The sequence below is a fragment of the Paraburkholderia caffeinitolerans genome, assembly GCF_902859945.1.
In the GTDB taxonomy this organism is placed as follows: domain Bacteria; phylum Pseudomonadota; class Gammaproteobacteria; order Burkholderiales; family Burkholderiaceae; genus Paraburkholderia; species Paraburkholderia caffeinitolerans.
In genome coordinates, this window is record NZ_CADIKL010000055.1 from 1 (window position 1) to 46,241 (window position 46,241).

Annotated in this window: 46 protein-coding genes and 2 pseudogenes; 20 read left to right on the plus strand and 28 right to left on the minus strand. The window is 60.8% G+C overall.

What is annotated here, in order from left to right; translation table 11 throughout:
* A partial coding sequence (locus HV773_RS37165) for a type IIL restriction-modification enzyme MmeI (protein WP_175198059.1) occupies positions 1-1,660 on the plus strand: 1,660 nt, incomplete at its 5' end.
* Between the two features lie 280 nt (positions 1,661-1,940).
* Here the strand turns inward: HV773_RS37165 and HV773_RS33065 are convergent.
* The 6 genes from HV773_RS33065 to HV773_RS33090 all read right to left on the minus strand — a co-directional run bounded on the left by HV773_RS33065 (position 1,941) and on the right by HV773_RS33090 (position 5,658).
* The gene (locus HV773_RS33065) at positions 1,941-2,399 is read right to left on the minus strand and encodes a hypothetical protein (protein ID WP_175198060.1); all 459 of its coding nucleotides are present in this window, start codon (positions 2,397-2,399) and stop codon (positions 1,941-1,943) included.
* Positions 2,400-2,416: 17 nt separating this feature from the next.
* The gene (locus HV773_RS33070; protein ID WP_175198061.1) at positions 2,417-2,866 is read right to left on the minus strand and encodes a hypothetical protein; all 450 of its coding nucleotides are present in this window, start codon (positions 2,864-2,866) and stop codon (positions 2,417-2,419) included.
* 807 nt (positions 2,867-3,673) lie between these two features.
* Entirely contained in the window at positions 3,674-3,994 is a 321-nt protein-coding gene (locus tag HV773_RS33075; RefSeq protein ID WP_175198062.1) for a cyclic-phosphate processing receiver domain-containing protein, read from the minus strand.
* A 75-nt stretch (positions 3,995-4,069) separates the two neighbouring features.
* Positions 4,070-4,783 (minus strand): hypothetical protein, encoded by a 714-nt coding sequence (locus HV773_RS33080; protein ID WP_175198063.1) that lies wholly within the window; start codon positions 4,781-4,783, stop codon positions 4,070-4,072.
* Between the two features lie 165 nt (positions 4,784-4,948).
* Positions 4,949-5,215 (minus strand): hypothetical protein, encoded by a 267-nt coding sequence (locus HV773_RS33085; protein ID WP_175198064.1) that lies wholly within the window; start codon positions 5,213-5,215, stop codon positions 4,949-4,951.
* 92 nt (positions 5,216-5,307) lie between these two features.
* On the minus strand, positions 5,308-5,658 hold the full coding sequence (locus HV773_RS33090) for a hypothetical protein (RefSeq protein ID WP_175198065.1): 351 nt from the start codon (positions 5,656-5,658) through the stop codon (positions 5,308-5,310).
* 494 nt (positions 5,659-6,152) lie between these two features.
* Here HV773_RS33090 and HV773_RS33095 point away from each other — a divergent pair, with 494 nt between their 5' ends.
* A complete protein-coding gene (locus HV773_RS33095; protein ID WP_175198066.1) occupies positions 6,153-6,356 on the plus strand; it encodes a cold-shock protein in 204 nt (67 codons plus the stop codon).
* Here the strand turns inward: HV773_RS33095 and HV773_RS33100 are convergent.
* Positions 6,343-6,789 (minus strand): hypothetical protein, encoded by a 447-nt coding sequence (locus HV773_RS33100; RefSeq protein ID WP_175198067.1) that lies wholly within the window; start codon positions 6,787-6,789, stop codon positions 6,343-6,345. The genes HV773_RS33095 and HV773_RS33100 overlap by 14 nt on opposite strands.
* A gap of 279 nt (positions 6,790-7,068) precedes the next feature.
* Between HV773_RS33100 and HV773_RS33105 the strand changes: the two genes are divergently transcribed.
* Together HV773_RS33105 and HV773_RS33110 are read left to right on the plus strand one after the other, a co-directional pair.
* Entirely contained in the window at positions 7,069-7,371 is a 303-nt protein-coding gene (locus HV773_RS33105) for an RNA-binding protein (RefSeq protein ID WP_175198068.1), read from the plus strand.
* Positions 7,372-7,882: 511 nt separating this feature from the next.
* Positions 7,883-8,188, plus strand: a pseudogene (locus tag HV773_RS33110) (hypothetical protein); the annotation flags it as partial.
* A gap of 382 nt (positions 8,189-8,570) precedes the next feature.
* Here HV773_RS33110 and HV773_RS33115 read toward each other — a convergent pair.
* From HV773_RS33115 to HV773_RS33130, 4 genes are read right to left on the minus strand one after another with little or no spacing between them, the layout of a single operon-like run.
* On the minus strand, positions 8,571-8,933 hold the full coding sequence (locus tag HV773_RS33115) for a hypothetical protein (RefSeq protein ID WP_175198069.1): 363 nt from the start codon (positions 8,931-8,933) through the stop codon (positions 8,571-8,573).
* A complete protein-coding gene (locus tag HV773_RS33120) occupies positions 8,930-10,822 on the minus strand; it encodes an integrase (protein ID WP_175198070.1) in 1,893 nt (630 codons plus the stop codon). Before HV773_RS33120 ends, HV773_RS33115 begins: the two co-directional genes overlap by 4 nt.
* Complete coding sequence (locus tag HV773_RS33125; protein ID WP_175198071.1) at positions 10,819-12,699, minus strand: integrase; 1,881 nt, start codon at positions 12,697-12,699, stop codon at positions 10,819-10,821. The genes HV773_RS33120 and HV773_RS33125 overlap by 4 nt, the downstream gene beginning before the upstream one ends.
* Positions 12,696-14,144, minus strand: a complete 1,449-nt coding sequence (locus HV773_RS33130) for a site-specific integrase (RefSeq protein WP_175198072.1) — start codon at positions 14,142-14,144, stop codon at positions 12,696-12,698. Before HV773_RS33130 ends, HV773_RS33125 begins: the two co-directional genes overlap by 4 nt.
* Positions 14,145-14,170: 26 nt before the next feature.
* Between HV773_RS33130 and HV773_RS33135 the strand changes: the two genes are divergently transcribed.
* Positions 14,171-15,298, plus strand: a complete 1,128-nt coding sequence (locus HV773_RS33135) for a hypothetical protein (RefSeq protein WP_246282572.1) — start codon at positions 14,171-14,173, stop codon at positions 15,296-15,298.
* A 249-nt stretch (positions 15,299-15,547) separates the two neighbouring features.
* Here HV773_RS33135 and HV773_RS33140 read toward each other — a convergent pair whose 3' ends face one another.
* Positions 15,548-15,868: a hypothetical protein gene (locus tag HV773_RS33140; RefSeq protein ID WP_175198073.1), complete on the minus strand. Its 321-nt coding sequence runs from the start codon at positions 15,866-15,868 to the stop codon at positions 15,548-15,550.
* A gap of 693 nt (positions 15,869-16,561) precedes the next feature.
* Between HV773_RS33140 and HV773_RS33145 the strand changes: the two genes are divergently transcribed.
* Positions 16,562-17,038: a hypothetical protein gene (locus HV773_RS33145; RefSeq protein ID WP_246282574.1), complete on the plus strand. Its 477-nt coding sequence runs from the start codon at positions 16,562-16,564 to the stop codon at positions 17,036-17,038.
* A 344-nt stretch (positions 17,039-17,382) separates the two neighbouring features.
* Positions 17,383-17,574, plus strand: coding sequence for a hypothetical protein (locus HV773_RS33150; protein WP_028215456.1), 192 nt, complete (start codon positions 17,383-17,385; stop codon positions 17,572-17,574).
* A 64-nt stretch (positions 17,575-17,638) separates the two neighbouring features.
* On the opposite strand, the gene HV773_RS33155 is transcribed toward HV773_RS33150, so the two are convergent.
* Positions 17,639-17,878, minus strand: a complete 240-nt coding sequence (locus HV773_RS33155; protein ID WP_246282576.1) for a hypothetical protein — start codon at positions 17,876-17,878, stop codon at positions 17,639-17,641.
* A gap of 275 nt (positions 17,879-18,153) precedes the next feature.
* The gene (locus tag HV773_RS33160; protein WP_175198075.1) at positions 18,154-18,801 is read right to left on the minus strand and encodes an H-NS histone family protein; all 648 of its coding nucleotides are present in this window, start codon (positions 18,799-18,801) and stop codon (positions 18,154-18,156) included.
* A gap of 622 nt (positions 18,802-19,423) precedes the next feature.
* On the opposite strand from HV773_RS33160, the gene HV773_RS33165 reads away from it, so the two are divergent.
* Positions 19,424-19,765: an H-NS family nucleoid-associated regulatory protein gene (locus HV773_RS33165; protein WP_246282578.1), complete on the plus strand. Its 342-nt coding sequence runs from the start codon at positions 19,424-19,426 to the stop codon at positions 19,763-19,765.
* 301 nt (positions 19,766-20,066) lie between these two features.
* A complete protein-coding gene (locus tag HV773_RS33170; RefSeq protein ID WP_175198076.1) occupies positions 20,067-20,381 on the plus strand; it encodes a helicase in 315 nt (104 codons plus the stop codon).
* 278 nt (positions 20,382-20,659) lie between these two features.
* Here HV773_RS33170 and HV773_RS33175 read toward each other — a convergent pair whose 3' ends face one another.
* Complete coding sequence (locus HV773_RS33175; RefSeq protein ID WP_175198091.1) at positions 20,660-21,130, minus strand: RES family NAD+ phosphorylase; 471 nt, start codon at positions 21,128-21,130, stop codon at positions 20,660-20,662.
* Positions 21,127-21,582 carry a type II RES/Xre toxin-antitoxin system antitoxin gene (gene parS, locus HV773_RS33180; protein ID WP_110388253.1) on the minus strand — a complete coding sequence of 152 codons (456 nt, stop codon included), beginning with the start codon at positions 21,580-21,582 and terminating at the stop codon, positions 21,127-21,129. Before parS ends, HV773_RS33175 begins: the two co-directional genes overlap by 4 nt.
* A gap of 418 nt (positions 21,583-22,000) precedes the next feature.
* Here parS and imuA point away from each other — a divergent pair, with 418 nt between their 5' ends.
* Positions 22,001-22,717: a translesion DNA synthesis-associated protein ImuA gene (imuA, locus tag HV773_RS33185; protein ID WP_175198077.1), complete on the plus strand. Its 717-nt coding sequence runs from the start codon at positions 22,001-22,003 to the stop codon at positions 22,715-22,717.
* Positions 22,638-24,113: a Y-family DNA polymerase gene (locus HV773_RS33190; RefSeq protein WP_175198078.1), complete on the plus strand. Its 1,476-nt coding sequence runs from the start codon at positions 22,638-22,640 to the stop codon at positions 24,111-24,113. The genes imuA and HV773_RS33190 overlap by 80 nt, the downstream gene beginning before the upstream one ends.
* A gap of 101 nt (positions 24,114-24,214) precedes the next feature.
* Here the strand turns inward: HV773_RS33190 and HV773_RS33195 are convergent, their stop codons facing one another.
* From HV773_RS33195 to HV773_RS33205, 3 genes are all read right to left on the minus strand, one after another.
* Positions 24,215-24,586: a hypothetical protein gene (locus tag HV773_RS33195; RefSeq protein WP_175198079.1), complete on the minus strand. Its 372-nt coding sequence runs from the start codon at positions 24,584-24,586 to the stop codon at positions 24,215-24,217.
* 287 nt (positions 24,587-24,873) lie between these two features.
* Complete coding sequence (locus HV773_RS33200; RefSeq protein ID WP_175198080.1) at positions 24,874-25,233, minus strand: hypothetical protein; 360 nt, start codon at positions 25,231-25,233, stop codon at positions 24,874-24,876.
* Positions 25,234-25,349: 116 nt separating this feature from the next.
* Positions 25,350-25,688: a hypothetical protein gene (locus HV773_RS33205; protein WP_175198081.1), complete on the minus strand. Its 339-nt coding sequence runs from the start codon at positions 25,686-25,688 to the stop codon at positions 25,350-25,352.
* A 215-nt stretch (positions 25,689-25,903) separates the two neighbouring features.
* On the opposite strand from HV773_RS33205, the pseudogene HV773_RS33210 reads away from it, so the two are divergent.
* A pseudogene (locus tag HV773_RS33210) lies at positions 25,904-29,050 on the plus strand (error-prone DNA polymerase).
* A 330-nt stretch (positions 29,051-29,380) separates the two neighbouring features.
* On the plus strand, positions 29,381-30,826 hold the full coding sequence (locus tag HV773_RS33215; RefSeq protein ID WP_175198082.1) for an IS1182 family transposase: 1,446 nt from the start codon (positions 29,381-29,383) through the stop codon (positions 30,824-30,826).
* Between the two features lie 728 nt (positions 30,827-31,554).
* Here HV773_RS33215 and HV773_RS33220 read toward each other — a convergent pair.
* Both HV773_RS33220 and HV773_RS33225 read right to left on the minus strand, forming a co-directional pair.
* On the minus strand, positions 31,555-33,117 hold the full coding sequence (locus tag HV773_RS33220; protein WP_175198083.1) for a DHA2 family efflux MFS transporter permease subunit: 1,563 nt from the start codon (positions 33,115-33,117) through the stop codon (positions 31,555-31,557).
* Between the two features lie 153 nt (positions 33,118-33,270).
* Positions 33,271-34,476 carry an NAD(P)/FAD-dependent oxidoreductase gene (locus HV773_RS33225; protein ID WP_042271275.1) on the minus strand — a complete coding sequence of 402 codons (1,206 nt, stop codon included), beginning with the start codon at positions 34,474-34,476 and terminating at the stop codon, positions 33,271-33,273.
* Between the two features lie 383 nt (positions 34,477-34,859).
* Here HV773_RS33225 and HV773_RS33230 point away from each other — a divergent pair, with 383 nt between their 5' ends.
* A complete protein-coding gene (locus HV773_RS33230) occupies positions 34,860-35,297 on the plus strand; it encodes a carboxymuconolactone decarboxylase family protein (protein WP_042271278.1) in 438 nt (145 codons plus the stop codon).
* 9 nt (positions 35,298-35,306) lie between these two features.
* Positions 35,307-35,732 (plus strand): cupin domain-containing protein, encoded by a 426-nt coding sequence (locus tag HV773_RS33235; protein WP_175198084.1) that lies wholly within the window; start codon positions 35,307-35,309, stop codon positions 35,730-35,732.
* Positions 35,733-35,778: 46 nt separating this feature from the next.
* Here HV773_RS33235 and HV773_RS33240 read toward each other — a convergent pair whose 3' ends face one another.
* Complete coding sequence (locus HV773_RS33240; protein WP_042271284.1) at positions 35,779-36,663, minus strand: LysR family transcriptional regulator; 885 nt, start codon at positions 36,661-36,663, stop codon at positions 35,779-35,781.
* A 106-nt stretch (positions 36,664-36,769) separates the two neighbouring features.
* On the opposite strand from HV773_RS33240, the gene HV773_RS33245 reads away from it, so the two are divergent.
* The 5 genes from HV773_RS33245 (at position 36,770) to HV773_RS33265 (ending at position 40,318) form a co-directional block, all read left to right on the plus strand.
* The gene (locus HV773_RS33245; protein ID WP_042271287.1) at positions 36,770-37,414 is read left to right on the plus strand and encodes an NAD(P)H-dependent oxidoreductase; all 645 of its coding nucleotides are present in this window, start codon (positions 36,770-36,772) and stop codon (positions 37,412-37,414) included.
* Positions 37,415-37,462: 48 nt separating this feature from the next.
* Positions 37,463-38,005 carry a 2,4'-dihydroxyacetophenone dioxygenase family protein gene (locus HV773_RS33250; protein WP_042271289.1) on the plus strand — a complete coding sequence of 181 codons (543 nt, stop codon included), beginning with the start codon at positions 37,463-37,465 and terminating at the stop codon, positions 38,003-38,005.
* Positions 38,006-38,047: 42 nt separating this feature from the next.
* A complete protein-coding gene (locus tag HV773_RS33255; RefSeq protein WP_175198085.1) occupies positions 38,048-38,860 on the plus strand; it encodes an alpha/beta fold hydrolase in 813 nt (270 codons plus the stop codon).
* A gap of 281 nt (positions 38,861-39,141) precedes the next feature.
* Entirely contained in the window at positions 39,142-39,813 is a 672-nt protein-coding gene (locus HV773_RS33260) for a glutathione S-transferase family protein (protein WP_217481967.1), read from the plus strand.
* Between the two features lie 61 nt (positions 39,814-39,874).
* Positions 39,875-40,318 carry a VOC family protein gene (locus tag HV773_RS33265; RefSeq protein ID WP_042271295.1) on the plus strand — a complete coding sequence of 148 codons (444 nt, stop codon included), beginning with the start codon at positions 39,875-39,877 and terminating at the stop codon, positions 40,316-40,318.
* Between the two features lie 48 nt (positions 40,319-40,366).
* Here HV773_RS33265 and HV773_RS33270 read toward each other — a convergent pair whose 3' ends face one another.
* The 6 genes from HV773_RS33270 to HV773_RS33295 all read right to left on the minus strand — a co-directional run bounded on the left by HV773_RS33270 (position 40,367) and on the right by HV773_RS33295 (position 45,578).
* Positions 40,367-41,086 carry an SDR family oxidoreductase gene (locus HV773_RS33270; protein ID WP_042271298.1) on the minus strand — a complete coding sequence of 240 codons (720 nt, stop codon included), beginning with the start codon at positions 41,084-41,086 and terminating at the stop codon, positions 40,367-40,369.
* A 38-nt stretch (positions 41,087-41,124) separates the two neighbouring features.
* Complete coding sequence (locus HV773_RS33275) at positions 41,125-42,054, minus strand: AEC family transporter (protein WP_042271302.1); 930 nt, start codon at positions 42,052-42,054, stop codon at positions 41,125-41,127.
* Between the two features lie 69 nt (positions 42,055-42,123).
* Positions 42,124-42,993, minus strand: coding sequence for an alpha/beta fold hydrolase (locus HV773_RS33280; RefSeq protein WP_175198086.1), 870 nt, complete (start codon positions 42,991-42,993; stop codon positions 42,124-42,126).
* Between the two features lie 14 nt (positions 42,994-43,007).
* Entirely contained in the window at positions 43,008-43,343 is a 336-nt protein-coding gene (locus HV773_RS33285) for a DUF4148 domain-containing protein (RefSeq protein WP_042271309.1), read from the minus strand.
* A gap of 174 nt (positions 43,344-43,517) precedes the next feature.
* Positions 43,518-44,516: a LysR family transcriptional regulator gene (locus HV773_RS33290; protein WP_175198087.1), complete on the minus strand. Its 999-nt coding sequence runs from the start codon at positions 44,514-44,516 to the stop codon at positions 43,518-43,520.
* A 123-nt stretch (positions 44,517-44,639) separates the two neighbouring features.
* Positions 44,640-45,578 (minus strand): AraC family transcriptional regulator, encoded by a 939-nt coding sequence (locus HV773_RS33295; RefSeq protein WP_167337728.1) that lies wholly within the window; start codon positions 45,576-45,578, stop codon positions 44,640-44,642.
* Between the last annotated feature and the right edge of the window lie 663 nt (positions 45,579-46,241).

Consider the following 46,241-nt stretch of genomic DNA (forward strand, 5'->3'; position numbering starts at 1 on the left):
CGAAATGACGGCCGTTGAACAACCACTCCAGATCTTTCAGCTTGCTCATTGGCTCGTGATCGTCAAAAGCTCAAGGCTAACAGACCGACGCTTCGGAATTGCACCACAACCTCACATTCAAACAGGCGACGCGCTGATCACGGCGGATGGCAGCACTGCCCAGTGGCCAGATGCCGACGTGGTCATCGGCAATCCACCGTTCATTGGCAATAAGAAGATGCGCGGTAGATTGGGGGCTGCTTATGTCGAGGCCTTGCGTAAGGCGTATGAAGGCCGTGTACCCGGTGGTGCGGATTTGGTGTGCTACTGGTTTGACAAAGCGAACGATCTGATCAGTGCTGGCCAGCTACAGAGGGCTGGCTTGGTGGCGACCAATAGTATCCGCGGCGGTCGCAACCGCCAAGTACTTCAGCAGGTGTGCGACTCTGCTCGCATCTTCAACGCTTGGAGTGACGAGGCGTGGATCAATGAAGGGGCGGCGGTACGTGTTTCCCTCATTTGCTTCGGTCTGTCTTCAATACCGGCCGTGCTAGACGGATTGCCGGCTGGCACGATCTTCCCGGACCTCACATCGGCCGGTGAGGTCACCCGCGAGAACGCGGACTTAACGCGGGCACGGCCTCTCGCAGAGAACGCGGGCGTCGCCTTCAGCGGCATTACGAAAAAAGGTGCGTTCGACATTGACGGAAAATGCGCGCGGCAAATGTTACTGGAGAGTGGAAATCCAAATGGCCGGCACAATTCCGACGTGCTCTCCCCCTGGAAAAATGGCGAGGCTATAGTCAATAGGGACCCAGATAAGTGGATCATCAATTTTGGCGAACGAAGTGAGGTCGACGCTTCTCTTTATCCCGGGCCGTTCACAGTGGTCGAGAACCATGTAAAGCCGGCGCGATCGACCTCAAACGCGAAGGGCGAGCGTGAGAATTGGTGGAAGCTCGCTAGACGCGCTCCTGATATGTTCGCGGCTATCCAGGGTCATCATCGCTTCATCGTTACGCCCGAGGTCTCAAAGCATAGAATTTTCGCTTGGCTTAGCCCCGGTACAGTGCCCGATAAAAATTTGGTCGTAATTGCACGAGACGATCTTGTGACATTTGGAGTGCTCCACTCGCGGCTGCACGAACTGTGGGCGCTGCGGATGGGCACGAGCCTAGAGGACCGGCCGCGCTACACCTCTTCCACAACGTTTCGAACTTTTCCCTTTCCTCCCGGCCTTACACTCGAGGACACGGCGTATCAGCAGACCGCGGTATTGCCAGATGGCACGCTGATACCAGCAAACTTGCCTGTCGGCATTCGGCGGCATGCAGCGGCCATTGCCCGCGCCGCCAAACGACTCGACGAGCTGCGCCAGGCATGGCTCAACCCGCCGGAATGGACGAAGCGCGTCCCCGAAGTCGTTCCCATGGGAATGAAAACCAGTCCCTACCCGGATCGCATCGAGGCCAAGCCGGGATGCGAGAAAGACCTTGCCAAGCGCACGCTCACCAATCTCTACAATGAGCGTCCGGCTTGGCTCGACACAACCCACAAAGATCTCGACAAAGCCGTGGCGTCATCCTACGGCTGGACCGATTACACGCCAGCTATGCGAGATGAGGAAATCCTGAGCCGTCTGTTGACGCTGAATCTGGAACAGTCTAAAAGTACCGATTAGTCGCCCTGATTCGCAGATGACGCGCCGGCCCTTCTCACTCGCTGCGCATCATCCGTCTACCAGAGACGGTGATTCATCGTACCCGGAATCAATCAAATAAAGCCGGATGATACTCCTTGTGCAGAGCTGCACGACTGACAGCAGAATCGAAACGACTCGCTTTTTGGCTCGCCGCCGATATTGCGACTGCCGTTGTCGCCGGATCGATTGTCGTACCTTGTAGGTCGAATACGTTTCGATCCTGCAGTTTCCGATTCAAAGTGAGACGTGTGCTACCGCGTCAAATTCGCGCGTCTTCGCTTTCCGCTCCGGCCGCGGTCACCACGTCTACAACGAAGAACCAAAACACGCATCCAAGCGCGAACAGAACCGCCCCCACGAGCGAGACGTGCCCAATCAACAGTGTGAACGCAGCAATGCTGCTTAGAAAGCCGACACCTCGCGCTAGTCCACGATACCCGCTGGCCTTTCGTCGTTGAATAACTGTCACCGTCCTATCAAGCAATAGTTGCGCTACAAGCGCCGGCTGGGCAACTGCTAACAGCGTAATGACCAGTCGACCTCCTCCGATCGCCGCTGCGTTGGTTACGGCGACGAGAAGCGTAGCCCCTACAAAAGCAGTGTAGGCTCCAAACATCTCTGAACGCAGAGCATGCAGCACTTCAGGCGTTTGAGAACGTGCACGCTCCACAACCTTCCCGTAGTTGCTAAGCGGTTTAGGAGATTGCGAATCCGCCATTGGCTTTCCCCGATTTCCTAGTTCATCTCATGCTGTCGCGCGTCAACTTCGAGCGGCGCTTGCTCATACCCGAATGTCGCAATCTGCTGCAGATATGTCGGCAGAAAAGTTGCAATCGAACCGGCCGTTTCATACTGGTGAACGTGTCGGAATTCATGGGTCAATAATCGGCGAGTAGCGTGCCCGTTGACGACAATGACGGCGTGACCCAATGTCAGGCCCACCATGTTCGGACCCAGTAATCCTGTGCTGAGCGCTACGCCTCTCAGAGTTGGATCGTACGGCAGCGGCAAGCTCGTGACGATGGCGACCCGGATTAACTCGGGCGCTTGCACGCCGACCGCTCGCGCGTCTGCTACGCAGTGTTGCGGGAGGGGTGCGCCGGTCGAGAGCACCAACGCGGACTGCTGTTCCGCCCAAGCAATCGCGCCAGGCAGGATCGAGGGCAATAATGCGGCTAAGTCCATTTGCGTTTTCCGTGGTGTCAGGCAAGTTCAGCAGGAACCCGAGCTACCGGGCCCGCGTGTAGATGGTCAGCTGCCAGCTCCAAGGCCTTATCGCGCCACCGATTATGTGCGACATACCGCGGATGACTCGTCCTGTAGCAGAGAGTCCGGCCGACGCGGAATTGCCACAGGCAACGCGGCTCGATTGCCACACTATCAGTCCGATCAGGGAAACATTCGCGCAAGAATCGATCATAGCCTGCCCCTGTGGTGAAGAGGATGACATCAGGTTCTGTGACAGCAATGTGGGCGCGAAGCAAGTCCCGCGATAGTGCGTGGATAAGATCGAACGATTCCGCCCGCGTCGGCGAGCCCCCGGCATGACTCACACAAAACAGATTCGCCCACCCGACCGCGACTTCAGCATCGGGCAGTAGGGTGTGCATCGACCGTTTCACCTGGCGTAAGAACTGAAGGAATTTGTGGCGTTCGGGTGGACGCTCCAGCCACCGAGCGTGCGACCGCATCGACTCGAAAACAGCGTCAATTGTGGGCACGTTTCGCTGCTTGAACTTGCATTCTTTATCTCGCCACGCCTTCGTTTCCATACCCACAACGAGTAGACGGTGCTTCGCACCCGCAAAGCTAGCTGGAACAGTGGGAAGGAATAGCCCCGAAAGGCCCTGCGCACCATCGAAGACGGCAGCAAGGTCCCTAGCGGTGAGAATATCGAGATAGCTCTGCGCCAACGCGAGTGCGTGGCTGTCAGTCCCGCTGCTTGTGAGAGTTTCGCCCATGTTGATCGTTTGCTTTTTTGTTTCGCGGTACTCAAGCCCGGACGTCACGATGGATAGAACGCTCGCGCATGAACCTTTCAATCGCTTGGACGCCGGCTTGCATGTTCTCCGCCGCAGACGGGTTCGCAGACTGAATCACGATCACTGGAGGCATGAATCCTCGAAGCGCGACTGCCTCCTCGATCCAGACAATAACGTCGTAGCCCGTTCCGCGCGCCTCATCGCCCAAGTCATGGTCCAAACTGAGTTCCGTCACGCCCCCTGCGTCAAGGAGCCGGATAGCTTCGGACGGCCAATACACTCGATGCCAGCCCGCTGGCGTCGGGCGCTCGTCATCAAGAAACAGCTTCATGTCCTTCTGCCTGTTTTCCTGTGTCCCGGTTACTTGCGTGCCCAATCGCGTCGTCCGCGATTGGGCACGCCTGCATTAGCTTACGACGGTGCTCAGTTGGGAAGCACAATACACTTTGACTTCCTTGAGCACGTCGAGGGCCTGTTGAACAGGATAGACCTTCACGGAGCTCAGGTGTTGGGCGATCGCGGCTTTGCTCTGCTGGAAAAGCTCGCGCGCGAACTCCGGAATTCCCTGGAATTCGAACGCCTTCTCAACGTCTTTAGCGTCGAGCTTCGCGCCTTCGAGGCCCGCCAGGGGCTGAAGCTTGGAGACTAGTAGCACGCTGAAATCGTGCGCGAACTCGAGGCTAAATGTCCGGGCGTCGACTGCGGGCGCCTGGATTTGCACAAGTCGGCCGTAGTCGTCAAACCGCAAGATATCGGTCGGTACAAAGAAGCGACCTTCCGTCCATAGTGAAAGAATGGGGTGGCCGTCGTGAGTCGCGGCGTTTCGGCATGTACGCATAAATAGTCCGTGCCTCAACGGGTCGATGTCTTGCGGGCCGATTTTAGTACCAGTTATTGTCGATCCGGCGTCCTTGAGGGTCATTATCGCGTTGCTAAAACCCGAAAGAGCGTAGAGAACCTCGGCGTGACAGTCTTCGTCTGTGGGGCTACCAACCAGAAAGTCCGACATGGCTTGATCGCAGCATCGTACGATCCGTTTAAGATCGAATAGAAATTCTTTGACTTTCCCTTTGAAGAAGTTCGCGACCCAGAGTTGATGTTGTTGCGGCGTGAGGTCCATGGGCACTGTCATCGTGGAGAAACCGGAAATCTTACGCGAAAGACGAGTCGGTCGGGTTCAGCCACCGGCTCTTTGTGCGGCTTAGATATCGCGCGACTATTCCACGCGCATGACTCCGCTCCTTGACCTGTTGCTATCTCGTCGCATACTGTCGCCGAAGTTTTCCTACGTGTGTTGCCGAGGTTCGATTCGGCCTTTCTCGCCGACAACGAGGCCGAGTTCCCAAAGCACGTTTACGACGATCTGGTCGAAGACTGCTAGGGCATGCAGGAAATCCCCGTTTAGCAGCGACTCGTTCACCGAATCGACGAAGCTCGCCTCCTCGATGTCGGGATACTTTGCGCTAACAGCCTTAAATATCGGGTTCTCGCCGGTTAGGCCACGCGCCTGTTTGAGCTTGGCTTCAAGGTCCGAATACGTCAGTCCGGACATCAGCGATGCGTACTCGAAGAGCTGCGCGATAGGCCCCACTTGCACAGAACCGCTACCAGTCTTTCATCCAGTCTTCTGCGATCCGGCCCGCGTCACTTGCGACGTTCAGCGTCGGGACCCGGCACGGGGATAGTCCACTCAGCCACCACTTCCCCCGCTTCGGGTTCGCGCTCTCGCCGAAGCTCCAGGATGCGACCGTGAGCGACAACCACTTTCAGGTCGAGTCTCACGCCTTTCCGGAAGTGGAACAAATAAGCCGTGAAGGAGGCTGTGTTGCTGGCAAAGTAACCGTCACTCAGAAACTGTCGACGCGCGACAAGTCCATCGCTTGCCACCCAGTAATCGGCCATGGCGCAATCGAGCGACTTCGTCTGCCAGTCCTTTCTCGGCAGGTCTTCGAGGAACGGCTCGAAATCCTGAGAAAACTCGAATGTATCGTTCATCCTCGAGCGCGGCTTCGCTGGTGTTAGCGTCGACCTAGGGTAACATGGCCTCCCCAGTCTCCGGGCTGGCACTGCAAAACTGGTTAGGGCCGCTTCCGCGCCACAGTTTGCTCGTCGCGGGAATGTGCGGGACGGGACTGCACCAGAATGGTGACGCAGACCGGGCTTTCGCGTGTGGCGAGGAAGGAATCCGCAATGCGTCGATGTTTCTGCGACTCTTCTCAAGCGTCTTCCCTGGACCATTTCAGAATCAATCTTCGCGGGTAGATCACGATTGCCGCGCGGCAATCGTGCGGTGCCACCGTCAGGGGTTGGAACGACGAATGTCTGCACCGGGCCCGGGTCTCTGAAAGCCGAACCCTGTGCTGTCCGTGGACCTGCTGATTGGCAGGTGTCATCCCGGCGTGGTAAAAAAGTCGTCCCTTGCGGGGGATCGCCTCCATGCGATGCCGCATTCTCGCGATTTCAGGTTTCAACATCGACAGGATTCAAAAATGGCAACTGGCACTGTGAAATGGTTCAACGATGCGAAAGGCTTTGGCTTCATCAGCCCGGATGACGGCGGCGAAGACCTGTTCGCCCACTTTTCCGAGATCGAGACGGAAGGCTTCAAGTCGCTGCAGGAAAACCAGAAAGTAAGCTTCGATGTGAAGATGGGGCCGAAGGGCAAGCAGGCTGCAAACATCAAGCCAGCCTGACCGGCGCGCGTCGTATCCCGATGTGTGGCCCGCTCTGCGGGCCAGTTTTTCTTGCGCCCTGTGCATCAATCTCTAAAGCAGCGATGGGCATCCGGCACGTGTCCGCGCCATGCTGTTTGAGCGTCAACAGTAGTTTTGTGCGAAACACGATGTCCTGGTGCGCCCTCCTCGCGACATCGATCGAATCTCCGGATGATCGTTGACGAAGTGCAAACGTTTCGCCATAGGCGTGAAGACGCAGGGCGAAGCGCGCGTTTGCGGTAGCGTTGATGCCGCGCTTTCGGCCACGCTGCCCAGATCCATCATCGCCCGGCAAAACAGCGGATATCCTGTGAAGGAAGACGGTTGAACTCCGCGCCGGCAATAACACTGTCCTCGACGGATCGACATCTCCGACCAGGAGCACTACGATCAAAAACATGCCGGTCGCCATGGCAGGTGCTCGTCGCAGGATAATTTTCTGACGATTCGCATTCACCGTGCCAGACTGCCCACCGATGTGGTGGCCCATAGCGCCTCGCGACGCATGCGTAGTGAACCCGCGCGGTCCCGTGCATGATCGCGGTGGCCGGGACGCCGTCCGCCGCGTAGATTGTTTGAACCAGGCGAGGAGGCAAGTGCCGGAAATGCGTGGCGCTATCCCCGGTGGGTGCCCGTCGATGCCACCACCCAGTGGACCGACGTCGGGAGCCGTGCTTTCAGGGGAATCGCCATGACGACGACTGAGTCACTTCTGACGTTGGCCGAGTACCTCGAGCTGTCCCTGAACTCCGGCGGAAGTGTGATCATGATGCAGAAATGCAATGACGTCTGTGCCATGTACGTTGGCGATGCCAGGAGAGATCAGGATCGCCTGAGATATCACGGGAACATTGCCGCAACCCAGGCCGAAGAGATTCTTGAGCAAACCCACGCTGGACGAAACCGGCTGGAGATCGGCGGACAGCTATACCGTTTCATCCGGAGCTTCAAACATTTTGAGGATCGCGGCGCGGTCGTTTTCGCGCCGTCGTGACACCGGAAGCACGACAATTTCGGGAAACTTGAATTTGTCGTTTCCGGGTATGTTGTCCATTCCCAAATACTGAAAATCCTCATCAAGGACGTGTCAGGCGAAGTACGTTGCGCTCGAACAGGATCGAGTGGTCGAGTTCCCGGTCGACGGCGGCCACCGTGATGAGCAGGTCAGTAGAGCCCCCGCTCCATTCGCCGAAGCGCCGATTCCTGTGATAATCCGAATGCCGCTCCTTGCCGTGAAAGGGTTATCGGCTTGCCGTCGGCACCGTTGACCAGTGCGCCGGGTTCATCGCGGATCCATGAATGGTTACCTGAAATTCCTGCGGGACTTCATTCGTTATCCTCTCCATTTCAAACCCGATCGCGGGAACCAGTACATCAAGGATCCCGCCACCCTTACCCGGGCGTATATTTACGCGTCGTGGTGCGAATGACGCATCAAATACCAACATCGCCGCGTCTATAATAAACACCTGCCGGACACCAACGATCGCATGGAGCCCTACTTTATGAATCAAGCCCGCGGGCGATATGCGGGATCCCGCGACAGCGGCCAACGCCAACCTCGCCACGAAAAGAAATCTCAGCCCAACCGGCCGAAACAATCGTATGTGAAGGCGCCTGCGCCGGACTCCGCCCAGACCGCCTCCATTTTCAAGACACGGTCGTTCCAGTTTCTGGTCGATACGGTAGGCGCAGAGAATATTGCCATCGCACTTGAATCCAGCATGACGCGCGTGGCCGAACTGTTGAAGGGCGAGAGGTTCACACCCGAGACCGCCTTTCATATGGAAACTACACTCGGGTTGCCGCATTACGCGCAAGAGAAAAACAATGGACATCGGCCGGAGCCTTGAAAACACTGGGATCAGCTGGTTGTGAGGTGTCCATCAGATTAGCCAAAAAATGGACAGAACGGCCGTCGGAGTGTCCATCTTTCGCAGCAAGCTTCGCATGTTGGAAGCCCGATAATGCCGGGCGTCCGATCATGATGGAGCGTATCAAACCATCGCGCGTCTAGGGTTCGCTTCGCCGGGCTTCGGCCGCCCTTGACCCGTTCAGCGATGTCACAGAACCACGATCGAATTTGATAGGTCACTACGCCGGGTGACCCGTAGTGGGAACCCTCGCGAGCACCAGGTCGACACAGGTGAAGCAGCCCAAGTGCACGTTTCGAGCGAAAAGACACGCCTCGATCTAGCGCGGGTGCAGAGGCAGGACGCTACCGCCACGTAGCGCGGCCAGTTCCTTGCGCAGGCCGAATACCTGACGCAGCAATGAGAGTTCACGAGCCAGCGACTCGTCGAGCTGTGCCTGCAGATCTTTTACGTTGCCCTTCGCGCGGTTCAGCTGGTTGGTCAGATCGCGTTTCGGGCGCACGGCTACCGCGTTGGCCGCGTCGATCGCTTTGATCAGGTTAGCGAACTGCGGGCGTGACTTCTTGATGCTCCCCTTCTTGCGACCCGCCTCGATTGCCACGGTGTCATTGTTGATACGCGCACCCTTGCGCTTCTTCAGCCGCTCAAGGGCGGCGTAGTAGTCGGTTATGGCTTCGGTCATGCTGCCTCCGGTTTGATAAGTTTCTCTTGCGCGTCGAGCAATCGTTGCAGCGTCTGGGCCTCGATACGGTATTCAACGCTCGCCTCATCGACAGCTCGCAGCTTTCCGACCGTAGCCTGCTGCGCCTTGATCACGCGCTGAAGCTTTGACGGCGCGACCACGAGGTTGCGGCAGTTCGATTCAAGGCAATCCAGACGCATCCAGTCGAGTGGGGTCGACCTGCACGGTTCGACGCTGGCGCAGCCGCCGAGCACCGTCTCGCGGTAGGCCAGTTCGCCCTTCTCGAACATCCTGACTGTCTGCTCGCGCGAATAGACGGACACAGGCGAGGCCTGCACGGCACGGCTCTGCGTCCACGCTGCGTGCCCGCCGAACAGCCGCTCGTCAGAGAACAGTACCTGCTCGGCGTATGCGAGGTACTCGGACAGGCCCTGTGCATCGGCCCATTCCTTCGCGAAGTGTGGCTTGTCGGTGTCAATGAAGCCCTTCGCGAACGCCGACCCACGGGCGTAGTACAAGCTCATTTCTTGCGTGATGTGCTGCAGCTGACGCTTGAGCGTCGGCAGCGCGACGAGACCGCTGCGGTGCGCGTACAGCGCGAGCGTCCGGCGAAGCTGGTGGCGGGTGAACGGCCACTGCTGCCCGAGCGCGTACTTCGGCTCGTCTTCCCACGCGCGGTGCATGTCAACACGCTTCAGCTCAGCGATGTCCTCAACCGTGATCGTTGGGAAGACGCGCTCACGAATGACTTTGATATCGTTATTTACGTTGAGCGCCCGGTTGGGCACGTATCGATAACGCCGCCCCGTCTCCAGGCCCAACTGACAGAACAGCAGATGCGAACCGTCCGTCGATTCGGCGTAGCCTTGCGCGCCGTGTGCCCGGTGTGCTTCGCCCGACAACCGTTGCGCGAGCCTGACCGCGCGGGCAGCGAGCGGGTTGGTCACCCAGCATGCACGCCTGGGTCGGCCGCCTGACAGCTTGGTCGTGACGCCCTCGATGGTGTACTGCGTCACGCCATCGAGACGGGTCTCGCTCAGGCAGTCGTACGGCAGGTTCTCCGCTTCCGCCGCGCGCATGCCGGTGAACGACAGGATGACAAGCTGACAGAGCGCGCTAATCGACGCGACAAGCGCCGTCACGACGTGACGGCGTTCCTTGCACCGGAAATGCGCAGCAGCCCTTACCAGTTCTGAAGGGACGCCAGGCCTCTCACCAGCGTACACGCGTGCGAGATAGTCCGACAGAACGTCGGCGACGCCCGCAGCGATGCCAAGGTCATGCTGACAGGTCGACAGGAAGTGCTGGTAGATCCGCGTCGGGATGACAGGGTGTTGCGAGTATCCAGCGTGTTGCGCCCAGCGTTCAAACAGCGGCTTATGCAATTGGGCCAGCGGCACGCGCAGCCCTGTTGTCCCGAGGCCCAGACGGTGAAGCTTCGCCAGAATCGAATGAAGGCGCTTGGCCTTCGCCTCCATCCCGGCTTGCGCCGCATAGTCCAGAACAACGGCGACGTTGGACAGGCCCTCGTAGAGCGTAAGCTGACGTGTGGCGGCAAAGAACGTGAACTCCCTCAAGTTGATTGAACGAGCCTGAAGCGTGCCGGACGCCGGTACCATATCGGTCGCTTCGTGCATCAGAAAGTACATGACCTGCTTCCATTGACGCGTGGTCGCTTCTGAAAGCGCGCGGCTCACTCCGTAAGGCAAGTGGCCCCTGAAATAGATACTGGTGCTGCGTGACCCAACCGCGTATGCACGGATGTCCCAGGCATCGTCACCAAGCAGCGAAACAGTGTTCCCAGCCGTGTCGCGCGTGACGACCGTATCGTCCTCGACCCGATACCATTCGGGGCGCCCGGCGATCGGCACGATTAGCGTGTTGTTCATGCCACTCCCAGTTCGTAAAGCTGGTCGAGCTTGGCCGACCAGAAAGCGTCCAGATTCCCTTCGGCATCAACGTCCTGCTCTATCTGACGGACCAGCGCGGCGTTGCGCTTGCGCAGTTCATCCAGCAGGAAGTCCACGCGCCGCAGCACGGCGCCAAACGAGCTGTTGTACTGCTCGATCGAATCGGCGCGTCCGCTCACGAGCCTGACGCAATGACGGCAGCTCAGCAGCTTGCGGATGTCGGCGGCGTCAGCGTGTACGCGGTACTGCTCGCAGAAGAGACAACCTTCGGTCGAGCGGCAGTCAGGCTGTACGGTGACCGAAGCCGCGATTGACGCAGGCTTGTTGAACTCGATGCAGACACCCACCGCACTCCTGATGCTACCGGCCGGGTTGTTGCCGGGCTTGAGCACGGTCCTCTCCACCAAAGCGAGGAACACGCCCATCTCGGCCTTGTGCGCGGCATCCGTGCCGTTCGAGTACGAACGCAGTGCCGTGGCCAGCGAGTGCCCCATCAGCCTCGCTGCGACGACGGGGCCGTGATTGCTCACCGCCCAATCCTGTTTCGCCGCGCGCCACTGACGTGCGTTAACGCGCGGCAGCACGATCCCGAGCGTGTCGAGTCGACGGTAAAGTCGATCCAGGAAATCGGTTGAGAGACCCGTTAGCCGCCTTAGCTGGGCATAATGGCCGACTGCGATGAACAACGCGTCGCAGTTTGTGTCCTGCACCAGATACTCGCGCAGCGCCAGATACGCCTTGAGCTTCGGCATGAAACCGAGCGAGATGGTAAATGTAACCTCCTTCCCGGCTGCACGATACTTGACCTCGCGAAACTTCTGACGCGCAACTGACGCATCCGGCAGGCTCGCGGCAAACCCCGGGCTCCACTTCATGGCAAGCAGTTGCGCGAGGTTGATGCCTGTTTCGGCGAGAAACAGCGCGGCGAAACAGGAGACCGCTATCGAAGCGTGCGAGCGTCGGATCGGAGACTGCGCGTCCGCGTTCGCTGCCGCCAGGTTTTTAGCCGTCAGCCTGGCGATGCTCCACGCACTCCAACAAGGATCTTTAGATCCTGCCCCAGCCATGCGCTTCGTAAGTTCTTCGCGAGTGCGTGGCTCTCCCGTCTCCAGATTCCAGCCGAGCAGACCACGAGAGTCGTCACCTTTCTTGCGGCCAGATGAGTGTGGAACCAGGCAGAGATGCTCGCCTCGTTCCGTGGTCACGTGTACTGGATATGGCCTGAAGTCGAGTACGAGCGTGCTGATGCTGGTAAAGAGTGCGTCAGCCCATGCGAGCAGGGAGATTTGTGCTTCGGCATCTGGCACAGCCGTTGGAACAGAAGCAGCCTGTTTGCGGCGGAGCACCCTCGCATTGGCGCAGAAGTCGTCGTTTCCGAAGAGCTCACGTAGCATCGACAGCAGATAGTGCTGACAGACGGCGGCAGAATTGCGGCGCAGGCGGCCCAGCGAGACCTCGTCGCGCTTCTCACGGAAGTATCGATGAACCGCCTCTGCAGTAGCCTTCTCGTCACAGAGCACCTGATGCAAGCCCTGCCTGTCGGCCCAATTGACGAACTGAAGCACGGCGCGCAGAACAGCATAGACCGTCGTCGGACGCATCGCTCCAAGGGTCATACGCCCAGAAAGCTGCATCACCAGCAGGCGTACGACCCTGGCGCGTTCGCTGCTGAAGCTTGTGTGGTCAAAAGTGTGTCGTGTGCGCGGACGGCTGGACGTGTCACGCGTCAGGTAGCAGATCTGCCCGATATCGCAACGGTTGCTGATGCCTTCCCACCTGAGCAGCGCGCGCTCGGGGTGCAGCAGCGTCGTGCCTTCTGCGAATGGCATGCGCACTTCCTCGTACAGGCGGTTCATGCTGCCACCGCTGTGTCGAGGGTGCGCGTCACTAACGTCGACAGGTGCGCACCCCACCCGTCCTGCACCGCGTCGAACAGCTTGCGGTTCTCGCGGTAGCCGAGGTAAATCTCGCTTGTAGATGGCCGGACGTGCCACATCAACTGCCGCAACTGATCGAGTGCCCGCGTGTACTTCGTTTCATTCGCGGTCATCGCGTCGACCATGTTCAGCCCGAATGTGGCACGCAGGTCGTGGAAGCTGAACTCGTACCTGGGGTTGCCTAGATGCACGCGCATCATGGGCAATAGTTCGTCTCTGATGAACTGGCGGACGGCCTGCCCGGTCTTGAGGTGGCGACGCACCTGCGGCCCCGTGCTGACCGGGCCGCGCGACGCACGATCTTCGTAGAACGGTGCACCTCGATGGCTCAGAAAGAGCGGCTGATCGGGGTGATCGCCGTCGTCTGCCATCTGGCGACGCTTGCGAGCCCGATCGCTGTGCACATAGATGTACAGCCGCTCGTAGAAAGCGCGTGGCAGGTGCAACACGCCCTTGACACCGCCCTTCGTGTCGATGCCCGTACCCGGCCCGCAAGCGAGCCGGATGTCGTCGCCGTGAAACTCGTCAGGTTTGCGCATCACGTGTTTCGCGCGCACGGTCAGGACCGTCTGGATGCGAGCGCCTGTCAACAGCGCGAACAGATGAACGAGCGTCATCTCGGTGTTGCCGAGAGCGGCTAACGACTCAAGCAGCACCGATTGCTCGGACGAGGGGAGCGGACGCAAGCGGCCGCCGTCCTGAATGTGGTCGTCCCACGGGTCTTCCGCGCGCCGGCCACTGATCGACAGGTCAGTGGTCTTGACTTCGATCACGCTGCTGAAGCCCTTCTGGTCCTTGAACTCGATGAGTCGGTCAGATTCGACCCACGGCGCGTTCGCGGGCCAAAAACCTGCTTCGGTCATGAGCCAGCGATAGAAGCGCACCACCGCGCCCATCCTACGCCTCGCGACTCCCGGAGACAGTTCGCCTGCCTGCGCGGCCAGCCTGATCGACGCGCTATAGCGGTAGGTCGGTCGTTGCCGCTTGTTCACGGGGAACGTTAGCCAGTCGATGCCTTCGTCATCCAGATAACGACGGAACGCAACCAGGTCGTCAGCGATGCTGGCGAACGTCAGCATGTTCGGCGACGACTTCGACTCCATCATGTCGACGAGCCAGATGTTCGCCTCCGCCCACGGCGCGCCGTCAGCGAGCCGGACAACAGGAAAGAGGGGAAAGGTGCCTGCAATCCACTTCGGGCGGGCGTCGCGTCGCTTGCCGGTGTCGGGATCTGAAAGCGGGATCGTGTGATAGATGGTGCCGCCCCCGGGTGTAGTGATGCTGACCGGCGTCGCGCCGGGTGTGTCGCGGTCAACGACCTCGGTCAGCGGCAGTTGCCGGATGGTCGTTCGTCTTGCTGTCATCGCCCAGATCCTCATGTTGTGTTTGAGTGGGCGTCCGCTTTAACACAACGTGCGAGTATCAAGAAATCGTTCCTGGCTTGCGCATACCGCATGGCTTTTTTGATCAGCCCAATCCTGGGCTCACAGCCGAGACCATCGCCCGGCTGAAGTCGCCACTCGACTTTATTCAAGCCGACGACGGACCAGACGCGGCGTCCGAAGCACTTGAGCCGGCTTCTGCCCTGACCGTCGACCCGCAACCATCTCTTGAAGACAGTTTGTCCGAGGAAGCACAAATGCCCAGGAAAGCAACTGGCGGTACGCCCAGAGCCGTCAAGAATAATCCGGGCGTAGCGGCCGGAGCCCAGACGCAGCGAAAATCTTCGCGTGCAAAAGACAGAACGTCTCCTGAAACGACCCAGCAGCAATCGCTGGCTCTGAACGATGGCGCCGACGTAGAGAACATCCGACGCGCCAACCTCCACGTTCTCACGAGTCGCAACGGATCGAAAGCAAGACTGGGTGTGGTTATGGAGTTGAGTGGCTCCAACATGGCCCACCGGCTGCATGGCAAGAAGCGCCTGGACGCTGTCGAGGCAAACCGGTTCACGGAACGGCTTGGCTTGCCCGCTGGCTGGCTGGACACCCCGCGTTCCGAAGCCGATATTCCAGCGTCGGTGTCGCAGATGCTTGCGCCTGCTTCGCGCGGACGCGCATCCGCTCGACTACCCGAACCAGTTGCGCCCGCAACAAACGATGACGTGGCAGTGAAACCCGCCGGCGCGAAGACGCGTACGCAGCGCACGCGGGCGGCCGATCCGGAAAGCAAGTCATCTGTTTCGGCGGATGTCGCCGCAGAAAAAGAGACGAGCGTTGTCGGCCCGCAAGATCACGCAAATGGTTTTCCCGCCGACGTTACCGGTCACCGGCCTGAAGAAAGTAATGACGGGGCCCCGGCAGCTACACCGGCAACCCCAGAGTCGTTCGCCGCGTCCGCGGTACCGCAGCGAAACCCGGCAGCCCTCCCCTTCGCTTCCGTGACGCGCCTGGACAATCTTCACGGTATCGAGCCGATAGCGGAAGCATTGCTCAAGACGCTGGCAGGCAAGGCACGCACGGGTCGCCTGGACGAACTGAAAGCGCTGGAACTGCTCCAGCAGGCGATCCTGCTATGAGCCGGTAGTAGCGCGCCAGGCCCCTCGCGCCATGACGCATAAAGCGCATCGAGGTGACCGGGTCCCGGTACGCAAAAAAATTCACCATGCCAGGTCGACTTGCCACCGACCTGCATCGCCGGACTGACCGAAGAGGTCAGTCATCTGACGCTGCCGGGGACGAAGGAGACTGGATTTTTCTCCCGGGTTTTCCTGGGCATACTGAACAGCGTGTGCCAGGCTATCCGCGGCGCGGAGTTCGCCTGCCGTTCAATGGAGTCTGGACATGTGACGACGGCGGGCAGTTGCCAGAAGCGGATTCTCGTCGGCTTCGGCGTCGCCCGATGGCGCACCGCCATCCGCAATGACGACATGGACGTCCTGCGCGAAGGCATCTTCCAGACAGCTGCGCGCGCGTGCAACGCATTCATCAGCCGGCGCGTCGCCCGCACTCGCTGCCGCCTGCGCGGTCGCTTTAGCGGCCAGGCCAAACGCTGCGACGATCTCTTCCCACGTCAGTCCGGTCGTCATCGCTTCCTGCACGAGCTTGCCCGCGACAGCACCAATCTTCGCTCTTAGTTGATCGTTCATCTGCTTTTGCTCCCACAATCCTTGTGCCGCGCACCTGCGGCATCACGCGCCCTGTTTCCGCTGGTCAGGCGGATGCGTCACAGGCGGCTACGGCTGCCAGGACGGCTATTCTAGCGCCTGTTCATCGCTCACTACTCACCGGTTCCGTTGTTCCAATGTCCGCTGAACAGCGGAATCGCTCCGGCGTAGCCTTCCTGGAAGGACATCGCGGGCAATGCGGCCCGCGACGCCATCTGACGGGCCGAAGCTCGTTTCAAGGTGAATCAGCCCGTCTTTCCCGCGTGTCTTCAAGGTCCTCGACCGATCCGGTTTGCATGTCCCACCCTGAACGCGGGTTCGCTGACAGACTCCAACTCCGTCTGCGCAATCAGCGCGAGGAAGGCACGGTTGTTTTCTTCCTTACCCGGACAACCATGCCCCTCTGCCTGCTCCGACTTTCCAGCAGTTCGTGGGGGAGTGCCGCCAATGCAGGAAAGCGGAGGCCGCCGTCAGGCGCTTGTTGGAGCCGCGGCGCGCGGACAGTTAGTCGCGTTTGCAGGCGGTTTCGCGATGAGGCAGCATCGAGGGATCGAAAGGCGACCACACAGAAAACGCGACGACCCGCGAGACACCGACAAATTTTGACGGGTGCTCTTGCTCTGGGGTGAGGCGTCCCAATATGCGAACCCGAAATCCATTCGCCAGCTGTCGAACATGTCAAACAAGAACTATCGTTCCCCGCGTCGTCCGTCTGCCAGTGCGCATGCAAAATCGCTCTTTCTTCCAATGCCCCGCAAGGAATCCTCGGACCTTGCGCTACGGGCACGGATTGCGCTCGAACGTCTGCGCAGTGGAGAAGCGGATCGCTCGCTGGTGAATCTGCTCTCGCAGGTCATCATCATCACGAGCTTCATCACCCGGGCGGGACATGGGCAGCTCGATATCGCGGAGATCGAACCTGTTGAGCGTGGCCTCGCAGAGGTGCTCAGTCAGGCAGACCGCACCGGCGTCTGGAATGTGCCTGAATCGTTGACTGACGGTCTCACCGCCGTTGTCAATGAATACGACCGCGCGCTCAGCGTGACCCGAATGGAGATCGTCCTCAAGGCGAGCGATTACCTCGGAAAGCTGGTGGGTAGCGTCGCGCGTGACACCCGCACCAACGACAGTCATCTCCAGGTTGCACGATAGCGTCGTCAACGCGCCCCGTCGTGCAATCGCACATCAGTCTGCTCATGTGCATTAAAGGCCGCCGGTGAACAAGGACGTGCGGACGTGAGAGAGGCTCACGCAAACGTCATACGTTTATTCCGGCACCGGAAGGTAGCCGGTCCCCATAGGCGGACACCGAACCGCCGGGCTTGCAATACAGGGAAATGGAGTCGCGGGCGGTGCAGCCTGCGATGGTCGGCAAAAGCGCGCAAGTGCCCACAACAGAACAACGACAGGTGTATCGCGCGCTACACTGAGTCCACAACCCTGCGTAGCCCTGCGCACATTGCATGCACTCCCGGCAACCACCAAAAGATAACAGCATGGAAATCCGCGTTGCGTACGAACATAGTCTCGCCACGGCGCCGGAGGAATTCATCGTTCAGGTGCCTTCGCAGCTCGTCACCGATATCCCCGCGAACGTGCCGCGCGCCCTGCTGCCTGAGTTCATCGCGAACCTGATCGTCGAACGCTCACCGGCAATCGGAAAGATTCGCAATCTCAGGATCCTCTAGCGAGCTTCTTTTCATCGATGATGCCTGGGTGTCGGCAGGCGTTGTGCCCATGCCCCGGCAAAACTCAGAAAAGGCTCTGTTGCCTGATATCGCGCGCTGGAGGCAATGACGGTTTCTGGCGTCGCGCGCCCGTGCGTCGGCGAATGACACGGCGTACATGGGCGATCAGCTCGAAGCTCCCGTTCGCAAAACTGAGCGTGAGCCTGAACGGCGTCAGACCATCTGGTCCGATACCGGGCTGCGCCCGCAGCGATGCACGCATGTCGAGCCGGCGGGCACGGTCCACGAGCTGCGCGCGGCTCATGCCATTCCATGCGGCCGCGATCAACCGACCAACCGCCGGAGGAACCGACTCGGGTGGACAGTCAACTGGCAACGCAAGAGATACGAGCGCGAAACGGTAAGCCATTCGGTTGACGGCGCGCGGCGCTGTGTCCGCACTTCCTGATGTACAAACATCGCGCCGCTCTCACGTGAGGCGACGCACGAAGGGACCTGGGTAATCAGTCGTAGCGGGCCGCGAATGCGGCGTGGCCAGCATGTCACTGCGCCAGCTACGACTGGATCGCCCGTTACCCGTTACGCTGCTGCGACTGCAGGCGTGGCAGCAGCCTCAACTGCGGCCGGTGCCTTTCTGGCTGCGACCTTGCGCGGCGCCGAAGCCTTTTTCGCGGGTGCTGCGGCCTTGCGCCCACGCACGCCCTTTGCCGGAGCCGCCGCTGCACGGCCAGCCTTCTTCGTGGCGACTGCCGTCTTCGCCGCCTTCCTCGCCACGACGCGTTTTGCGCCTGCCTTCTTCGCAGCTACCTTCTTCGCAGCTCCCTTTTTCGCAACAGCTTTCTTCGCAGGTGCCGCCTTGGCGCTGGCAGTCTTCGCCGTTGCCCCAGCTTCAATCAGAAATTTCGAACGATCCTTGACGTCGCGAATCCACAGCGGCGCCAGACCACGGCCCGACCACGTCACGCCCGTTTTCGGATCCGCGTATTTCGGCGCAACGTGATGCACGGCCGCACCCGGGGCTTTTGCTGCCGCCTTTGCCAGCGTCGTCCCAAGTTTGCGACCGCGTCGCTTCGCAACAAAGCCTTCGATGTCAGCGACAGTCAGTCCGTGTTTTTGCATCAGGTCGCGGATTTTCGTCAGGCCCACAGACGACTGCTTTTCGGCAATCGTTGCCGCCTGCTTCTGCAGTTTGGCAATTTTCGAGTTGATTGCGTCCAGGGTAACCATTTCTATTCCTCGCTGTGGGGTTTACCGTTCATGCGATCCTGAAACTTCCCTGGCGTGTTTGCCAGGCACTTCGAAGTTCGGTCTTCCCGTCAGAATTGACGCGGTCGTCGCGGTCGTGATTATGACTTTATCAGTACGCTCGTGCAAATTGAAAGCACAGTGCGCAACGGTTTGAATGTCTCTGGAGTTCAGGAATAGATGCACGCCCAATGTTGCCTGTGCGTCCCGCAGCGCCGTCTTTCCCGGTTTGAATGCTATTGCGCCGCAAAATGGCCTTCTCTCTATTATCCATACGTGTACCCGGTATCGTTGGTCGGGGAAGTATGGGTCTTGAGTAAGCAATGGGCCTGTTCATCCCGCACGATGAATCGCGGACGCAACAAAAGAAGACTCAACGTGCGCAAGCAAACCTGTTGTCGCGCATAGGTTGTTTTATACTGCTTTCATGACGGTCGCCAGCCGCGGCGCCTCCCGCGCGCCGCTCCCAGCAAAATATGATTTAACCATGCTCCACCCTCTTCGCTGCCTCGGCATGGGTAGCGTTGGGTCGCGTGGTGTCCTGGCGGCACGCGATTTGCAATCACCTGCCCAACGACAGATTGTTGCGCGGAGAATACACCAGATGGATGAGAGAAAACGCGAAAGCATCGTGGCCTATCTGCGACGACGGATGGCCGAATTTGAAATCGAACCGGAAGACATTGCTACTTCAATTGCAGCCGATCAGGAGCGTTTGCAGGCAGTGCGTTTCCGCGACGCTTCGGGCAACACATGGGACGGCAAAGGCGTTCCGCCACAATGGGTGGTTCAGGCAATCAGTGCCGGCCAATCTCTTGAGCATTTCGCAATTGACGGCGCGTCGAATCGCGACCCGGGCAAACGCACCGGCGCCGACTGGCGCAATGACCCGTTTGCCGGCACCAGACTGGCAACTGTCAGTGCGGAGAGCGTTGGGGCGGCCTGAGAGCGCAATGAAACCAGCACCCCCCCGCCGTCGAACGCAGGCTTTCAGGTCGTGAAGCGACGCCTGGCATCCAGTCGACGCAACAGACCCTGACGGCCGCCGCGCCACTCACCAGATTGTAGTGAGCATCCGCGCGATCGGCCTCGCACCACGCAACGTTCGTCGCTTTGTTCAGCGTCGTTAATCCGGCCAGATCTCCACGGGCACCGGCTTGCCCCCAAGGTTTGAAGTCATCAGCGGAAATCAGGCAGGTCACGATTATGCCGACTGCTAGAATGGCTGCCTTTTTCAGGAGAGTTAAATGTCCTGGTTCATCTACGAAGTGCCCGAATACAACGAAGACGGGGCGCGCATCGAACCCTTCACCGACCTGCGTAGCCGTGTCCTGAAAGTAAGTGGGCAGGCTATGGCTGACGAACTGGAAAGCGTCCGCGAGAACGCCGCATCGACGGCGGACACGCCCTCGCGCCCGCTACGCGCCGCAGAGAATCCCCACGTATTCCCGATTCCTTATGCCGACTCAATGATCCTGGTCGGGTTTATCTTCGAACTGAAGCGCGAGTCCCGGCAACTGGTGGTGTCACCCGTGGAAATGCCCTGGCTCAAAGACGCGTAGAAAGCGGGACGATCGAATCCGCTCCAAAGCTGCGAGGCAGACTACCCTCCAGGCGGCGACCTTGTGCTTAAGCGCGTCTTCGATGAAGACCGCCATCTGCAGATGTGTCCGGTTCAATTCTCTCCGCAGTGCGGAGACATTTTCTTCATCCGTGGAAACTTCGACCGCATGCACGCAGTCACGCAACTGCCGGACGAAGAAGCCGCCGTCCGTCCGGTTGCGATGCGTCCTGCGCCGGGATAGCCGGGACGAGGGTCACTCGCGTCAGATGATCGAGATTAGCTGCCACCCAGGATAGCCCGGATCCTCGGATCGTATGGCACTCTCAGTGCCTCCGCGATAGTCGCTGAGGCAGCGCCGGGATGAAGAGGATTGAAAAGATAGTTGTACGAACGAGGAAGTATTGCACTCGGAACCTTGAGGAGCAGCTCCTGCGCTCCCGCCAGCCATTCGCTGCCGGCGGCCTGTGTCCAGTCCGCGTTCTCGCGCCAGTCGTCGGGGATGACGTTCGCCGTGAGTTCTGCCATCGCAACGTCCCCGGTAATCTCCACGCGCAGCAGTTGATAGTTATCTGGCAACGCCTGCGGAGACCCGAATTCGTGGTGCACCATCGTCTCAAGCAGCGCGAGCGCGGGGTTTTCCGCCAGATAGACGACCGGCTGCCCCCGATGATGCCACCGGCCGGGCGCCCTCAATCCGCCGATTCCCCGAAGGTCCGCGTAGTTGCTTATCCTCCAGAACTCCATCAGGCGAAGTATCCCTCGTCGATCTGAACCAGGGTGTCCTCAACAAGCCGTGCACCGTGCTCAGTCGATGCCATCTCGAGCGGCGTTTTCCCGGCGAATCGCTCCTTCTTTCCTCGAAGCCAGTTCATGGCCTTTTCCGGGTTTCCAAACACCGTCTCCGCCTGTGCAACGATCCTGGCGAGGCGGATGGCCTTGTCCGACTCGTCGGTCGAGAGCCGCTCGCCATTCTGACGACGATGCGAGAGCGTCCGGCGAGGAATGATGAAGAGCAGCTCGTCGGCCTTGAGTCCATGCTCGCCGAGACGGTCGATCACGTCCACGCCGACGCGCTCGGTCGCCAGCGCGGCAAGATCGCTCCCGGACCGGATGTGGGCCTGGAGCAGATCGCCCAGCAGCGAGAACTCGGTATGCCGCGGGTTGACGCGCCCAGTGGGTCGGTATTCAACAGTGGCCATGGTCTCTCCGAGCAAAATGCCCAAACAATGAAGGCATTTTGCCACAGATTGGGATATCCCGCTGAGCCGCGGCTACAAGCGGGTCTCGCAGACTCTGCCGGGGGCCGATCGGGCGCCACCGAACAGCCCCGGACGCCATCAACGCCAGGATAGGCGCAAGACACGGTAGTGCGCAAAGTACACCAATGGCCATCAGGCTATGCGACGGTGGTGAGCCCCTGGCGCGCGGTTGCCCGGGGTGGAGCGGTAATGGTCGCTCGCGGCGACCACGATCAGCCCCGTGCTTCAGATGCGCAGCGCAGAGACAATTCGGCATGATTTGAATAAAAAGCAGTCACACACCGACTGACCGCGTGACTTTTGCGAGCAGACCCGATGCGATCACTGTATATATATACCGGTATTTATTGGGGGCACCATGGCGCTGCCGCTACTGAACGTCGAGGCGATACACCCGGATTTGTGGCGAGCCTCGCAGTTGGGCTCCGCCCACGGCCGAACAGTGACGAGCGGACACGAGGCACTCGACGCGGAGTTGCCGGGCCACGGCTGGCCGACGGGGGCCCTGACCGAGGTGATCGTCCCGCAGCCGGGTTGCGGCGAACTGCGCCTGCTTAAAGCCGCGCTTGAAGCCGTCGCGACCCGGCCTGTCTTCGTTCTCCAGCCTCCGCACAGACTTCAGCCGGCAGCGTTCACCTGGTGGGGTGTGGGCGCTGAAAACATCCGCGTGCTCAAGGCAGCCACGACCGCAGACAGCCTTTGGGCAGCGGAACAGATCCTTCGTGCCGGAACCGCGGGAGCACTGCTCTTCTGGCAGCAGCAGGTACGTCCGGAGGCGCTGCGCCGACTGCACCTCGCCGCGCAGCACGCGGATACGTTGCTGTTCCTCTTTCGTCCTACGGCCGCGGCGAACTCGACGTCCCCCGCTCCGTTGCGTATCTCGATCGACGCGGCGCCCGACGGCGTGAACGTCTCATTCATCAAACGCCGTGGGCCGCATCGCGACAAGCCCGTATTCGTTGCGCTCTCCCCTTCGCCTGTTCTCCTGAATCGTCATGCACCACTGGATCGGCGTTCATCTGCCACGCCTGCCCATCGAGAGCTTCTGCCCAACCTGGTACATGCCGGTGTCTGACAACGGTTTCGTTGTCATGGAAAAAGGCCGCGTGCTCGATGCCGACGCAGCCGCGCGGGCGCAGGGGGTTGTCGATGGCATGCGCCGGGGCGGCGTGCTCACGCTCGCGCCGAACGCCGATCTCAGGGAGCGTGAGCTCACGCGTGAAGAGCAGACGGTACGTGGCGTCGCGTTCGCCCTGCTCCAGTTCACGCCAAACGTCGTGATCGCCGACGAGAACGTCGTTCTCGCCGATGTGACCGCCAGCCTGCGGCTTTTCGGTGGACTGCGCGCGCTTCGCCGGCGCGTGCGTCGCACGGTTGCAGACTTCGGCGTGACGAGCACGGCTTCGATCGCACCGACCGCCGAGGCAACCTGGCTTATTGCGCGCGCCGGTGGTGGCGTTGCGCTCACACCGCGGTCCCTTTCGCGCGCACTCAGGCGCATCCCTCTGGGCGTGCTGCCGGCTGCGAGACGTTTCGCCGAATGGTTTGATGGTCTTGGATGCACAACGATCGATGACGTGACGCGCCTGCCGCGCGCCGGACTGAAAAAGCGCTGTGGCACCGCACTGCTCGATGCCCTTGACCGCGCGAAGGGCGAGGCACCCGAAGTCCACGAATGGCTCACGATGCCGCCGGCGTTCGATGCCCGCGTCGAGTTGCCCGAGCGCATCGAGCATGTTGAAGCGACTCTCTTCGCAGCGCGCCGGCTCACCCTGCAGATGACAGGATGGCTTGCCGCACGCCAGCTTGCCGTTGCGCGTTTTGTCGTCTCGCTCGAACACGAGCGCGGCCGCGAGGCGATTCCCCCAACTGACGTGGAAGTCGCACTGGGCGAGCCGACGGGGCACGACGAACACCTCGTCCGGCTGCTGAAGGAGCGACTTTCGCGGATCGAACTCGCGGCCCCGGTCATTGCACTGAGGCTCGAAGCAAAGGATGTGCGGGAAGCTGAGGCACCGAGTGACTCGCTGTTTCCGGAACCGGGCGGATCGCCCCAGGATCACGCGCGCCTCATGGAGCTGCTCACGGCAAGGCTTGGTTCAGCCAATGTAATGAGAGCGGCACCCGTCGCCGACTTCCGCCCAGAAGTCGCCGCGCAGTGGGTGCCGGTCAGCAGCGATACCAAACCCTCGCGCACGGATTTGCCGCGTGACCTCCCACGCCCGGCATGGCTCCTTGACGTGCCCATCCAGCTCATCGTACGGGGCCATCGTCCGTTCTACGGCACATCGCTGCGGATGGTGTCGCCCGGCGAGCGGATCGAGTGTGGCTGGCAGGACGGCCACATCGTGACGCGCGACTACTTCGTCGCCGAAGCCGAAAACAGTTTGTACTACTGGGCATTTCGTGAACGCGTCGGCAGTCGTGATGAACGCGAGCCACGCTGGTTTCTTCACGGCCTGTTTGGCTGAAATGCGGGCGTTGCCACAGGGGCGTTGCCGTTGTGATCCGGTTATCCGCCGGGAGTTCGCCTTTGCGCAGAACTGCCCTCAGGCATCCCCTGGCGGGATCATCATGCCGCCACCTGGTGGACGCTACGGATCTCGTCTGCCCGACTCAGGCGACCCGGTTGTGAGAAACGGGTGACGGCTTCGAGTGGGGCAACCCGCAACTGCTCCCCGTGTAACGTCAGCAGTTCTGCGAACAGTTCGGAGGTTGCCTGATCGATTCCCCAGACGCCCGACGCCATCGCCGCGCGCAGGCTGCGCTCGAGCGCGTCGTGCGCTTCGGTCAACCCCTCCATGCGCGCCCGGCCATACCCCGCGCCGAAGAGGTGTGAGGTACTGACGATGATCTGTTCCATCGTCACGAAATGCGCAAGATCGCCCCGCTGCAGCCGGAGGCTGGAAAGCGTGCTGTGGTACGCGATCATCCGCTGACGCACCGCGCTCTCCGGGAGGGGAAGCAATCGAACGGTCAATGGAATGCCGCAGCGGCGCGTCGACGCGCCTCGCCTGGTTCGGGCCGTGACAGGGAAGGCTTAAGGATGCTTTCCTTCGATAACGGCACGATTGTTGTCGCACTTCAATCCGGTGGCTGCTCCACGAACGCAAACCACAGCAGAAGCTGCATCAGGACGTCGGCCTCCCGGTCACAACGGCAGTCGCCCTCTCCGGTTCCGCAGGTATTCCAGAACCAGAGCGCTTCCATGTCATCAGCAACGATTTCCTGCTATTCGCTATCTGGAAATCCGCTATCCGAAATCTGGTGCGTGCGGGACTCCGTCGACAGAAGCCGGGGCGGCTCAAGAACGATGCCCCACGCGGTCAGCAAACCATCAAAAGACGGCTGGCCTGCCTGCGCCCGGCGCGCGGGCAACGCGACTCCGGTCGCCCGATAGTGAACTCGATCCTTCGCACTTGCACCTGAACGCACGATGCGCTCAAGCGCCCCATTGCGCAGCGCGTACTGCACAGCATCGGAAGCCGTGCGGGACTTCATCAGTCCGGACGCCACAATCTCGCTTACCGTCGCGCTCGCGCGTTCGCGAAACCACGCGAGGAGTACCTCAGCGTTGTCGTGCGTGCTCATGATCGGCCCTCCCTGCGCGCCGGGCTTTGCCGCGCGATATGTGTAGTAGTTGTCAAACTGATGTCTGGCCCGTCAGCCCGGACCATGCAATGCCACGCTCATGCGCCGGCAAACCGTCATGAGTCTTTCTGTTCATCGAAGGGTACGTGTTCGCCCGTCGACGACTGCCTGCCAAGCTTGCTTTCATTTTCCATCGCGTCCTGCCACGCGAGCATGGCGTTCGCGACAGCGTCCTTCTCGCCGCTGAAGGACAGCACCGTCTCTCCGCACGACGGGCAGATGCCGCCGAATGCGGCCTGGATACCCGCCATGTTTCGCGTGTCGAGCGCGTCGAAATCACTGAATGCGGTCTTGCATGCACCGCACACCAGCTTTTCCGGGCGCAATGCGTCAATCTTCGCCTTTGCCTGCGCGATGCGTTGCTCCTGCGTGCCGCGCTGTTTTGCCTGTCCCATCGTATGCTCCATTTGCTGTGAACCGGTCGTGGCCGGATTTTCCGCGATGTTAGCCCGCCGGAGTCCGGTTCATTCCGGGAAAAGCCGATATTTTGGCCAGCCAGCCGGTTTGCGCTAGTACCACTGTATAAACATACAGTGCCGAGGGCGGAAAGACGGAATCAGGGCGTCCAGGTCCAACGGATCGGGTGCCGGCTGGGCCGCGCGCGCAATTTATGCCTGCACCTGACTTTGGCGGACTGCCGGCGTATGCCGAACTCCAGTGCGCGTCGAATTTCTCCTTCCTCCGCGGTGCATCGCATGCCGACGACATCGCCGCGCGCGCAGCACAGCTGGGTTATGCAGCAATCGCCGTTACGGACGAGTGCTCGCTGGCCGGGGTCGTGCGCGCGCACATCGAAGCGAAAAGCGCGCGTATCCCGTTCATTGTGGGGTCCGAGTTTGCGCTGACGAATGCCGACGGCTCGCACGCCTTGCGCTTTACCGCCCTTGCCATGACGCGGGAGGGCTACGGCAATCTCAGCGAGTTGATCACGCTTGCGCGCATGCGTGCCGACAAGGGTCGCTACCGGCTTGCCACGCGCGATCTCGACCACCCGGAGGCCTCTCAAGGACACCTGAAGGGACTGCCGGACTGCATTGCGATCCTCATCCCGGAGTACCCGGCGAATGAGACGCGCCTTGATGCGCAACTCGAATGGTTCGCGGCGACGTTCGGCGAGCGCGCCTGGGTTGCACTCACGCTCCATGCCCGTGCGATGGACGACCTGCATCGCGGCGCGATCGAGCGGACTGCAGCGCGCCACGCCGTGCCCGTGGTGGCCACCGGCGCACCGGTCATGCACGTTCGCTCGCGCAAGCCGCTTCAGGACGTGCTGACTGCCATCCGTCTCCGACGGCCCGTCGCCGAGTGCGGCTATGACCTCGCGCCGAACGCCGAACAGCATCTGCGTTCGAGACTACGTCTGGCCAATCTCTATCCGGCGCGGGCGCTGGCCGAGACCGTCGAGATTGCGCGCCGCTGCACGTTCTCTCTCGACGAGCTCCGCTACGAATACCCGGACGAACTCGTGCCCGAAGGCTTCACCCCCGAGGCCTACCTGCGTCAGGAAACCTACATTGGCGCGCACCGGCGCTGGCCAGCGGGCATTCCGCACAAGGTCCAGGCGCAGATCGAGCACGAACTCGCGCTCATCGCCGACTTGAACTATGAGCCGTACTTCCTCACCGTCTATGACATCGTGCGCTTCGCGCGTAACGAGGGGATTCTCTGCTAGGGACGCGGCTCGGCTGCCAACTCCGCGGTCTGCTATTGCCTCGGCGTGACCGAGGTGGACCCCGCACGCTCGTCCATGCTCTTCGAGCGCTTTATCAGCAAGGAGCGCGGCGAGCCACCAGACATTGACGTCGACTTCGAGCATCAGCGTCGCGAGGAAGTCGTCCAGTACATCTATCGCAAGTACGGGCGCGAGCGCGCGGCGTTGACGGCTGCCGTCACAACCTATCGCCCGCGCAGTGCGCTGCGTGAGGCGGGCAAGGCGCTCGGCGTTGACCTCGCCATCGTCGACCGGGTTGCCAAGGCCCATCACTGGTTCGACTCGAAGGAAGACCTGCTCAGCCGCTTCGAGGAAGCGGGCCTCGACCCACAGGCGCCACTCATTGTGCAGTGGGCGGATTTCGCCACCCTGCTGCTTGGCTTTCCGCGTCACCTCTCACAACACAGCGGCGGCTTCGTCATCAGCCGCGGCAAGCTCTCGCGCCTGGTGCCAATCGAGAACGCTGCGATGGTTGACAGGTCGATCATCCAGTGGGACAAGGACGATATCGAGGCACTAGGACTCCTGAAGATTGACGTGCTCGCGCTCGGCATGCTGTCGGCCGTGCGTCGCGCGCTGGACCTTATCTCGGAAAAGCGCGGCGAGGTATTCGAACTGCAGGACATCCCTGCCGAGGATACCGCAACCTACGAAATGATCTGCCGGGCGGATACAGTGGGTGTTTTCCAGATCGAATCTCGCGCGCAGATGAGCATGCTGCCTCGACTCCAGCCGCGTCAGTTCTATGACCTCGTGATTGAGGTGGCGATCGTACGTCCGGGTCCGGTCCAGGGCGGCATGGTCCATCCGTACCTGCGCAGGCGCCAGGGCATCGAGCCGGTAACCTTTCCGAGTCCGCAGATGGAGCAGGCCCTCGCCCGTACGCTGGGCGTGCCGATTTTCCAGGAGCAGGTCATGCAAGTTGCGATGCTTGCAGCGGGCTTTTCGGCAGGCGAAGCCGACCAGTTGCGCCGTGCGATGGCGGCGTGGCGACGCAAGGGAGGACTCGGCGTCTACCACGACCGCATCGTCAACGGCATGCTCGAGCGCGGTTACGAGCGGGAGTTCGCGGAACAGATCTTTGCCCAGATACAGGGCTTCGGCGAATATGGCTTTCCGGAAAGCCACGCGGCCAGTTTCGCGCTGATGGTCTACGCAAGCGCGTGGCTGAAGTGTCACGAGCCGACAGTGTTCGCGTGCGCGCTGCTCAACTCCCAGCCGATGGGATTCTATTCGCCGTCGCAACTTGTCCAGGATGCAAAACGGCATGGAGTGCGTGTTCTCCCCGTCGACGTGACAGTGAGCAACTGGGATTGCGCGATTGAAGGTCCTGGGACGTGCGAACCATTGCGGCTGGGCATGTCGCTGGTTCGGGGCATGAAGGCAGACGCGGCGGCCCGCATTGAAATGGCACGCGCAGTCCGGCCATTCGGCGACGTCTCCGATCTCGCGCGCCGCGCGCAACTTGACCGTCGCGATCTCGAAGTGCTCGCCACCGCGAACGCCCTGCGCTCTCTTGCGGGAGAGCGGCGCGCAGCGCTCTGGCAGGCCGTTGCCGCAGTCCCCGATCGCGACCTGTTGCGCGGCGCCACCGACGACGACGAGACGCCTGAGCTCGCCCCGATGACCGAAGGTCAGCAGATCGTGAGCGACTACCGTTCGACGGGTCTCACGCTTGGCCGTCATCCGCTCGCCCTGCTCCGCCCCCGCCTCGCAAAGATGCGGCTCGTGCCCTCAGATGTACTGATGCGCTATCGTAATGGACAACTGGCGCGCGCATGCGGCATCGTCACCGTCCGGCAGCGCCCGGGTACGGCGAACGGCGTGATGTTCATGACGCTGGAAGACGAGGCTGGCAGCGTGAACATCATCGTCTGGCAGTCAGTGCTGGAGAAGTTCCGCCGCGAGGCGCTCGGATCGTCGCTGCTAGCGGTCTATGGGGTGTGGCAGCGCGAGGGTGAGGTACGGCATCTCGTGGCAAACCGGCTCGTTGACGTTACCGCTTTGCTGGGCGAGCTTCCAACCGTGAGTCGTGACTTCTGCTAATGGAGAACACTCGATGAACATCCGTGTTGGTACCGCGTCGTTATTCCCATTTAAGGTCCAACAATTCCTCACTAACGCCGGCAAACTCGTCCACTACAACTGTTGGCATCCAACAGCGATGCCAACAGTGATACTTCAGCCGCGCTGGCAGTTGGCTTACCGCTGCCGGCCAGAAGCAGGCGTTCGCCACTGCCCTCAACTGGCCACCTCTCTCGCCTCAACTCGATGTGCGCCACCCTATGCGATACGCATGAGTCGGCACCCGGCCGAGCCTGTGTGAAAACGCAGTCATCGCCTAAACTGAATCAACTCATTGAGACTGGGTGACTCATGAAGCGATTCGTCGAAGGCGATGACCGCAAACAGGTCGCACTACTTCCCGAATGCGTCGATGACTACGTCGGACAGGACAATCCGGTGAGGGTAATAGAAGCCTTCGTCGACGAGCTGGATCTTTCCGAAATTGGCTTCAACGGCACAACACCGGCGCTCACGGGCCGCCCGTCCTACCACCCAGGCGCGATGCTCAAGATCTATATCTACGGGTATCTTAACCGCGTGCCGTCCAGCCGGCGGCTTGAGCGCGAATGCCAGCGCAACGTTGAACTGATGTGGCTGACCGGACGTCTGGCGCCAGATTTCAAGACAATCGCCGACTTTCGCCGTGACAATGGACCGGCCATTCGAAACGTATGCCGTCGCTTCGTCGAACTGTGCCGGGGCCTGAAGCTGCTATCCAGCGACATGGTCGCCATCGACGGCAGCAAGTTCAAGGCTGTGAACAGCCGCGACAGAAACTTCACTGCGGGGAAAATCGACAAACGCCAGCAGCAGATCGAGGAAAGCGTCCAGCGATACCTCGACATGATTGAAACTGCAGACCGGACCAGTCCAACAGGTTTCGATGTGAAGACCATGCGCCTGTACGAGAAGATTGCGCTCCTGCGTCAGCGGATGCGTGAGCTCGAGCAGATCAGGGCGCAACTGAAGAAAGAACCGGACAAACAGTTGTCGCTTACCGACCCGGATTCCCGCTCCATGACCAGCGGTGGCAAGAGAACCGGCACCGTCGGCTACAACGTCCAGACTGCCGTGGATACGAAGCATCATCTGATTGTCGAACACGAGGTGACGAATATTGGAGGCGACCACGGCCAACTCAGCAGGATGGCTCTATCGGCGAAGAACGCGATGGGCAAGCTAAAGCTGAAGGTGCTGGCTGACCGCGGCTACTTCAGTGGTCCGGACATCCGCGTGTGTGAACTGGCCGGGATCGCCACGTATGTCCCGAAGCCACTCACGTCAGCGTCGAGGAAGAAAGGGCTCTTTACCAAACGCGACTTCATCTACGTTGCCAGGAACGATGAATATCGATGCCCCGCCGGCGAGCGCGCAATTCTTCGATTCAAGACCGTTGAGAATGGCATGAATCTGAACGTGTACTGGCCCAGCGCATGCCCGCGTTGCCATCTCAAGGAGCGATGTTCGCCCAGCGACTATCGCCGCATCCGACGATGGGAACACGAACATGTACTCGAAGTCATGCAGCGTCGTCTCGACCGGAAGCCTGACGCGATGACCATCCGACGAAGCACCGTTGAACACGTCTTCGGCACGCTGAAGCATTGGATGGGTGCCACACACTTCCTGACCCGGACGCTCGGACGGGTGAGCACCGAAATGAGCCTTCAGGTACTGGCCTACAACCTCAAGCGAGTGATGAATATACTCGGGGTTGCGAGGACAATGAAGGCAATAAGGACGGCTGGAAGCTGAGGCCCTGAGGGGCTTCTTGCGCCCGCGAAGCTCGAATAGCGCAAGCTCGGCGCATCTAACTTGATCAACATCACCGTCAACCTCGCCCTCAGCCGCGAAAATTGCGTTTCCACACGCCCTCGGCCACAACCGGTCGTTCGACATGAGGGCGTGAATTGCCGACAATTTCCCCTGTCTGCCCCTATTGACCGATAGCCTCACTGGAGCATCCAACATGAGCTGGGATGTCTCACTGTACAAATTCACTTGAAGTTATCGCCGTATCGAGTAGATTCCCAGCGACGATCAGCCACATCCACTAGGGTCTCGTTCGGGAGTCCAGACCGCGGTGACAGATGTTTTTCCAGGCACGAACTGGAATGATCCCGGCTGGGCATCTACGACGGCGAGTTCGGCTCGTTTGAGTTCAACCTCGGAAAAGACGATTCGGTGCAAAGCCTGGCACTTCACGTACGGGCGAGCACAGAGATCGTCGGCGGACTCCTCCAGCTCCGCGAGCGCCTTTGCTGTCAGGCCATTGACCTTTTGGACGGTAGCTTGCTCGACCAGTACGAGCACCCTGCCACCGGCCTGGAGAAGTGGCGGAAATACCGCGACCAGGTCATCGGAGAGTCTCGAGGCTACGGATTGTCTGTTGCCCGGGCTGGAATGTTAGGCGTATTCTTCGGGCTGGCGTTGGGACTGCGATCGCCAAAGATATTCTGATTTTGCCGCTGCCTCGGTCGACCTCAATGTCCCCCCGCCGCGACCGCGCTGTTACTGGCATCTTGCGTAGGCCGCGTCACCCAGATCAGAGGCACGATCGCTATGAAAATGACCGCGGAGAGCCAAAAAATGTCATTAAGACCCAACATCGTCGCCTGAACGTTGAGTGAGCTTTCAAAGAACGCGAGCGCTTGCGGGGTTCCGACATTGAGCGTTCGCTCGATACTCTCTATTGCGCCAGTAAACGTGGGATTATCGACACTCGCCTGTTCCATGAGGCGCGCGTGATGCAGGATTGTGCGATTGTTCCAGCCGGTACTGACGAGCGAAGTGCCCACTGCGCCCGCGAAGATCCGTACGAAGTTCGAAAGCCCCGCGGCAGCGGGAATTTTCTCGGAGGGAAGCCCTGAAAGAATAATCGCTGTGAGCGGCGTGAAAAAGAGGGCTGTCGGTATCCCCTGCAGGAGGGTCGGTAGCACAAGCGTGTAACGGTCAACCTCCGTCGTGTAAAGCGAGCGCATGTAGAACACACCCGCGAATCCTAAAAATGCGAGCGTCGCCAGCACCCGCATATCCGAGCGAGGCATGATCTTGCCCATCACTGGCGCCAGGATGACCGCGAAGACGCCGAGTGGCGCTGTTGCCAGCCCCGCATCAACGGCGCGATAGCCTAAAAAGCCCTGAATCCACTGAGGGAGAATCACCAGGTTGGCGAAAAAGACCGCGTAGGCAACTGAAATCGCTATCGTCCCGCCAAGAAAATTTCGGCCCTTGAAGAGCCGCAAATCGATCACCGGCCGCTCGTCGGTCAGCTCCCATATCACGAAAAACGCGAACACTACTACGGCGACGATACCCAGCGTCCAGATGAGTGGCGAGTTGAACCAGTCAAGGTCCTTCCCCTTGTCTAGCATCACCTGGAGCGATCCTACCCAGATGATCAGCGAGATCACGCCGAACTTGTCGATCGGCAGCTTGCGCGACGGCGTTTCGCGGTCGCGGTAGATCGCCCAGATCGCCCCCGCAGCAAAGAGCCCCACGGGTACGTTGATGTAGAAGATCCATGACCAGCTATAGCTGTCGGTAATCCAGCCGCCCAGCGCGGGTCCGGCAATCGGCCCGACTGTCGCCGTCATCGCCCATAGCGACAGCGCACTCGCGCTCTTCTCCTTTCGAAACGAGGCAAGCAGGAGAGCCTGAGAAAGAGGCACCAACGGTCCGGCCACCGCGCCCTGAACAACGCGCGCCACGAGAAGTACTGCGAGGTTGGGCGCCAGTCCGCACGCAGCTGAAGACAAGACAAAGAGTAGAATCGCCCAGACAAACAGGCGCACCTGGCCCACGCGCTGTGTCAGCCATCCCGTAAGCGGAATTGCCACTGCGTTAGCCGCGGCAAAGAGGGTGATGACCCACGTCCCCTCATCCACTGACACACCGAGATTGCCCGAGAGCGTCGGGATCGCAACGTTTGCGATAGACGAATCGAGCACGTTCATGAAGGTGGCAAGAGCGACCGCGAAAGTACCAATCATGAAACGCGGGCCACTGAGGGGGGCGACGCCGTGGGGCGACCCGGATGAATCCATCGTCAGCCTCGTTGCACGTTAGCGGCTAGTTGTTATATGGCTTCTCCGGCGAACGCGACCAGGACTGGAAGCACGTGTTAGTGGCGTTCTGCGTACCCCAAGCAGCGACCCGGGTTCGCACAAAGGCCCGCTAGGCACCACGACCCGGAACAATCAGGCTACGACGATGCGAAGCGGATCCGCAGCAGCGAGCGCTGTCGCGCGATCTGCGCCCGGCGGGTAGATCCATTCGCAATTGATCTGGCGCTTGAGCTTCTTCGCCTCCGCGCCCTTCATCTTCACGTCGCGCTCCCAGCCTTCGGTATAGACCGCGCCCCACGGGCCAAGATCGAGACACGTCACGTATTTGGGCTGGCTATAGGGAATCGGCTCGAGGCCCAGCAAATCTGCTGCTACGTTGTGCCCGGCTGAGCGGCCGAGATTCATCGCGTGCTGACACGACATCATCGTGTAATTGCCTTCGTCGTCCGTCGCGGCATACGCCACGTCGCCGGTCGCGTAGACACCCGGCACCCCTTCAACCGCGAGGTAACGGTCCACATAAAGACGACCGCTCGCATGCCGTCGACCGGGAATCTGCTCCGTAAGCGAGCTTGCTCGCAGCCCTGCGGTCCAGACCACCGTACTCGATTCGATACGCTCTCCATCCGCCGTGACAACGCTCTGGTCATCCATCGATGCCACGCCCGAGCCGAGCTTCCATGTCACACCAAGCTCGCCAAGCGCCTCTTCGATGACCGGCCGGGGCCCTGGGCCAAGATCGGGCCCGATTGCCTCGTTGCGTTCGACGATGATCACGCGCACATCCGCATCCTCGCCCAGCGCGGCACGCAGGCGAGCCGGCATTTCAGCCGCCGTTTCGATACCCGTAAAGCCACCCCCCGCTACCACCACCGTGTTGCGCGCCAGCGATTCCGGCCGTTCAGCCAGCTTCAGGATGTGCGCTTCCAGTTCAACCGCCTCGTGGGTCTGGTCCACGCTGAACGCGTGCTCGGCAAGACCTGGGATAGCGGGCCTGAAGAGCCGGCTGCCGCTCGCGAGCACGAGTCGATCGAAATCGAGCATCCCGCGTCGTCCATCCTCACCAACGACCTCGACCGTACGAGTCGGCACCTGAATGCGCTCTACCGTTCCCTGCACGAACTTCACGCCCACCGCGTCGAAAATCTCCGTGAGCGGCGCCCTGAAGTTGGCCGGCCCCTCCTCGTACAGGCGCGGGCGTACATGCAAATGCGGATCGGGCGCGACAAGCGTGATTTCCACGTCGGTCCTGCCCTGTGCATCCAGCAGGCGCGCTGCACTCAGGGCGCTCCACATGCCGGCAAACCCGGCTCCGATGACAACGATACGCTGGGACATTAGCCACCTCCGGCGATTTGCTGCACAAGATTGAGAACCTTGGTAACCCGACATCGCTTACGGATTTACCTGCAGTTTCGAATAGCGCTCAGGCTGGCCAATCGTATGGGCCTTTCCGCGAAGGCACTGGTCTCCAGGCGCCGTCGTCGACGGTTGAAGTTGCCTCTGCGTGCCAGAGCACGCGATCGAGTCGCGCGATACGCTTGCCTTTCGACAGGCGCCTGGCACGCCCAGGCAAGCGCAGCCCGCATCGTTGGCACGCAGCGGCCAGAATCTGCGGAGACCGGCCGATACGATAGGCTCGCGTCAGCGTTGCCGCATTCCAAAATCCGAAAGGCGTACCACGTCCGCGCGCCGCCTTCGGCTCATTCGAAGGAGCTGTCATGCAACCACGTATGGACTTCTATCAGGCCAACCCGCTAGCCATCAAGGCGCTGCTCGCGCTGGAAGAGCGGATTGGAAAGAGTACGATCGAAAAGCCGCTGATCGAGCTCGTGCGCCTGCGCGCGTCACAGATCAACGGCTGCGCTTACTGTGTCGACATGCATACGAGCGACGCCCGCAAGAACGGCGAAACCGACCGCCGGCTGGCAACGCTGGTGACATGGAGAGAGGTGCCGTTTTTCACGCCACGCGAGCGCGCCGCGCTGGAATGGGTCGAGGCGCTCACGCTCGTTGCGCAAAGCCATGTGCCGGACGCTGCATGGGAATGCGTCAAACCGCATTTCAGCGACGCCGAAGTGGTAGATCTCACCCTGCTGATTTGCGCAATCAATAGCTGGAACCGTTTCGCCATCGCATTCCGCAAAACGCCAGCCTGAGGAGCCGAGATGAAATTCGTTCGGTTTGTAGTCCTTCATTGTGCACTCGCAACCGCTACGCTATCCCTCGCTGGCATTCAGACCGCCATGGCGGAAGGTGCTGGCGAGGAAGCCATCAAGCCGGTGATGCAGCAACCGATTCCAGAGCTACCCGGCAAAAACGTCGATATTGCCACCGTGACTTTCGCACCCGGTCAGGCTTCTGAGCCACACATGCATCCGGGTTCCATTTTCGCGTACGTGACTGTTGGCCACGTCGTGTCGCAACTCGAAGGCTCGCCCGCAAGGACCTATGGTCCCGGCGAAGCCTGGTACGAGCCGCCTGGCGCGCATCATCTCGTTTCGAGGAATGCCAGCGACACAGAACCCGCGCAGATCGTCGTGTTCGCGCTCGCGGGGCCTCACGACCCGATCAAGAAGCCGATTTCACACTAGCCTGCATTGGTGGATGAGTCGTTGCGTGCGCAAAGTCACGACGACCTTATCCTGTGGCAAGTTCGTCGGCGAGGAACTGGATAAGCGCTGTCACGCGCCGCGCCGGTAACTCGGCCGGATAAACGGCATACAAATCGACGTGCTCCGCGACGTATTCCTCCAGCGCCGTCTCCAGCGTCCTGGACGCGAGTTCCGCCCGAATATCCCAACGGTTCTTGATGATGACGCCCACGCCCTCTAACGCCCACTCGCGGAGCACGCCACCGTCGCTCGCCTGGCGATCGCCTGAAACCTTGACGTTGTGTGGCTTGCCTGCCATGCGAAACGGCCAGATCGCGAGCGGCGCGCCTGGCCGCGCAAGAATCAGGCAGTTGTGGCCCGTCAGGTCGTCGGGCACTTTGGCCTTGCCATGCGTACGCCAGTAGTGCGGCGAGGCGCACACGAGCCGCTCGCCGCGCACGAGGAGCCGCGCGTGCAAGCCGGAATCCACGAGCGGGCCATTGCGCAGAGCCAGATCGATATGCTCATCAATCAGATCGACGGTGCTGTCGCTGAGCAGCAGGCTGATATGAACACTGGGATGAAGGGCCTGAAAGCGGTCGAGCAGCGCTCGCAACTGAGCGCGCCCGAAATCGTTCGTTGCCGTCACCCGTATCGGCCCGCTCAACGGGCCATCCTCTCTCGACCCCGTAACTGCTGCGTCCCATTCGGCAACGATACGACGAGCACTTTCCAGCAACAGCAAGCCTTCGTGTGTGAAAACAAGGCGTCGTGTCGAGCGCGTGATCAGCGTCGTGCCGAGTTCGCCTTCGAGTTGCCTGACTGCCACCGTCACCGACGAAGGTGCGATCGCGCGCTGTCTTGCAACGGCGGAAAAGCTGCCCATCTCGGCCACTTCGATCAGCGTGCGCAGCGCGTCAATCCTGTCCATCTTTTGAAGAGCTCGTAAAGTGAATTGGCGTTCGGATGGCTAATCAAGCGTTCGGCACCCCAGTATAGTCGGCGACGTTGAATCCGAAACCCATCGAGGATGAAAGATGAAGACGTTAGTGATCGTCGCACACCCCGACATCGAAAACTCGCGCGGCAACAAGGCCCTTCGCGATGCAATCGCACAGGAACCGGATATCACCGTGCGTGAGCTGTACAAGCTGTACCCCGACTTCCGCGTCGACGTAACACGGGAACAGCAACTGATTCGCGAGCATGGGCATCTCGTTCTGCAATTTCCGATGTACTGGTACAACTGCCCGCCATTGCTCAAGAAGTGGCTCGACGACGTTGTCAACGACGCGCTGTTCGGCAGCGCGCCGGAAACATCCCTGGTACTGGATGGCCGCACGCTCCAGCTTGCCGTCACGATCGGGCGTGTTCGCGAACGCTATTTTCCGCCCTCTCGCGAACACATGTGGGCCGAAGGCGTCACGCGGCCGTATCTCAAACCGGCGCTGCTGGAGCGCCATGGTGAACACATTGTCGATACGCTGCTTACGCCGTTCGAACAGACTGCGCACCTCGCCGGCATGGAATATGGACGTCCGTTCGTCACCTACAACGTCGGCCCGCTGACACGGACCGGTTCCATCAGCGACGAAGCACTAACTGAGCGCTGCGCAGCATACCGACAACTGCTGCGCGGTCTCGGGCCCGTAAGGTCTGTCGCGCCGGCAGAGGCTGTTTGAGCGCGTGATGCGCAACAGAACATCGTTTGATCTGACAAGGACATCATCATGAGCGAAGCAACAACACGCAAGCCGGACGAACTGGCGATCCCCTATCAACATCCGCAGCCCGCCGACATGTCGGCAGACCTCGTTCACGCCGGCGTGCTCGACCAGTGGCTGGAAGACGACAACCTGTGGGTGCCCACGACAAAGACCGTATCGTTCAAGCCCCTGCTCCTCAATGCGAGCCAGGGCTACTACGTTAATCTGCTGCGCGTGCGGCAGTCCGGTGTGCTCTCGCGTCATCGTCACACCGGTCCGGTGCATGCCATGGTCTTGCGCGGTCGCTGGTATTACCTCGAACACGACTGGGTCGCCGAACAAGGCTCGTATGCGCACGAGCCGGCAGGTGAAACGCATACGCTGTTCGTACCCGAAGGCGTCGACGAGATGATCACCTGGTTTCACGTGACGGGTGGCTACACCTACGTCGATCCTCAAGGCAACGCAACAGGCTACGAGGATGTCTTCACCAAGATCGAAGCGGCCCGCAAGCACTACGAGGCGATCGGACTTGGTACGGACTACGTCAGGCGCTTTATCCGTTGAGACATACCGGCGCTGCAATCGCGCCATCAAGAGGTTCTGATCATGCAACGAAAGACTGTAGAAGTGGACGGTGTCGCCGCCAGTTATCTGTGCGCCGGCGACCGTGGACCGGTCGTGCTCATGCTCCACGGCACCTATTGGAGCCGGGTCTGGCAACCCGTCATCGGTGATCTGGCTGCGGCGGGCCTGCGCCCGATCGCCGTCGATTTCCCAGGCTTCGGCCGCTCCGCCGGTGAATTGACGGTTGCGACCGCTTCCATTCCCGCGCTCGCGGATTGGCTGTCTCGCTTCACACAGGCGCTCGGCATAAGCGGACCGGTCGGCGTTGCCGGCCACGACATCGGCGGTGGCGTTGCACAACAGGTGCTCGTCGACGGCAAGCTCGGAGTGAGCCGTCTCGCGCTCATGAACGCCGTCATGTTCGACTCCTGGCCGGTCCCCGGGGTCGCACGCTTTCGCGACCCCGAGATTGCTGCTGCCACGACGCCCGCCGATGTGCTCGCGGCGAGACGCACGTCGGTGATCACCGCGCTAGGACGCCCCGCCTCCGAGGCAGAAATTGCCGACTATCTCGATCCGTGGACCGAGCCCCGCGTGACGCGCTCGTGGCTTGCCCTGGCGGGCGCGGCATACAGCCACTACACGATGGATCTCGTTCCGGCCTTGCGCGCGTCCAGCGTGCCGAAGCTGCTGATTTGGGGCGAGGACGATACGTTCCAGTTGATCGAGCACGCCGAGCGATTCGTGACCGAAATACCGCACTCCTCGCTCGTGCGTATCCCCGCGGCCGGACATATTCCGACTGAAAACGATCCGAAAACGATCGCTCGCGCGCTAATCGACTTTTTTGCGTAAAGCTGTAAGTTGGCGCAGGGGAACCAGCGGCGCGTTGCGTGTGCCACTGGCTTCTCATCTGCTTCAGCCGGTAGCCTTCACTTCCCTCCGCCCCCTCGCAACAACACGTTCGATACCGTCGAACGATTTCATCAGCCCCGTCGAACGGCAATCTCGCGCAGCGCGTTCACCATGACGTCAGTGAGACGCGGTCCGCCTCGTAGTGCGCGCGACCGATGCAGGTTTGATGAACTGCATCCTCTCCAAGCGAATTTCTCTCCGGCTTTACAAAGGAAACGCCAATGATCAAGTTTTACTTCCACCCTTCGCCCAATCCCATGAAGGCCGCCCTTCTGCTCGAAGAACTGGAATTGCCGTTCGATCTGATCGCCGTCGACACGTTCAAGGGCGAACAGCATCTGCCATCATTCCGCAGCGTCAACCCGAACGGCAAGGTGCCGGCCATTACCGACGAAGGCGTGACCGTCTTCGATTCGCATGCCATCCTGCTGCACCTCGCCACGAAGCACGGCAAGTTCGTTCCCGCCGATGCTGCCGGGCGCGCCGAAATGCTCTCATGGCTCATGTTCGTGGCAACGGGGCTCTCGCCGTTCTCCGGTCAGGCCGTGCATTTCCAGCACCACACCCCGGAGCCGTTGCCCTATGCGCGCAACCGCTACCTGAAGGAAGTCGAGCGCCACTATCGCGTGCTTGACGAGCGGCTTGCCAAAACAAGGTATCTGGCAGGTGAGCACTATTCGATTGCGGACATGGCGCTGTGGGGCTGGGCCATGTTCGCCGGCTACATTCTTGGCGAAAAAGGACTGAGTGACTACGCCAACGTCAAACGCCTCGTAGACGAAATCGGCAAACGCCCCGCCGCCGCACGTGCGCTCGCACTGAAGGAACGGCTCACGCTGAAGACCGACTTTGACGAAGAAACGCGTCGCGCGCTCTTCCCCCAAAACGTCTAATGCTTTCCAGACGCATCGCGGCGCTGCCCGCGATGCGTCTCTCTAACGAGGAGCCCGGCTCATGAGTACCGCACAATCGCCGCAGCCAACGGCTGCACCCGCACTACGTCTAAACAATATCGCACTCGCCGTTGCGAATCTCGATGCCATGGTTGCCTGGTACGTCGACGTACTTGGCCTCGCCATCGCGGCGAAGGGGCACTTCGATACCGTTGGCGCGGACTACGCCATGCTCGACGGCATGGGCTTCCGGCTCGAACTCGTCTCCCGCCCTGGCACACCCAAGGTCGCCGCGAAGCGCACACCGCCACCGGAGCACCTGGACGAGACGGGATGGAAGGCGCTGGTGCTGGAGAGCGGCGATCTTGCGGGTACGACTGCCAGCTTCGCCAGGCTTGGCGTAGAGATTGTCTGGGCGCAGGCGCAACTCACGCCCACCATTTCCTCGACGATGATCCGGGACCCCGAAGGGAACCTCATTCATATTCTCGGCCAACCGGAATAGCGGCAAACGCGGAGGCCTCCCGGGAGGCCTCCGCGTCCAGCATCCCAATCAGATCATCGACTTCCCGATCGACGCGCCGCCGTCCACGAAAAGCGTCTGCCCCGTCATGAATCCCGCTTCCTCGCCCAGCAGGAACGCGATGGATGCCGCCAGTTCCTCGGGACGCCCCAGCCGTTTCATCGGAACAATCGAGAGGAAACGGCGCTCCGCTTCGCTGCCCGCCGGTGTATTCGCGCGGAACATCTCGGTTTCGGTCGGCCCAGGTGCGACCGCATTGACGGTGATACCCGTATCAGCGAGTTCGAGCGCCCACGTTCGGGTCAGGCTGATCATCGCGGCCTTCGCAGCCGCATACGTCGAACGTTGGGCCACGCCCAGCACAACGAGGCTGGACAGATTCACGATACGGCCCCAGCCGCGTTTGCGCATCCCCGGTAGCAAGGTCTGAACCGTTTGCACGGCGGGCGCCAGGTTGTCGCGCATCGCCCTGTCGAGATCATCGAGATCGATCGATCCAAGCGGCGAAAGCTCAACGAACCCGACGTTGTTGACGACGCCGTCGAATTCGAAGCGCGCGTCGAGATCGGACAGCACCGCTTGCGTCCCCTCCCGGTCGGTCAGGTCGACGGACACGAGCGTGCCTGGAAAAGTCGTGTCACCGGAACTGCGCGCGAGGCCGACCACATTGTGGCCATCACGCGCGAGACGCTCGCTCAGCGCACGTCCAATACCTTTGCTTGCACCCGTAATCAGGAAAGTTCGTTTCATTTTAAATCGTACTCCTAGGTAAGTTGATTGATAAGCGGTCAAATCCGCCCGAGTAAGACCATCGTGCCCGCGAGTGTGACGGCCGACACTACGCTCGACACGACCAGCGTCGTGCCCGCCGAGGTGTCCTTTACCCCATAAGACAGGCCAAACAGGATGCTGAACGAACCGCACGGGATCGCCGACAGAAGAATGGCCTGGCCGGCTAACGGCTGCGGAAGCGCCAGCAGCCAGACAAGCGCTAAGGCAAGCAGGGGCTGCACGACATTGCTGAGCAAAACGCCAACCAGTGCCTGTGCGTCGAGCCGGAACGGTTGTGCTGCGAGTATGAGTCCAGTCGAGAAAAGGGCAAGTCCGGCAGTCGTGTTTCCGATGATGCCCAGCGACTGCGTGAGGAGTGCTGGCAGCGTGCACCCGGACAGCGACACCAGCAAGCCGGCTAGCGGCGCGATCACGACGGGTTTGACGAAAGTGTTGCGCAGCGCTTTGCCGAGCAGCGCCTGTCCGTCACGATGCTGCGCGCGCTCGAGCAGGATGAGGGCAGCAGGCGACATGACGACCGCCCCCATCGTGACCGCGATGGCGACGGTCAAATCGGCACCTTCACCATACACCGCGCGAAGCAATGGCAGCCCGACTGAAGCGAAATTCGGCATGCCGACCGTGACCGCCTTGACGGCCGCCTGCGCGAGATTCGAACGAAAGACGTAGCGCGAAAGCAGGAGCGAGAGCGCATACGGCACGATCATCACGATCGTCAGCACGACAATGAGCGCCAGATGCGCACCCAGGCTCTCGCGCTGCATCCGCGCGGTATAGACAAAGAGCGCGAAGGGCAACGCGTAATGCACCAGCATCGTGTTGATGGCGGCGAGCGGCATGGGCGTCGTGCTCAGGCGCCCGGCGAGATAACCGGCACCCATCGAAAAGAGAAAAGGCACCAGGGCAAAAGCGATTTCGTGGCTCATGGCGATATGCGGAAGATGCGCGGGGCTTCAGGCGTGACAGCGCGATGGCTGTCCGCCTGCATGCCACGCTTAGCCCTTCCAGCCCTCCAGGAAGTCGAGCAGCAGGGCATTGACCCGCTCCGGTTGCTCCTCGTGCGGCAGATGCCCCGCGCGCTCGATCGCATGGGTGCGCACGTCGGTTGCCATGCCTTTCCAGACGGTTTCCATGTCGAACATCTTGCCGACTGCGTAAAACTCGGCGCCCCACAGCGCCAGTGTCGGGACGCTGATGGGTACGTGGGCATCCGCCTTGTCCTGTGCCACGTCCTCCGCGTTCGCCCGATAGTCGGCCATCGCGCCGCGCACCGCTCCGGGGGCTTCGTAAGCGCGCACGTAGGCCTCGAATGCGTCCCCGCTGATCGCATTCGGGTCATAGCACCAGTCGGAGAAGAAGTGGCGCAGCCACGCGCGTTCGTTGCCGGCAACCAGCGTTTCGGGCAGGTCCGGCACCTGGTGGAACAGGAAGAACCAGTATGCGCGGGCGATGCGGGCGTCCAGTTGCTCCGCCACGACCCGCGTGGGCACGTTGTCCATCACCACGAGCCGGTCCAGCCGGTTCGCATGGTCCTTGGCGAAGCGCGTTGCCACGCGGGATCCGCGATCGTGACTCACGAGCGCCGCGCGATCGATACCCAGATGATCCAGCAGCGCGCGCACGTCGTTCGCCATCGTGCGCTTGTCGTAGCCGCTCGCCGGCTTGTCGGTTTCGCCATATCCACGCAGATCCGGCGCAATCACGCGATACTTCCGGGCGAGCGCCGGAATCTGATGGCGCCACGCGTAGTGCGTTTCCGGAAAGCCGTGCAACAGCACCACGGGCGGTCCATCCCCTGCTTCCACATAGTGCTGCCGGATGCCGTTCGCCCTGACCGTGTGATGAACGAGGTCGATTGTTTGCATGATTCGCCGCTCCCTCACTGGCCGAAGTAGATGGGCTTGAGTCCGGGAACGTCGTTCATGTCACCCGAAACCGTGCGCTGCGAGCGCCGGCCCGCTTCGCTCGAACCGGCGGCAACGCCACCGTGATCGCCGAAGGCACGCGCCGCCATTGCAGTCTTCGCACCGCCGTTGGCGGCGGCGAGGACAGCATCCGGATAATGCGCATCGCCCGGCGTTCCGGGAACGGTGGCAGACTCGAACGTCACGAGCTGGTCGCGGACCTGCGCACGCGTGATGATTGGCTGTGAAAAGGCTGAAACGGGCGCGGCCAGCACGGCCGCGAGCAGGCAGGAAAACAAGGTAGGTTTCATGTGGTGACTCCAGTATCGGATTGAGAATCCGTCGATGAACGATCGAACGATCATCGGCTTGCAATGGAGTCTAGAAATGAAGCCGTCGGCGATTAAGACGGGTCGCGCGATAATCAATTTTGCTGCGCGTGCATGGAATCATGTACATATCTGCGCGTATGAGGCCAGACTGCCCTACTTGCGCTTCGTCTGCTGTTTTGTCCGGTTGCTCCGCCGCGCGCTGAGAGCGACGGCTGCGTCGGCGTGGGCCTCGCAGATCCCCATTGCCCGTGCCAATGCGGGAGAGAGCGTTGCACGCAGATGCGCAAGCAAGGTGCGCACCTTGGCGTCGAGGTAGCGCCGCGAAGGATAGACGGCATAAACCGAGAACGGACGCAGATGGATCTGCGGCAGGACGCGCCTGAGCTTGCCACTCGCGAGATCGTCAGCCACCGAATAGGTGGCAAGCGTGCCAATGCCCGCTCCGGCCAGAATCGCCGCCCGCAACGCCTCGGGCGAGTTTGCCCGGAACGGCGTGCGCGTAATGGTCCAGACGTGGGTGTCGGCTCCCTGTTGCAGATGCCATTCGTCGGGCGGCGCGACGGGGCTTTCGAGTTGCAGCAGTGCATGATTGGCCAGATCGGTCAGCTTTCGCGGATAGCCACGCTGCTTGAGATATGACTCGGAGGCAACCGGCACTGCGTACGCCGCGCCCAACGCTTGCGAGATATAGGCAGAGTCCGGCAACTGGGTGGCCGAGACGATCGAAAGGTCGTAGCCGTCCTCGACAAGGCTCGGCATGCTCTGCTCGACCTTGAGTTCGACGGAAACATCGGGAAATGCCTGCTGATAGCTCGCAAGCACCTGCGCCACGCAGCTGTACGCCAGCCCCGGTGCCGAATGCACGCGGATACGCCCCGATGGCTTCTGGGTGGCGTTGCGCGCTTCGTCCGTCGCGTTGTCGAGTTCGCCGAGGATCGCCTTTGCGCGCTCGTAGAACCGTGCGCCCACGTCGGTCACGGAAAGGTGGCGCGTCGTGCGATGCAATACGACCGCCTGCAACTCCTCTTCCAGCGAAGATACGGCGCGGGAAATCTGGGCAGCAGTGGAGTCGTTTTCTTTTGCGACCGCGGTGAACGACCCTGCCTCGACGACACGAACGAATATGCGCAGGTGATTCAGGAAGTCGGCCATACTGGAGGACCCATTTTATTGCTCGACTAGCCAAAGAGAGCGTCACCTGGCTGGTCACGCAACCAAGCCGCTAATCTAAAGCGTTGTGGAGTTAACACAACGCAGAATCAGGACCGATTCTCCTTACGAGCCAGAATTCTCTGCGTCATCGGGCGAGCGTTGATCCTCATTCCGTATGCGCGACGGCGTCATGCCGTAGCGGCCCGATATGACGCGGCTGAAATGCGACGGATCGGCGAATCCAGCGCGCCGGCCTATCTCCGCAAGGCTTAGGCGACGGCCGACGCTCGAGCGAATCATCCGCACAGCTACCGCCGCCCGGCGGTCGATCAGGAGCTTGCCGAACGTCTCGTTGTGTGCCGCGAGCGTCCGGTGCAAACTACGCACTGAAATATTGAGTTCCCTGGCGATGTCGGCGGCGCAGACACCCTGCTCAGCGCTGCGCTGGGCGATGCAGTCGCGAATGCGCCGAAGCAGCGAGTCGTCGCGGCGCTGCGCAACAGCGGCTGGTAGATCGCGCTCAGCGGCGATCAGCGCCAGCAGGGCGCCAATGTGATCGGTCAGGACTGACACGGGCAACGGCGCTGCCTCGATCACCTCGGGCGAAAGCTCGGCCAGATAGACACCCAGCGCACGCCCCCATCCCGAAGTCGAAGCAATACGGCGCCCAACCAGCGCTTCAGGCGCCGGTATCCACTGGCGCAGCCAGGCCGGCGAAAATTTGAAATGGGCGACGTCGTAACGACCGGCAATCTCGACCATAAAATCCAGGCGCGAGTCCACAATCATCATCTCACCGGGCAGTAGGCGAACGAGTTCACGATGGCGTGTATTCCATGCGGACGACAGATTGACTATCAAATGCCACGAGTGCTCGAGAGCGCGGTCGGCGTGGAACGGGTCCCGGCGAACACTGTGCGAAGAGCCGCTTTGCCGGATCACGGAGACGGGGCCTACTGATGCCGCGGTCATGTGTGATTCGAATGTGCGCGGGTCTCCGGCAATCAGCCGCATCGGCGTAAGTGCAGTGGATAGTGCGTTCGCATAGTACTCAAATCGCATGGCTGGTTCGACTTCGCTGGTCGACCAATGGCAAAGAGAAGTGTTTGTCGTAATTGTCATCTCAGACCCCAAGGCTACTCACGCTACACGAATATCATGCGGAATCGAGTATAGAGCGTCTTCGCACTTCGATGGGACATGTGCGCATCATTTGTCGGACAATATCTGCCACCCCCGTGGCACGTTCAGTCAACCGTTGCCCGTCTAAATGGCACCCAGCGACCAGAAATGCCGCTGGCCAGCCGATACGATGAACTCGCATCACTGCTTTTCCGCTATCAAGTCACGAACGCACCTGCGAGCTGAATGGTGTCGCGCCCGTTCGCTGTGTCCGACTCATTCGACGGGCTGCAGCCGAACTTCTGCGTGGACTTCTGCCGACCATATCATCGTTGCTTCCGACCATGGCAGGCAACTACTTCATGGTCGCGATAGGCCGACTTTACCAACGTCAGACAGCAGGGTTCGCACCAATCTTAAGTTATGCCAGGTTATCGCCAGAGACCCGAGGATCGAACTGCAGGACACGTCGAATACCCCGGGGCTTCGAGCTACTGACGTGTGCACCAAATAGTGCGTGGTGCGTTATATGGGCATGAAGACAAAACCTGATGCCCGAAAACTGGATGGAGCCACCCAAGCCCACCTGAGAAAGCTCGTGGT

Coding starts and splice junctions, on each gene's coding strand:
- HV773_RS33065 (WP_175198060.1), bottom strand. CDS start 2,399: ATGGCGGATTCGCAATCTCCTAAACCGCTTAGCAACTACGGGAAGGTT.
- HV773_RS33070 (WP_175198061.1), bottom strand. CDS start 2,866: ATGGACTTAGCCGCATTATTGCCCTCGATCCTGCCTGGCGCGATTGCT.
- HV773_RS33075 (WP_175198062.1), bottom strand. CDS start 3,994: ATGAAGCTGTTTCTTGATGACGAGCGCCCGACGCCAGCGGGCTGGCAT.
- HV773_RS33080 (WP_175198063.1), bottom strand. CDS start 4,783: ATGGACCTCACGCCGCAACAACATCAACTCTGGGTCGCGAACTTCTTC.
- HV773_RS33085 (WP_175198064.1), bottom strand. CDS start 5,215: ATGTCCGGACTGACGTATTCGGACCTTGAAGCCAAGCTCAAACAGGCG.
- HV773_RS33090 (WP_175198065.1), bottom strand. CDS start 5,658: ATGAACGATACATTCGAGTTTTCTCAGGATTTCGAGCCGTTCCTCGAA.
- HV773_RS33095 (WP_175198066.1), top strand. CDS start 6,153: ATGGCAACTGGCACTGTGAAATGGTTCAACGATGCGAAAGGCTTTGGC.
- HV773_RS33100 (WP_175198067.1), bottom strand. CDS start 6,789: ATGGCGACCGGCATGTTTTTGATCGTAGTGCTCCTGGTCGGAGATGTC.
- HV773_RS33105 (WP_175198068.1), top strand. CDS start 7,069: ATGACGACGACTGAGTCACTTCTGACGTTGGCCGAGTACCTCGAGCTG.
- HV773_RS33115 (WP_175198069.1), bottom strand. CDS start 8,933: ATGACCGAAGCCATAACCGACTACTACGCCGCCCTTGAGCGGCTGAAG.
- HV773_RS33120 (WP_175198070.1), bottom strand. CDS start 10,822: ATGAACAACACGCTAATCGTGCCGATCGCCGGGCGCCCCGAATGGTAT.
- HV773_RS33125 (WP_175198071.1), bottom strand. CDS start 12,699: ATGAACCGCCTGTACGAGGAAGTGCGCATGCCATTCGCAGAAGGCACG.
- HV773_RS33130 (WP_175198072.1), bottom strand. CDS start 14,144: ATGACAGCAAGACGAACGACCATCCGGCAACTGCCGCTGACCGAGGTC.
- HV773_RS33140 (WP_175198073.1), bottom strand. CDS start 15,868: ATGAACGATCAACTAAGAGCGAAGATTGGTGCTGTCGCGGGCAAGCTC.
- HV773_RS33145 (WP_246282574.1), top strand. CDS start 16,562: ATGTCAAACAAGAACTATCGTTCCCCGCGTCGTCCGTCTGCCAGTGCG.
- HV773_RS33150 (WP_028215456.1), top strand. CDS start 17,383: ATGGAAATCCGCGTTGCGTACGAACATAGTCTCGCCACGGCGCCGGAG.
- HV773_RS33155 (WP_246282576.1), bottom strand. CDS start 17,878: ATGAGCCGCGCGCAGCTCGTGGACCGTGCCCGCCGGCTCGACATGCGT.
- HV773_RS33160 (WP_175198075.1), bottom strand. CDS start 18,801: ATGGTTACCCTGGACGCAATCAACTCGAAAATTGCCAAACTGCAGAAG.
- HV773_RS33165 (WP_246282578.1), top strand. CDS start 19,424: ATGGATGAGAGAAAACGCGAAAGCATCGTGGCCTATCTGCGACGACGG.
- HV773_RS33170 (WP_175198076.1), top strand. CDS start 20,067: ATGTCCTGGTTCATCTACGAAGTGCCCGAATACAACGAAGACGGGGCG.
- parS (WP_110388253.1), bottom strand. CDS start 21,582: ATGGCCACTGTTGAATACCGACCCACTGGGCGCGTCAACCCGCGGCAT.
- imuA (WP_175198077.1), top strand. CDS start 22,001: ATGGCGCTGCCGCTACTGAACGTCGAGGCGATACACCCGGATTTGTGG.
- HV773_RS33190 (WP_175198078.1), top strand. CDS start 22,638: ATGCACCACTGGATCGGCGTTCATCTGCCACGCCTGCCCATCGAGAGC.
- HV773_RS33200 (WP_175198080.1), bottom strand. CDS start 25,233: ATGAGCACGCACGACAACGCTGAGGTACTCCTCGCGTGGTTTCGCGAA.
- HV773_RS33205 (WP_175198081.1), bottom strand. CDS start 25,688: ATGGGACAGGCAAAACAGCGCGGCACGCAGGAGCAACGCATCGCGCAG.
- HV773_RS33215 (WP_175198082.1), top strand. CDS start 29,381: ATGAAGCGATTCGTCGAAGGCGATGACCGCAAACAGGTCGCACTACTT.
- HV773_RS33220 (WP_175198083.1), bottom strand. CDS start 33,117: ATGGATTCATCCGGGTCGCCCCACGGCGTCGCCCCCCTCAGTGGCCCG.
- HV773_RS33225 (WP_042271275.1), bottom strand. CDS start 34,476: ATGTCCCAGCGTATCGTTGTCATCGGAGCCGGGTTTGCCGGCATGTGG.
- HV773_RS33230 (WP_042271278.1), top strand. CDS start 34,860: ATGCAACCACGTATGGACTTCTATCAGGCCAACCCGCTAGCCATCAAG.
- HV773_RS33235 (WP_175198084.1), top strand. CDS start 35,307: ATGAAATTCGTTCGGTTTGTAGTCCTTCATTGTGCACTCGCAACCGCT.
- HV773_RS33240 (WP_042271284.1), bottom strand. CDS start 36,663: ATGGACAGGATTGACGCGCTGCGCACGCTGATCGAAGTGGCCGAGATG.
- HV773_RS33245 (WP_042271287.1), top strand. CDS start 36,770: ATGAAGACGTTAGTGATCGTCGCACACCCCGACATCGAAAACTCGCGC.
- HV773_RS33250 (WP_042271289.1), top strand. CDS start 37,463: ATGAGCGAAGCAACAACACGCAAGCCGGACGAACTGGCGATCCCCTAT.
- HV773_RS33255 (WP_175198085.1), top strand. CDS start 38,048: ATGCAACGAAAGACTGTAGAAGTGGACGGTGTCGCCGCCAGTTATCTG.
- HV773_RS33260 (WP_217481967.1), top strand. CDS start 39,142: ATGATCAAGTTTTACTTCCACCCTTCGCCCAATCCCATGAAGGCCGCC.
- HV773_RS33265 (WP_042271295.1), top strand. CDS start 39,875: ATGAGTACCGCACAATCGCCGCAGCCAACGGCTGCACCCGCACTACGT.
- HV773_RS33270 (WP_042271298.1), bottom strand. CDS start 41,086: ATGAAACGAACTTTCCTGATTACGGGTGCAAGCAAAGGTATTGGACGT.
- HV773_RS33275 (WP_042271302.1), bottom strand. CDS start 42,054: ATGAGCCACGAAATCGCTTTTGCCCTGGTGCCTTTTCTCTTTTCGATG.
- HV773_RS33280 (WP_175198086.1), bottom strand. CDS start 42,993: ATGCAAACAATCGACCTCGTTCATCACACGGTCAGGGCGAACGGCATC.
- HV773_RS33285 (WP_042271309.1), bottom strand. CDS start 43,343: ATGAAACCTACCTTGTTTTCCTGCCTGCTCGCGGCCGTGCTGGCCGCG.
- HV773_RS33290 (WP_175198087.1), bottom strand. CDS start 44,516: ATGGCCGACTTCCTGAATCACCTGCGCATATTCGTTCGTGTCGTCGAG.
- HV773_RS33295 (WP_167337728.1), bottom strand. CDS start 45,578: ATGCGATTTGAGTACTATGCGAACGCACTATCCACTGCACTTACGCCG.